Genomic DNA, 54,297 nt, shown 5'->3' on the forward strand with positions numbered 1-54,297 from the left:
CTTCGTGGGCTGGGCGCTCGCCTGGCGTGCCCGCCGGCTGGGCGCCGACGGCATCGGCCGGTGCATTGCCTCGGCCGCGCGCCTGGCCGTTGCGCTGGCGATTGTTGCGGCCCTCCTGGTGACGGGGGCGCTGGTCGAAACGGCCCTGACGCCACAACAGGATCGGCTTGGGTGCCTCAGCTTCGGGTTCGCTGGCGACCGCTTCAGTCACTTCACCCTCCCCCTCGTGGGGAGGGTCGGCGCGCAGCGCCGGGGTGGGGGGAGCGCCAGTACCGTCAGCACCGCCTGCCTCACTGGCTTCATCAGCACGACGTGCATCGTCTGCGCCATCACCCCCACCCGCGTCGCTTCGCGCCGCGACCTCCCCCATCGAGGGGGAGGTGGGGGCGTCGGCGCCTTCTGTGGCAGTGACGTTGGCGACAACTTCTGCAACAGCCGGAGCTTCTTCCACGATTTCTGCGGGAGTTGCGACTTGCTCTTCCGTGACAAGCTCTGACGCTGTTTCCGCAATGGCTGAGGTTTCGATTGTAGTTTCAACAGCCGTTTCCGCGACAGGTTCTGCGGCTGTTTGCGCAATGGCTTCGGCCGGAGCTTCGACCGCCGCCGGCTTAGAATCTTCGACCGCGGCTTCGGCGGCTGCATTTGTTGCGGCGGCTTCGGCTGCCTTGGCCTGTTCGGCGCGTGCGGCCTCTTCCGCCGCGAGCTTGGCGGCTGCCGCTTCGCGCGCGGCATTGTCCTGCGCCTCCAGCCGTGCCTTGACCTCGGCCGCCGGCTTGGGCTCGGCGCGGTAGCCGAGGCCCTTCAGGATCTCTTCCATGTCGTCGGCGGTCGCGCCGAGGATCGACATCATCGGCGGCGTCACCATGAAGGATTGGCCGTCATAGGCGCCGTCCGGCCGCTGGCCAAGGCCGGGCTTCCAGTTGGTCGCCGGACGGATCAGGTCCGCCAGCCGCTCCAGAATATCGATGCGCACGGCGCGTCGGCCAAGATTGCGGTAGCCGGCAAGCTTGTAGAAGGCCTTGTCGAAGGCCGGATCGATGACCACCGAGGTGCGGCCCGATGCCAGCGCGTGGACCACGTCGCCAAAGCCGGGCTTGTCCTTGCCGTCGTTCTTCAGCGCCCACAGCAAGGTCACCAGTCCGGCCGGTGCCGGCTTGATCAGCGCCGGCACGAAGACATGATAGGCGCCGAAGCGCACGCCAAGCCGGCGCAATGCCGCTCGGCCTTCCTGGTCGAGCGACTTCATCTCCTCGGCGATGTCGCGACGGTTGATGAGGCCGAAATTCTCGACGAGCTGGAAGGCGATGCCACGGCCGATGCCGGAAATCTGGTCGGCATTCTTCAGATCGACCAGTGGCTTCAGCAGCGTTTCGATCTGGAAACTGACGAACCGTTCGGCACGCGCGGCGACCTTGTCGCGCGCCGGGCCGGTCAACTGTTCGTCGGCCAGCAGCACCAGGCGCGGCTTCAGCGCGTCCTCGCCTGAAACCAGCGTGCCGATCGGTGCGCCGATCCAGCGCAGCGTGCCGTCCGAACCAAGCGCAAGGTCGCCGTTGGCGCAGGCGCCGAAGCGTTCGGCGCGCGCCTCGAATTCGGCGGCCAGCGCCTTTTGCGCGGCCGTGCGCACGGCTTTGGCGTCTTCGCCACCGGCTGTCTGGTCGGCGGTGAAGCGGAACCCTTGCAACTCGCCGACATGATGGCCTTCGACAAGGACGGTTCCGGTAGGACTGATTTCGGCTTCAGGCATGGTATTTTCTCTAAGGCGCCGCATGAGGACGGAAGTCCTGCGGTCTACGAAGCGTTTCGTCAACCGCTCATGCAGCGCATCCGACAATCTGTCTTCGATTTCGCGCGTCTTTTCCTGCCAGTGTGCCTGATCGGCCAGCCAGCCGGGCCGGTTCGACACGAATGTCCAGGTGCGGATCTGGGCAATGCGGTGCGACAGCGTGTCGATGTCGCCCTCGGTGGTGTCGGCGCGGCGTACCTGCTCTGCCATGTAATTCTCGTCGACATGGCCATGCCGGGCGAGGTCCATGTAGATCGAGGCGATGAGGTCGGCATGCTGGGCCGGGGCGATCTTGCGGTAGTCGGGGAGCGCGCAGGCCTCCCACAGCAGCGCCACGCGCCTGGCATCGGTGGCCAGCGCGCGGATGTCCCCGTCGCGCGACAGATATTCGAGCGCCTGTGCGTCGACCGCCGGCAGCGCGCGCGTCAAACCCTCGACCGGGGCGTTGGTCTCGATCGAGTGCTTCAGCGCGTCGAGGCTGGCGAAGTCGAAACGTGCGGTGCGCCACTGCAGCACCTTCACTGGATCGAATTCATGGCCCTCGATCTTCTTGACCAGCTCTTCGTCGAGCGGATCGACCTGGCCGGTGACGCCAAAGGTGCCGTCGCGCAGATGCCGGCCGGCGCGGCCGGCGATCTGGCCAAGCTCGGCCGCCGTCAAATTGCGGTACTGGTAGCCGTCGAACTTTCGGTTCTGGGCAAAGGCGACATGGTCGAGATCGAGGTTGAGACCCATGCCGATGGCATCGGTGGCGACGAGATAGTCGACATCGCCGGACTGGAACAGCGCCACCTGTGCGTTGCGGGTGCGCGGCGAAAGCGCGCCGAGCACGACGGCGGCGCCACCTTGCTGGCGGCGGATCAACTCGGCGATGGCATAGACCTCATCGGCGGAGAAGGCGACGATCGCGGTGCGACGCGGCAGCCGGGTCAGCTTCTTGGAGCCGGCATAGGCGAGATGCGACAGCCGCGGCCGCGTCACCACCGAGACGCCCTTCAGCAGCCGCTGCAGGATGCCATGCATGGTGGCCGCGCCAAGCAGCAACGTCTCCTGGCGGCCGCGCAGATGCAGGATACGATCGGTGAAGATGTGGCCGCGCTCGAGATCGCCGGCCAGTTGCACCTCATCTATGGCGACAAAGGCGGCATCGGTCTCGCGCGGCATGGCCTCGACGGTGCAGACCGAATATTTAGCGCCTTTCGGCTGGATCTTCTCCTCGCCGGTGATCAGCGCCACCTTGTGGGCTCCGACCTTTTCGCAGACGCGGGTGTAGACCTCACGCGCCAGCAGCCGAAGCGGCAGGCCGATGATGCCGGTCTCATGCGCCACCATGCGCTCGATGGCGAGATGGGTCTTGCCGGTGTTGGTCGGCCCAAGCACGGCGGTCACGTCGCGGCCCGACAGGATCAGCGGCTCGGTGTGTTTCGGCTGGATGTTCATCGGCTCGGAAATAGGGCTTTCTGGCCTCTCATTGTCGGGAGCGTGCCCTGGACGGCGCGTATGACAGGCGACACATAGGGATTTCGGGCGCGAAGCGAAAGCGGAATGTTCCGCCGTCGGCTCGAAGGCGCCTTTGTCAAGCTCCCGATCGGTTGCGGATTAAGAGTTGGAACGAGTCTGGAACGAATCAGCGACGAATCGCTGACTCCGTCAGATTCAGCTTTTGTTCACGGCTACATATGGATTTTGTGACGATGAGTCTCACCACATGCTGAATCGTTGAACTGGCCCGTTTTATGCTAGGTGGCCTCCGTCGTTAATCTTTGCCGGCAAATGAGGAGAGCGGCTCGATCCGCCCCACCCAAGGTTATGAGATTGTTAATCTTTCTGAATTGATCGTTAAAGCATTGCCGATGATTTCGGGCCGTTAATGTTAACTTCCGCTCAAAGCCGGAACGAATCGGCGACAAAACAGCGCCGACGATACTTTCCCCTTTTGTTCTCCCAATATCTTGTGTTGTGAACAGCTTATCCACCGAGAATCCACAGGCCTGGCGACGGGTTTTGCACAGATGCCGCTGCCGCCATTAACCTTTGCGTGCCGGATTGGATCATCGCGCTGGAACGAGGCATTTTGCTGCGACCAGGATATCAACGAAAAACGGACCGGTTCCCGGTCCGCCCGATTTCTCGCAGTCGCAGCTTGTCCCGCCGAAGCCACCGCCTCAGGTGAAATACTGACCGCCATTCGCGGTGAGGGTCGAACCGGTGATGAAGCCGGCATCCGGCGAAGCCAGGAAGACGACACAGCGCGCGATCTCATCCGGTTCGCCGAGGCGGCCGACGGGGATCTGCGGGATGATGCGCTCGTTGAGCACCTTCTCGTCGATCGCCTTGACCATCTCGGTGGCGATGTAGCCGGGGCAGATGACGTTGACGGTGATACCCGCACGAGCCCCCTCCTGAGCGAGGGCCTTGCTGAAACCGATGTCGCCGGCCTTGGCTGCCGAATAGTTGACCTGGCCGGCCTGGCCCTTCTGGCCATTGATCGAGGAGATGGTGATGACGCGGCCGAATTTGCGGTCGCGCATGCCGCTCCACAGCGGGTGCGTCATGTTGAAAACACCGGATAGATTGGTGTCGATGACCTCTTTCCACTGCTCGCGCGTCAATTTGTGGAACATGGCGTCGCGGGTGATGCCGGCATTGTTGACCAGCACCGAGACCGGGCCGAGATCGGCCTCGACCTGTCTGATGCCGACGGCACAGGCATCATAGTCGGCGACCGACCATTTGTAGACCGGAATGCCGGTCTCGGCCTTGAACTTCGCCGCCGCCTCGTCGTTGCCGGCGTAGTTCGCGGCAACCGAATAGCCGGCGTTTTTCAATGCGATCGAAATCGCGGCGCCGATGCCGCGCGATCCACCCGTGACGATTGCAACCTTGGTCATGCGCTCCCTCCCTTTGGTCGGGAGAGCGAATAGGGAGTAGCGAATAGCGAGTAGGGATCAAATGTCCCGTCGCGCTGACGCCATTCTTCCCTATTGGCTGCTCCCTATTCGCTAGTCACTTCTCTTTGTTAGAGCGCTTCCACGCACATGGCGACGCCCATGCCGCCGCCGATGCACAGGGTGGCCAGGCCCTTCTTGGCGCCACGGCGGCGCATCTCGAAGACCAGCGTGTTGAAGACGCGGGCGCCGGATGCACCGATCGGGTGGCCGATGGCGATGGCGCCACCATTGACGTTGACGATCGAAGGATCCCAGCCCATGTCCTTGTTCACGGCGCAGGCCTGCGCGGCAAACGCCTCGTTGGCCTCGACGAGGTCGAGATCGCCGACCGACCAGCCGGCCTTTTCCAAGGCCTTGCGCGAGGCGGGAATGGGTCCAGTGCCCATGATCGCCGGATCGACGCCGGCCGTTGCCCAGGATGCGATGCGCGCCAGCGGAGTGATGCCGCGCCTGGCGGCTTCCGCCTCGCTCATCAGCAGCGCGCCGGCAGCTCCGTCATTGATGCCGGACGCGTTGGCGGCGGTCACCGTGCCGTCCTTGTCGAAGGCCGGCCTCAGCTTGGTCATGGCATCGAGCGTCGCGCCGTGGCGGATATACTCGTCCTGGTCGACAATGGTGTCGCCCTTCTTGCCCTTGATGGTGAAAGCGACGATCTCGTCCTTGAACTTGCCGGCCTTCTGGGCGGCTTCGGCCTTGTTCTGCGAGGCGAGTGCGAAATGGTCCTGGTCTTCACGCGTGATCTGGAACTGGCGGGCGACGTTCTCGGCGGTGTTGCCCATGTGATAGCCGTTGAAGGCATCCCACAGCCCGTCCTTGATCATGGTGTCGATCATCTTGTAGTCGCCCATCTTGACGCCGGCGCGCAGGTGCTGGGCGTGCGGCGACATCGACATCGATTCCTGGCCGCCGGCAACGATCACCTTGGCGTCGCCGGTGGCGATCTGCTGCATGCCGAGCGCGATGGCGCGCAGGCCCGAGCCGCAAACCTGGTTGAGGCTCCAGGCTGTGGTTTCCTTCGGCAGGCCAGCCATGATCGAAGCCTGCCGGGCCGGGTTCTGGCCCTGAGCCGCGGTCAGCACCTGACCGAGGATGACCTCGTCGACCTCGGCCGCTTCGACACCGGCGCGGGCCAGCAATTCCCTGACGACAACAGCGCCGAGCTCATGCGCCGGAGTGGCGGCAAAGGCGCCGTTGAAGGAGCCGACCGCGGTACGCGTGGCGCTGGCAATGACGATGGAAGCGGACATTTTCTTCTCCAGACTTCATGAGTTTGTTCTGCCGTTGAGGACTTTTCTTGCCCTTTCCCAATCCCAAGTCAAACCGGAAATGGGCATGGCGCCCATGCGCCGCAAGCAGACCGCGCATCGGCGTGACGGCAGGGCGGGCGCTGCTGCGCAACATATTTTGCCTGCTATGCAGCAATATATGATCCCGCACTGCACAAACTGCTTGGAATTATGAGGCTTTTGCGCATATCCTTAAAAAGGGCGCAATCGTTACCGGCCGCTTACTCAGGCGCGCCGGTGTCCGGGGAGGATGCAGATGGCCGCTAAAGACGATCCGATTGTTATCAAGAAATACGCCAATCGCCGCCTCTACAATACGGGGACGAGCACCTATGTGACGCTCGAGGATCTGGCCGAGATGGTCAAGAAGGGCGAGGAGTTCACCGTCCAGGACGCCAAGACCGGCGATGACATCACCCATCCGGTGCTGACCCAGATCATCTTCGAACTGGAGAACAAGGACGGGCAGAACATGCTGCCGATCCCTTTCCTGCGCCAGCTGATCGCCTTTTATGGCGACCAGATGCAGATGATCGTGCCGAGCTTCCTCGAACAGTCGATGATCGCCTTTTCCAAGGAGCAGGAGCGCTTCCGCGAGCAGATGAAAGGCGCCATCGGCAAGTCGCCGCTCGACGTGATGAAGATGGCGACCCCGATCAAGGCGCTGGAAGAACAGACGCGTCGCAACATGGAAATGTTCCAGAACGCGATGCGGCTGTTCACGCCGTTCCCACCTGCAGGCTCGGCGCCTGCCGCGGCTCCCGCCGAGCCGGCCAGGAAGGAAGCGCCGGAGAAACCCGACGACCTGCAGCAGCTGAAGGACCAGATCGCTGCCATGCAGCGCAAGCTCGACACGATGTCGTGAGCGCTATCATTCACGCAATCTACGGCAGCAATCCCTCATAGCGACCGCGCGGCCTGATGATGCTGCCGCTCACGATCTGTTCGACCACATGCGCGGCCCAGCCGACGCTGCGTCCGAGTGCGAACAAATGGAATGGCGCATCGCGGGGCAAACCAAGACTGCGCGTCAGCACGGCCAAGGCGAAATCGATATTCGCTGAAGCGCCGGTCGCGGCCATGGCGGCGGTTTCCAGCGATCGCAAGGTCTCGTCGGTGTCGTCGATGGCCGCCAAGAGTGCCGTGGCGCGAGGATCGCCCTCGGGATAAAGCTGATGGCCGAAGCCCGGCAGCGGCCGGTCGTGGCCGAGCCAGCGCCGGATCGTGGCATCGGCGCCGTGCCGTGCCGCATCGTCGGCAAGTTGCATCACCGCTTCGCTGGCGCCACCGTGCCGGGGGCCGGAAAGCGTTGCCAGGCCCGCCAGCAGGCAAGCGCCGATGCGCGCCTCGCGGCAATCGTCGATNCGACCAGCCCCGGGCCAATCGCCGATGCACCGGGTCGGATCCCGGCGAGGCGCCGATGGCGCTGGCCAGCACGCTGATCGCGCGCGCGGCATCGGCGCAGAGCGAGGCGGCGCTGCGTCCAAGCGAGGGCCGCCCCTGGCCGGCAAGCGCGGCAAGGTGCGCGAAGGCCGATGCCCTGCCAAGCTGGCTGGAGGCATCCGACGCCTGCGCTTCGAAACTCACCGGTTCTGGCCGGGCCCAAAGCAGGGCGGCGGTTTCCTCCAGCGTGGCATGTTCGCAGAGCGCAACGGCGTCCCGGCCCCGATAGACGAGCCTGCCGTGCCAAACGGTCGAGATCGACGTTGCGATCGACGGCTCGCCCCAGGCGATGGCGCTTTCGGCGATGGCCGAGGGGCTGCGTCCGCGCGCCCTTCGCGTCGCCAGCGCCGCCACATCGTCGGCGCGGTACTGGCTGCGGCGCGGATCGGCACGGTCGGGCCGCATGCCGATGCGCCCGCGGCTGACATAGGCGTAGAGCGTCTGCGGCCGCACCTTGAGCCGTTCCAGCGCCTCTTCCCGTGACAACCATTCGGACATGTCGAGCCTTGATATTGATTCTGTTGATCAAGATTGATGCTTGGGTCGCCCACCCTTATCTCCCATGCGCAAAAGCTTCAAGGAGACAGCTATGGCGAATGGGCTCGATGACGTGGTGGCGGCCGAAACAATCCTGTCGGACGTGGATGGCCTGGGCGGCCGCCTGACGATCCGTGGCCATTCCTTGCCGGAATTGGCGGGACGATGGACCTATCCGCAGGTCGTCCGCTTGCTGCTGGACGGCTTCTTCGACGACCTGCCCGGCGATGCCGAACTGGCGGCGAGCCTGGGCGAGGCACGCGTCGAGGTGTTCGATCGGCTCCAGCCTTCGCTGGTGTCGCTGGCGCCGCTCGACGTCTACAGCGCCATGCGCGCCGGCATGACGCTGCTGCCGGACGGCGAGACACTGAAGGATGCCTTGCGGCTGATCGCGGCGCCCACGGTGCTGACGCCAGCCCTGTTGCGCCTGCAGCGCAGCGAGCAGCCGGTTGCGCCGGACGGCAAGGCCGAGCATGCCGCCGACATGTTGAGGATGCTCAGGGGTTCCGCCCCGCCAACGGCATTGGCAAAGGCGCTGGATACCTATCTGGTGACGGTCTGCGACCACGGCCTCAATGCCTCCACCTTCGCCACCCGCGTCGTCGCCTCGACACTGGCTGGGCTGACCTCATCGGTGCTGGCCGGCCTCGGCGCGCTCAAGGGACCGCTGCATGGCGGCGCGCCCGGCCCGGTGATCGAGATGCTCGATGCCATTCAGGCGCATGGCGACGCGGCCGGCTGGCTGCGCGACGAGATCGCGCGTGGCGAACGCATCATGGGTTTCGGCCATCGCATCTACCGCGTGCGCGATCCGCGCGCCGACGTGCTGAAGGGCGTCGTGCGGCAGATCGGCGGCGAGGGCGAGGCCGGCCGCCGGCTGGCCTTCGCCGAAAAGGTCGAGCAGACGGCACTCGATGTGCTACGGGTCGCCAAGCCGCAACGCTCGCTGCAGACCAATGTCGAGTTCTACACGGCGCTCGTGCTGGAGGCCGCGGGCTTTCCGCCAAAAGCCTTCAGCAATGTCTTCGCCGCTGGGCGCGTCGCCGGCTGGATCGCCCATGCGCGTGAGCAGCAAACGACCGGCCGGCTGATCAGGCCGCAATCGCGCTATGTAGGGCCGGTGCCGAACCTCGTCGCCTAAGCCTCCTGTCTGTTTCAAAAGACGCCTCTTCTTCGCTTTGCAGCGGAGAAGCTTCTGCGCACGACCGAAATTTCATGTGATCACGCGACCGTGTTCGTGTTCTTGCCTTGGTCCGCCCTTATATGCTGCACTGCAACATAGGCCTGCCGTGACCCTGCCGCTCCGATTCCCGGATCGGATGGGTCGGGCACCGAGGTGACAGGAACGCCATGACGAAGAACGGCAAGGCGGAGGAAAAGAAGAAGATCAACATCGCCCTTCAGGGAGGCGGCTCGCACGGCGCGTTTTCCTGGGGCGTGCTCGACCAGCTGCTGGAGGACGGACGGCTGGAGATTTCGGCGGTGTCCGGCACCAGCGCCGGGGCCATGAACGCGGTGGCACTGGCAGATGGATTTGTTCGCGGCGGGGTCGACGGCGCGCGACAAAAGCTCGATGATTTCTGGCATGCGGTGGCGGCAAAGGGCCGGTTCAGTCCGGTGCAGCGCATGCCATGGGACGTCGCTTGGGGCAATTGGTCGATCGAGAACTCGCCGGGCTATGTCTTCTTCGACACCATGTCGCGGGTGTTCTCGCCCTATGTCGCCAACCCGCTTGGCCTCAATCCGCTGCGCGACGTGGTTCAGCAGGAGATCGATTTCAAGAATGTCCATGCCTGCAAGTCGATGGAACTGTTCATCTCCGCCACCAACGTCGAGACCGGACAGCTGCGGGTGTTCTCCGATGGCGAGATCGATCTCGACACGGTGATGGCGTCGGCCTGCCTGCCGCAACTGTTCCGCGCCGTCGAGATCAAGGGCGTGCCCTACTGGGATGGCGGCTATGGCGGCAACCCGGCGCTCTATCCGTTCTTCAAGACGGCGGCGACCGAGGATGTGCTCCTGGTGCAGATCAATCCGGTGGTGCGGGAGGGAACGCCCAGGAGCGCCAACGAGATCCAGAACCGCATCGACGAGATCACCTTCAACGCCGGGCTGCTGCGCGAATTCCGCTCGATCGCCTTCGTCAAGGAACTGATCGCCGCCGGCCGCCTGCCGCATGGCGAATACCGCGACATCCGCATGCATCGCATCGATGCCGACGAGGCGTTCAAGGACCTGTCGGCGTCATCGAAGGTCAATGCCGAATGGGCATTCCTGACCTATCTGCGCGATCTCGGCCGCACCGCCGCCAGCGACTGGCTGGAGGAGAATTACGACGCCGTCGGCAAACGGGCGACGCTCGATCTTTCCGGCGAACTCGATGACGGTTTCAAGCCCGTGCGCGGTCCCGCACCCGGCCGGCGGGTGAAGGAATTCCTGGCGGCGCGCAAGAACCCGGAGGCGGAGCGCCGTCGAGCCTGAGCTCGAAGAGCGGTGGCCGATCTGCATTAGCGAGGGATTTCGGCATCCATGAATGTCGGGCAGACCGACAACCAGTGCGTGTGAATAGCGCATCATCATGCTGACGCCTGCTGCCACCGACCTTCCGGCAATGCCATGCGCTGTCGCACGATGTAGCGGGAAACTGGCGAGCGGAATGGTCGTCATCATCGTTGCGCGTCGCATGGACAATGACCGGCGTTGCTGCGCCCACAGGGCGTTCGGGGATGCGTCATGAAAGGCAGGTCCGGCGCCCTCCGGTGCTGGACACGCAGGCGTTTCTTGCGACGCCTTAGATGCCGACGGACTGGTCTTTGCAATGTCGGCTGGAATAAATTCTCGGCTGTTTCATCAGTAATTCCAACGCGTTGCTTAGGCTTTCCGACGTCGGGAATTGGTGTCTTTCATGGGGCGAAATGATTTGTTCATCGATGAAAACCAGTGTCCGGATCACAATCCGGCGCGCGACGGCAGCTGTATTTTTCGAGAACGCCACGCTGCCCGCCGGCAATGCCAAGCCGGTCGTCCGGGCTGGTCGTGAGGGCAGATCGTGAGCCGGCAGCAGGCGCTCCTCAGGGGCTGGCCAGGACGTCACGGACCGTTCCGCGGCTGCCACACTCTGTCCGGTTCCGCAATGCCGTTGCAACTTTCCGACTATATTGCGGTGCAACTTTGATGTAGAAGCGCGCTCGCCGATCACGGCAATTTGAACACGGTCAGGCGCGCACCCATATCGGCGACGCGCCCGCGTCATGAGGGCGCGGTGCTGGCCGAACCCGCAGTGGAAAAAACGACGATGCCGAGAATCAGGTTTCACAAGCTTGCAGCCATTGTTGTGCTTATTGGTTTCGCGGCCTGGATGGCGACAGGCGAGTTCTCGTCGGTGGGCAGCGCCGCCATCGACAACCAGAAGGCAGGCGAGCCCGCCAAGCCGCAGGACGCCGCCAAGGCGCAGGACGCTGGCAAGCCGAAGGCTGAAGCCGAGCCGAAGGCGCCGTTGCGCACCGTCGCGGTGGTGACGCCGCCGCGCAAGACCTATGCGCGCGCCATCCGCGTTTCCGGGCTGACCGAGGCCGACAAGCGCGCGGTGCTGGCAACCCGCGTCGCCGGCGTCATCGACAAGCTGCCGGTCAAGCAAGGCGATCACGTCAAGACCGGCGACCTGGTGCTGATGCTGGCCGCCGAAGAAAAGATCTCGATGGTCGACAACGCCAAGCAGCTCGTTGTTCAGCGTAAGGCCGAGCTCGATGCGGCGGAGCGGCTCGCCAAGACCGGCAATCTGCCCAAGCTGCAGCTCGACACCGCCCGCTCCAATCTGACCCAGGCACAATCGCAGCTGGATACCGCGCAGGCCGAACTGGACCGTAACGAAGTCAAGGCGCCGTTCGACGGCGTCATCGACCGGGTGCCGGTGGAACTTGGCAGTTCCGTCATGCAGGGCGGCGAGGTGGCGACCATCCTCAAGCTCGATCCGGTGATCGCCCGTGGCGAGATCAGCGAGCGCGACCTGGGCTATCTCAAGCTCGGCGACAAGGCCAATGTGCGGCTGGTCAGCGGCCAGACCGTCGAAGGCACCGTGCGCTACATCAGCCGTGATGCGTCGTCGGCGACCCGCACCTTCCGCGTCGAGGTGGCGATCCCCAATGCCGACGGCTCCGTGCCGGCCGGCATGACGGCGGAAATCCAGCTCAGCGCGCTGCCCACCGACGCGGTGCTTTTGCCGCGTTCGGTGGTGACGCTCGGCGACAAGGGCGATCTGGGCATCCGCGCCGTCGGCAAGGACAACAAGGTGGCGTTCTTCCCGATCGACCTGGTTGACGACACGCCGACCGGTCTCGTGCTCGGCGGTATCCCGGCCGATGCGCGCATCATCGTCGCCGGCCAGGAATTGGTGAAGGAAGGCGACGAGGTCAAGCCGGTCGAGGCCGACCAGGCGACCATCAACAAATTGATCGGCGAAGCCACCGCCGGGACGCAGTAGCGTAAGGAGCGCCGGCGCCGGGCCTTGCCCGGCGACGTTGTCCGTTCGCCACTCCCGAAGCAACAGCAGGCAGATGTCATGGATATCGTCAGACTCGCAATCAACAATGCCCGCCTGACCATTTCGGTCCTGGTCTTCCTGCTGATTGCAGGCTGGGTCGCCTATCAGTCGACGCCGAAGGAAGCGGAACCCGACGTTCCGATTCCGATGATGTATGTCAGCCTGATCTATCAAGGCATTTCGCCTGAAGATTCCGAGCGCCTTCTGCTGCGGCCGATGGAAAGCAAGCTGAAAAGCCTGAAGGGGCTCAAGGAGATGCGCTCAGCCGCCTTCCAGGGCGGCGGCTACGTGCTGGTCGAGTTCCAGCCGCAGACCAATCTTGCGACGGCGCTGCAGGATACGCGCTCCAAGGTGCAGGACGGCAAGGCCGACCTGCCGCAGGCGGCTGAGGAGCCCGTCGTTACCGAGGTCAACATTTCCGAATTTCCGGTGCTCGTCGTGACACTGTCGGGCGATTTGCCCGAACGCGTCCTGACCGCCGCGGCGCGCGAATTGCGCGACCGTATCGAGGAAGTGCCCGGCGTTCTCGAAGGCTCGCTGCAGGGCTCGCGCGACGATCTCGTCGAAGTCGTCATCGAACCGATGAAACTGTCTTCCTATGGCTTGCAGCTCGACCAGCTGATCGGCGCCGTCGGCGCTTCCAACAGCCTGGTCGCCGCCGGCAACATCGAAGGCTCCGAAGGCAAATACGCGGTCAAGGTGCCATCGCTGATCGAGACGCCCGAGGATGTTGCGGCCTTGCCGGTGGTCGCCGGTCCCAATGCCGTGGTGCAGGCCAAGGATATCGCGACGATCCGCTCGACCTTCGCCGATGCAGAGACGATCACCCGCCTCAACGGCAAGCCGGCCATCGCCATCGAAGTCAAGAAGCGCATCGGCGCCAATCTGATCGACACGCTCACCAAGGTGAGGGAGGTGTCCGACGGCTTCGTCAAGACGATGCCCGAGGGCATGCACGTCACCTACACGCAGGACAAGTCGGTCTTCGTCAACCAGTTGCTTGGCGACCTGCAGAACCATGTGATGATCGCGGTGATCCTGGTGTTCATCGTCATCCTCTATGCGCTGTCCGGCCGTGCCTCGCTGCTCATCGGCCTGGCCATCCCGTCGTCCTTCCTGATCGGCATCCTGTTGCTGGCGATGATGGGTTACACGATCAACATGATCGTGCTGTTCAGCCTCATTCTGGCCGTCGGCATGCTGGTCGACGATGCCATCATCGTCACCGAATTCGCCGAACGGCGCATGAGCGAGGGCATGCCGAAGCAGGATGCATTCGCGCTGGCCGCCAAGCGCATGGCCGGTCCGGTCATCGCGGCGACGATGACGCGCATTGCCGCCTTCTCGCCGCTCCTGTTCTGGCCCGGCATCATCGGCGATTTCATGAAGTACATGCCGATCACGCTGATCGTCACGCTGTCGGCGTCGATGCTCTACGCGCTGGTCTTCGCGCCGACGCTGGGCGCGATCTTCGCCAAGGCGCCGCAGCATCACGAGGATGACAATCGCGACGGCTGGTACATGGCCGTCGTCAAGCAAGCGGTGCGCTTCCCCATCACCGTGATGGTGCTCACCGTCGTCCTGCTGGCCGGCATCTTCGTCGGCTATTCGAAATACGGCGCAGGCGTCGAGTTCTTCCCGAGCGTCGAGCCCGACTACGGCCTGCTCTATGTGCACGCCCGTGGCAACCTTTCGCTGGCCGAAATGGACACCGCGACGAAGATCGCGGAAAATCGGATGCTTGGCTGGCCCGGGATCAAATCCGTCTACACCCGCGTCGGCAAGACGCAGGGCGGCGGCCAGGATGTGCCCGAAGACGTGGTCGGCGTCATCCAGTATGAATTCATCGACTGGCGCGAGCGCAAATCGGCGAACCAGATCCTGAACGATCTGCGCGGCGTAATGGCCGGCATTCCGGGCGTCGACGTCGAGGTTCGCGTGCCCGAGGCCGGACCGCCGACTGGCAAGCCGATCCAGATCAGGCTGTCGGCCGTCGATCCCAAGGGGCTCGACGACAAGGCCCGGGCCGTTGCGGCGCGCGTGGCCAAGGTGCCCGGCGTCATCGATATTTCCGATGGCCTGCCGCCGCCCGGTGTGGACTGGGCGCTCGAGGTCGACCGCGCCAAGGCGGCGCAATACGGCATCAGTCCGACCGCTGTCGGCACCGTCGTCCAGCTGGTGACCAACGGGCTGAAGCTCTCGGAATACCGGCCGGCCGGCGCTGACGATGCCGTCGATATCAGACTGCGCCTGCCCGAAGACCGGCGCACACTGTCGACGCTCGACGAACTTCGTGTGCAGACCTCGCAAGGCTCGGTGCCGATCTCGAACTTCGTCATCCGCAAGCCCGAGCCGACGGTCGGTATCCTCAACCGCATCGATGGCGCGCGTACGGTGGTGGTGCAGGCCAACGTTGCCGCCGGCCAACAGGTCGCGGCTGTCCAGCAGGAGGTCACCAAGGCGGTCGCCGACATGGATCTCGGCAGCGGCATACGCTGGAAGCTGGCCGGCTCGAACGAGGACAGCGCCGAAGCCAGCGCCTTCCTCAGCAAGGCCTTCGGCGCCGCGATCTTCCTGATCTTCCTGGTGCTCTTGGCGCAGTTCAACAAGTTCACCAGCGTCTGGCTGGTGCTGTCCTGCGTGGTCATGGCGACGATCGGCGTGTTCCTCGGACTGCTGATAACGGGCGAGACGTTCGGCATCGTCATGTCGGGCATCGGCGTCATCGCTCTGGCCGGCGTGGTGGTGAACAACAACATCGTGCTGATCGACACTTATGACCGGCTGCGCGAAGAGGGCTGGGACAAGATGGAGGCCGTGCTGCAGACCTGCCGCGAGCGCGCGCGCCCGGTGGTGCTGACGGCGGTGTCGGCCATTCTCGGCGTGCTGCCAATCGCCTTTGGCCTTGGCCTGGAAATCTTCCACCACGAGACGACGATCAACGCGCCGTCGACGCAATGGTGGATTTCGCTGTCCTCGGCGATCGTCTTCGGCCTGTCCTTCGCCACGGTGCTGACGCTGGTGGTGACACCCTCGATGCTGATGGTGTTCACCCGCGCCAAGGTCAAGCCCGGCGCCCGGCGCAGCTTGTTCAGCCGGCTGTTCCGGCGCGGCAAGGGCGAGATCTCGTCGGATGCGCCAAAACCGGATGCCGGTTCGGAACCAGCGATCGCCTTCCCGAAAGCCGCCGAATAGGCACGACTTCCCGATTTGAGTGCAAAGGCCGTCCGGAACAACCGGGCGGCCTTTTGCATTGTCCCTCAGCCTCATGGGTTCAAATGCGGGGAAGTCTCATGCCGATCACCACCATCGTCATTATCATCCTGGTCCTTGTCCTCATCGGCGCGGTGCCGGCATGGCCGCATTCACGCTCCTGGGGTTATGGGCCGTCGGGCATTCTTGGCGTGGTGCTGGTGGTGGTTTTGATACTTGTGCTGATGGGCCGGATCTGAGCTGACGCGCAGCCCCTGGCGGTGAGCTCAGGCCGTCTTGGCCAAAGTTCCGGCCGTCGCGATGCCGATGTCCTCCAGAGCCTCGGCGACAGCCTGGTCGAGCGCCGTATGCGGGATCCCGCCGATGATGCCTTCCAGCCGCGTCGAGGCCAACCGGTGCGGCTCGAAGCGCAGATAGGACATCGAGACGATCTCACGCCACATCGCCACGAACGGGCTGCCGGCGCGCAGCACCCACCAAGGCATCGAGGTCATCCTGAGCGGGCGGCCAACAGCCTTCTCGGCCGCCGCCTTGATCTCCAGGTCGGTGACCGCGTGGCCGGGAAAGTTCAGCGCCTCGTAGGAGCCGAGCTTGTCGAGATTCTTGACCAGCGCGACGAAGCCCACGGCGAAGTCAGGCAGATAGGCCCATTCATGCACCAGATCGGCCGGGCCGGGCGCGGTGTAGATGCCATTGGCGATCTTGGCGGCGACGATCAGGTCGAACCACGAGCCGCTGCCAGTGCCACCGAAGAAGTCGCCGGCCCGCAGAACAATGGTGCGCACGCGGCCGGCGTCGGCCTCGCTGCGAAAAAGCGCCTCCATGGCGCTGCGGATGCGGCCTTTTTCCGTCGTCGGGTGGAAGGGCGTGTCCTCGGTGATCACCGCCGGCATCGGCGAGCCGTAGTTGTAGACGGTGCCGGGGAAGAGATGCAGCGCGCCGTTGGCATGGCAGGCGGCCATGACGTTCTCGGCCATCGGCAGGCACTTGCCCCAGTCGGTGTAGATCGGATTGAGGCCGTTGAAGACGATGTCGACACCTTGCGTGGCGCGGATGAGGGCCTCGCGGTCAAGCGCGTCGCCGGCAATTGCGGTCGCACCCTTGAGTTCGACCGGCAGCTTGCCGGTGCGGGTGACGGCGCGGACGTCGAAGCCGGCATCAATGAATGCCTTGGCGACGACGCGGCCGAGCCGACCATTGGCGCCGAGAATTGCGATCTTGGTCATTTTAGTTACTCCTGGTTGGTTTGTTGCGGTCGGTATCGGTGTTTGCAGGCCGAATATGATTGCCGCACGGATGAATTGAAATTGACCATGAACGCAGTTCTGTTATTCATTCTTGAATGGTTGATATCGACTGGAACCTGATCAAGAGCTTCGTCACGGTGGCGGAAACCGGCAGCCTGTCGGCCGCGGCGAGAAAGCTGTCGGCAAGCCAGCCGACGCTTGGCCGTCACATCTCGGAATTGGAACAGGCGCTCGGCGTTACCCTGTTCCGGCGCGGGCGAAGCGGCTATGCGCTGACGGAAGCCGGGGCCACGCTGTTCGAGCGTGGCAAGACGGTGAGCGAGCAGGCAAGTGCCTTCTCACGGCTGGCTCTGGGCTCGGTCGAGGCCATCGAAGGCACGGTGCGCATTGCCGCCAGCGAGGTGGTGGCTGCCTATGTGCTGCCGGAGATGATGGGGCGGCTGGGCATCGAGGAGCCCGGCATCGAGGTCGAGATCGTCGCCTCGAACCAGGTCGAGAACCTGCTGCGCCGGGACGCCGACATCGCCATCCGCATGGTCAAGCCGGCGCAGAACGAACTGGTGGCGCGCAAGGTCTGCGATATCAAGCTCTGCGCCTGTGCGGCCATTTCCTATCTCGACAGGCGCGGTCGCCCCCTGGAGCCGGGCGACCTCGTCGATCATGCCCTGATCGGCTTCGACCGCAGCGACGAGATGATCCGAGGCTTCACGCAGTTCGGCATCCCGGTCACGCGGAACAGTTTCCGCTTCAGGGCCGACAACCAGATGGTTCTGTGGGAAGCGGTGCGGGCGGGAAATGGCATTGGCCTCGGCCAGGAGCCGCTGGCCGAGCGTGACCCGCTGGTGGAGAAGGTGCTGCCCGGCCTGCCGCTACCCGCTTTGCCGGTCTGGCTGGCCATGCATCGCGACGTGCGCACCAGCGTGCGCATCCGCCGCGTGGCGGATTTTCTCCATGAGGAACTGAAACGCTATTCGGCCGGCGCAGGCGCGAATTCGGCGCGGTGAGCGAGGCCTGCCATAAGCAGCACGACGATCAGTAGACCCGACATGGCAACGAAGATCGGGCCGAAGCTGGAATGTTCGGCGACGAAGCCGATCGCCGATGGCGCCACGAGGATGCCGGAGTAGCCCATGGTCGTCACGACACTCATGCCCGTGCCGGACGACATGCCTTCCTGGTTGCCGCCGGCCGAAAAGATGATCGGCACCATGTTGGCGATACCAAAGCCGCAAAGGGCAAAGGCCGCGATAGCGATCCAGGGCGAGGGCGACAGGCCGGCAACCAGCATGCCGGCGGCGGCGACAACTGCAGAGACACGTAGGGTCGTCACGGCGCCGAAACGATTCCGCACGCCGTCGCCGAAGAAGCGCATGATAGCCATGACGCCGGAAAAGGCGGCATAGGCGAGGCCGGCAATGGCAAGGTCGGCGCCGAGTTCCTGCTTGAGGTAAAGTGCTGCCCAGTCGAGCACCGCGCCCTCCGAAACCATCGTCAGCAACGCCATCAGCCCGACCAGATAGACCAGCGGGTTCGCCGGCAGGGAGAACTTGTGATGCTCGGCCGCCTGCGGGTTGCCCTCGGCAATGAGATAGCCGACCGCCAACGCGATCACCGCGAAAGCGAGTGCGGTCACCACCGCGGCATGGGCGAGATGGCCGTAGTTCTGGATGGCGAAGCCACCAAGGGCACCGCCGGCGAAACCGCCGAGGCTCCAAAAGCCATGCGAGGACGACATGATCGCACGCGACAATTTTCGCTCTACCACCACGGCATTGGCGTTCATGGCGACATCCATGCCGCCGATCGAGCCGCCGAAGATGAACATGGCGATCGCCGCCAGCGGCACGTTGGGCGCCAGCGCCACGATTAGCAAGCCAAGGCTGCCGCAAAGACCGAACCAGCGCAGCACGGTGCGCGAACCATGTCTCGAGATCAGGTGGCCGCACCAGGTCATGGCCGTAACGGCGCCGGCGCCAAACAGCAGGATCAAAAGCCCGAGCGTGAACTTCGAGATATCCAGCCGGGTCAGGAACACCGGGATCTGCGGCGCCCAACTGCCGGTTAGGAAGCCGTTGGCCAGAAAAATGGCCGCGACGGCCCACCGTCCGCGAATGGCAGTCTGCATGGCGGTTGACGCATTCATGGGGCGAATCCAGTCGAGAATTGGACTTTGCGCGGGAAATTAGATCGATTCAATTTGCAGTCAAGCATCGGTTGCCCGGAAGTGTTTGGACCAAAGACGCAAATAAGGCCGGTATCGTTCGTAGCGGACTTATCCGCGTTGGAGATTAGCGAAAACGCTTCTCTCTTCGTCATCACGGGCGGAGCAAGGAGCGAAGCGACGCGGCGCAGACCCGAGGATCCATGCCGCGATTTCTGAGCGATGCTACGGTGCAGAACTCGCTCCGGCTGGGCGCGGCGATCATTCTGAACCGCTGTGCTTTTTGGCGACCGTCACGGCATGGATCCTAGGGTCTTCGCCGCGTCGCTTCGCTCCTTGCTACGCCCTAGGATGACGAAGGCGCGTAGCATTATCGGTGAAGAACGTGGATTGCTCTAATGATCCGTGGGCCGCCTTGCCTCGAATTCGGCCTTCTTGGCTTCGGAAGCTTCGGTCTGGTGAAGCGCCTGCCATTGCGCGTAGGGCATGCCGTAGACGATCTCGCGCGACTGGTCCTTGTCGAGATCGACGCCTTCAGCGTTTGCCGCCTCGCGATACCAGTTCGACAGGCAGTTGCGGCAGAAGCCGGCGAGGTTCATCAGGTCGATGTTCTGCACGTCGCTGCGTTCCCTGAGATGCTCGACCAGCCGGCGAAAGGCGGCGGCTTCGAAGTCGCGTTTCTGCTCGTCGCTGAGTTTGGTCATCGAAACCTCCGTCATAAGGGCCCGGTGCGCGAGCCGAACATCTTTACCGCATGTATATCGGGACGGCGGTCGATGGCGTCAACGATCGGCGCCAGGCGTTCAGCCCAGGCGATGGCGCCCTTCTGATCCGATATCAGATCCTGGCGGATTTCGATCAGCGCATGGGCATATCCGTTGACGATGGCATGCTTGAACATGGTGTCGCCGCGCAGCGCGCCGTCATAGGGTTCATTGTCGCCAACCACGAGACCCTCGTCCTCGGCCAGCATGTCGATCAGCGGCCGCGCCACCCGGTCGTCCCGATCCCAGAGGATCCCGACATGCCACGGACGTTGCCTGCCCTGCATGACCGGCGTGAAGGAATGGACGGAGAAAATGAAAGGTGCCTGCCCGAACGCTTGCGCAACCGAAGCGATCATGGCGCCGACCGCGTCGTGATAGGGCCGGAAGAAGCGGTCGAGCCGCCTTTCACGCTCCTCAGGCGCGAGCGGATAGTTCCCGGGCACCACCGTGCCGTCGTAGAGCTGGCGGATGAGCGTCGGGTCGTCCTCACCGCGATTGGGATCGATCAGCAGCCGCGAGAAATTGGCGAGCACCGCCGGGACGTCGAGCAAGGCGGCGAGTTCGCGCGTCACCGCTTCGACACCGATATCGTAGGCGATGTGGCGGTCGAACTCCGCCGGGGGCAGGCCGAGGCTGCCATACTCGTCGGGCAGGTCGCGGCGGGCATGATCGGCCAGGAGCACGATGCCTCGCTTGCGATCGCCCTCGACAATGTCGAAAGGCGCGAAAACTGTGGATCGGGTCATTGGCGGGAAATGGTCTGTTCGCTGGCTTCCGGGGAGGGTGCTATCGTCATTCCACGAAGGCGACGCTTGCGCAATGCCGTTGTTTGGCCAAGGTTTCCCGGGAAATCTGGCGGAGGTCGGCGAATTGTGCGCCGGAGCCTTTCTAAATCGATTGGAATTGAACAAAACGGTGCGTTGACATGCGCCCGGACTTTTCCGAAAAGGGGCGCAGAGAGATGCTGATGTGGTTCTTGAGGGGTTTTGGAATGGGTTCCGCCGGCAGGCAGCGCATGCGCTCTGTCTTTGCCATGCCGCTCCTGACCCTGACCGTCGGCATGTCGGCAATGGTCATGGCCTCGCCGGCGCGTGCCGATTTCCGTGTCTGCAACGCCACGCAGAACCTGATCGGAGTCGGCATCGGCTATCGCGCCAAGGCCGGCTGGATCACTGAAGGCTGGTGGCACATCGAAGGATCGAGCTGCAAGACGTTGATCGAAGGGCCGCTGTCATCAAGGTTTTACTATCTTTATGCAGAAGACGCCGAGCGCGGTGGACGCTGGGACGGCCCGATCAACATGTGCGTGGCTGAAAAAGAGTTCAAGATCGCCGGCGTAAACGACTGCGTCGCCCGGGGCTTCCAGCGCGCCGGATTCCAGGAATATGACACGGGCGAACAGGCGAGCTGGATGGTCCAGCTGACCGATGAGCCCGCAACGGGAGGCGCTCCAGCCGCCCCGGGAACAAATAGTCAATGAGACGCAGCCGCAAGGTCAAAATCCTAGCCACCATCGGTCCGGCCTCCTCCTCCGAGGAGATGCTGAAGAAGCTGTTCGAAGCCGGTGCGGATGTCTTCCGTATCAACATGAGCCATACCGATCACGAACTGATGCGCACGCTGGTCGGCCGCATCCGGGCCGTCGAGGAACAGGTCGGGCGGCCGATCGGCATCCTCGCCGACCTGCAAGGTCCGAAGTTGCGCGTTGGCAAGTTCGCCAATGGCAAGGAAGTGCTGACGCTGGGCCAGACCTTCACGCTCGACGACAATCCCGAGCCGGGCACGTCGGCCAGGGTCTATCTGCCGCATCCGGAAATCCTGAGCTCGGTTGAGGCCGGCCACCGCCTGCTGATCGACGACGGCAAGCTCGAACTGAAGGCGGTGAAGAGCAACGGTAAGTCGATCGTCTGCACCGTCGTTGCCGGCACCACGATTTCCGACAAGAAAGGCGTCAGCCTGCCTGATACCGACCTGCCGGTCGGCGCGCTGACCGAAAAGGACCGCAAGGATCTCGACGCGGTGCTCGCCACGGGTGTCGACTGGGTCGCGCTGTCCTTCGTGCAGCGGCCCGAGGATCTGGCCGAGGCGCGCAAGATCGCACGCGGCCGGGCGCTGATCATGGCCAAGATCGAAAAGCCGCAAGCCGTTGCCCGGCTGGCCGAGATCATCGAATTGTCCGATGCGCTGATGGTCGCCCGTGGCGATCTCGGCGTCGAGATGCCGCTCGAGGCCGTGCCCGGTATCCAGAAGCAGATCACGCGCGCCGCGCGCCGGGCCGGCAAGCCAGTGGTGGTGGCCACGCAGATGCTGGAATCGATGATCACCGCGCCCGTGCCGACCCGCGCCGAGGTGTCCGACGTCTCCATCGCCGTGTTCGAAGGCGCCGACGCCATCATGCTGTCGGCCGAATCGGCGGCTGGTGCCTATCCCGTCGAAGCGGTGGCAATGATGAACCGCATCGCCGCCAAGGTCGAAACCGATCCGACTTATGCCGGTATTATCAACGCGCAGCGCTCCGAGCCCGAAGCGACCGGCGCCGACGCCATTTCGCTGGCCGCCCGCGAAATCGCCGAAACGCTGAAACTGTCGGCGATCATCACCTACACCGCATCCGGCACCACCGGCCTGCGTGCGGCGCGCGAACGGCCGCAGGTGCCGATCATCGCGTTGTCGCCGATCCTCAACACGGCCAGGCGGCTGTCGCTGTTGTGGGGCACGCATTGCGTCGTGTCGCCCGACGCCACCGACCTCGACGACATGGTGAACCGTGCCTGCCGCATCGCGCTGGAAGAGGAATTCGGCAAGCCTGGCGACCGCGTCATCATCACGGCCGGCGTGCCGCTGAGGACGCCCGGATCGACCAATATGCTGCGCATCGCCTATGTCGGATCGGAAACGGCCGGCCGGTAAAGCGGGGCTTCAGCCTGTCGCAATTCTGAGTGCTCGTGCCGCGGCTTCAGCGTGATCCCTGCGCTGAAGAAACGTGCGTGCGCGAGGAATAGGGTCGTGCAGGTACTGATCCGGGCCCAGTATCTTTCGTCGGTTGAGTTCGGCCGTGTCGAGCAGATCGAAATCGACCTTCTCGATCGTGCAATGCCATCCCGCACTGTGCGAGACCCAGCCTTTGCTGTGGTGTACCAGGAGCCGCTCACGGCTGGAGTAGCCGTGGTAGTCGAAAGCGACGATGCCGTTCGTCACATAGATATGGTTTCCCGAAAAACCTTCGCCTGGAATGATCCGCTCTGCGTAGAATCCCTCCAGAGGGGGATGCTTGAGGAAGGTGCCGGCGAGAATGGCGCATGCGCCATGACCGAAGAAGATGCGATCCGGCAGTGCCCATCGCTTTTCGGGGTTTCTCTTTATGCCGTGCTTCAGGACGTACATGCCGCTCGGGTCCTGATGGCGCCGTGCGATGAACTTTTTCGGGAGACGCGCATCAGGTCGGTGCCAGCTCCGCTTCAGGTTCCTTGATGTCGGCGCACTTGCCGGCACCGTATGTATCGCCTGCAATTCGTGCTTCCACCACCTTGGCCATCGCCTCCAGATCGACGGCCTTGCCGGCAACCTTCTCGATGGCGCCAACCACGAGGTCGGCGGCGATCCAGTCGGGCTTGTGGCCGAGATTGCGCACCCAGATCAGTTCAGCGCCCGATATGTCGCGCGCCAGGCCGACGGAATGGATATGCGCATAGACGACCTTGTCGCGATCGCCGGAGATGATCACGGTCGGCGCCGTGATCCCGTTGTAGCGCGGTGCCGCGCCGAGCGCATAGCGATAGAGCCCGGCGACGTCGGTGGCGTTGGCGCGAAAGGCCGCCGGCCGCAGCACCAGCGGGATCGAGGCCATGCCGGGATAATTGTCCGGCACCTTGTTGGGCGAGAACACGCAGGTGGTGGCATCGGCCATCTGCAGCGTTCCGGCGGGATAGGCCAGCGTTTCGGAGAACAGCCGGCCGATCACCGGAATGGTGGTCAGATCGTAGTACCAGGCAGTCGCGCCGCCCGGCCAGGGATGGGTCGCGGGTGCGAGGAAGACGAGACCGAGCGTCTTGTCGGCATGTTCGCGGCCAAAGGCGGTGCTTATGGCGCCACCGAAGGAATGGCCGACGATGATTGCCTTGCGAATGCCGAGATGATCCATGAGTGCGGCCAGCGTTCTTGCCTGAGCCGACGGATCCTCATTGTTGCCGGGGCCGCGCCCTGACCAGCCGTGCCCCGGCCGATCGAAGAACAGCATTTCGGCGCGTCCTTCGAGCGGTGGCCGCAGCGGCAGCATCTGATCCCGGAGATTGGCGCTGGCGCCGTGGATGAAGACGATCGGCGGCAGGTCCGCATTGGCGGGCGCCGGGACGTGGACATAGTGGATGCGCGCGCCGTTGATGTTGGCGAATTCACCGATCGGCGGATTGCGACGCTCGATCAGCCATGAACCGACGCGGGTGACGCCGACGAAGCCAAAGACAAGCGCCATCAGGAAGGCGAGTACGGCGGAGATCAGGTTCATTCGGGGAGATACGGGGGTGGGGAGGGATAAGTTCTGGAACAGGGAATAGGCAGTAGGCGGTAGGCAGTAGGCAGTAGGCAGTAGGGCTGCGTTTCACAGTGCAATCTGCAACCCTACTGCCTTACTCCCTATTCCCTACTGCCTCAAATGCCTTCTCCGGCAAGCTCTTCCGAAAGCGTCGCGACCTGGTCCTGGGCGCTGCGCATCATCGGGTAGATGACCAGCACCTTCTGCCAGGCCTCGAGCGCTGACTGCTTGTGGCCGGTCAGCGCCATGATCTGCGCCAGACCGGACAGCGCGCCGAAATGGCGCGGCTCGAGCTGCAGCGTATGGTCGATGTCGGACATCGACTTGCCGTAGTTCTTCATCATGAAATGCACGGTGGCGCGCCGGTTCCAGCCTTCGGCGTAGCTCGGCTGCAAGGTCACCACCTGATCGAGGAAATCGAGCGCGACGTCGAACTTCTGGTTCTCGATCGCCTTTTGCGACCATTGCATCATCAGGTCGATCGAGGCGCTGCCCGACTGGGACCATTCGTTCCAGATGTTGCCGGCGATGCGTTCGGCCGCCTTTTCGTTGCGCTCGCGCTTCAGGTCGGTGAACAGCTTGTCGAGCCGATCCTGCTTCGTCATCGGCGCGGCCGGTGCATTCGGGGCTGCCGGCGGAGCCGCCTGGTCATCCGCCATGGCCGGCAGGGCGCCGGCAACGAGCAAAGCTGTCAAGAATGCAAAAAGAATCCGCATCGCCCGATCCTAGTCCCGGGCGGCGGAACATCAAAGTGATTTTAGCGTGAGAGGCCGGCAGGCCGACAAGCATCAATTGGCGGAGGCAAAAAGCCTCCGGCCGAAAACTCAGCCCTGGCGCGCCTTGTAGCGGGGGGCGGTCTTGTTGATGATGTAGACGCGGCCTTTGCGGCGAACCAGCTGGTTGTCGCGGTGACGCGCCTTCAACGCCTTGAGCGAATTCTTGATCTTCATGGTCTTGCCTGTCGGTGTGGACCCGGTCCCGGGTCGAAATTTTAAGGCGCGCCAGAAGACGCGCCTTTGAACTGTGGGTGGCTCATAAACGAGGAGCCTTGTCCGTGTCAACCGCAAGCGTGCTCCACTCCGCCTTAACATCAAATATCCGCCATGTCGGCCTACGGCATTGCATGGTCGGGGCTCGGCTGGAATGATCCGCCAGCCGTGACATGATTTGGGGGATGACCATGCGCCGAATTTTCCTGTCCGCCTGCCTTGTCCTGCTGGCGGGAACCTCGATTGTCCGGGCGCAGGAATGCGACCGCTCGGACGACAGCCAGCAAATGATGAACATCTGTGCCGGCGAGGATTACCAGGCCGCCGACGCCAGGCTCAATGCGGCCTACCAGGACCTGATCAGCTCGGACGATGCCGACGGCAAGAGATTGCTGCAGGTGGCACAGCGTGCCTGGATCACCTTCCGCGACGCCGAGTGCGCGCATTCCACGGCCGCCAGCGCAGGCGGTTCCATTCACGCGATGGCGGTTTCGCAATGCCTTACCAGGCTGACCGATGATCGCACTAGGCAACTCGCCGCCGCGGCCAATTGCGAGGAAGGCGATGTCAGTTGCGCCAGCCCCGACGAGGACAGCGACGAGGTGCAATAGCTCTTGGACTAAGCCAAGCGGCCGATGCGGGTGAAATGGCCCATCTTGCGACCGAGCCGCGCCTCGGCCTTGCCGTAGAGATGCAGCATCAGGTCGGGCTCGGCGAGCAGTTCGGGGACACGCAGCACGTCATCGCCGATCAGGTTCTCCATCACGCAATCGGAATGACGCCTCGGGTCTCCCAGCGGCAGGCCGGCGACGGCGCGGATGTGCTGCTCGAACTGCGAGACGGTGCAGGCGGCTTCGGTCCAATGGCCGGAATTGTGGACGCGCGGGGCGATCTCGTTGGCCAGCAGCGAGCCATCGGCCAGCACGAAGAACTCGACGCCGATGACGCCGACATAGTCGAGCGCCGACAGGATCTTTGCCGCCGCCGCTCGTGCCGCCTGCGCTGTTTCAGGCCTGATGGCGGCCGGCAGGGTCGAGGTATGCAGGATGCCGTTGCGGTGGACATTTTCGGCCGGGTCGTAGGCCGCCACGGTTCCGTCCGATCCACGCGCCGCGATCACGGATATCTCGCGCTCGAACGGCACGAAACTTTCCAGGATCAGCGGGACATTGCCCATCGCCTCGCAGGTGCCGACAAAACCGCCGGTTTCCATGTTGCGGAAGACGCGTTGGCCCTTGCCGTCATAGCCCAAGCGCCGCGTCTTCAGGATGCCGCTGCCGCCGAATTCTTTCAGCGCCGCCGTCAGTCCGTCGTCAGTGTCGACGGGGCGGAAATCGGCCGTGGCAATGCCGATGTCGTTGAGGAACGTCTTCTCGCCCACCCGATCCTGCGCCACTTCGAGGGCGCGTGGCGGCGGGTAGACCGGCACCTTGGCGGCAAGCGCGCCTGCGGCGGCAACCGGAACGTTCTCGAACTCGTAGGTGACGACGGTACTTGCCGCTGCCAGTTCGGCAAGGGCCGCCGGGTCGTCATAGGCGGCCGTTATCTGCCGGTTGGCGACTTGCGCGGCCGGACAATCCGCTTGCGGCTCCAGCACCACGGTGTGGTAGCCGAGGCGGGCGGCGGCCATTGCCAGCATGCGGCCGAGCTGGCCGCCGCCAATGATGCCGATGGTCGATCCGGCGGGCAGGCTCACGGCGTGTCCGTCGGCTCGGTCGCGACCTTGGCGGTCTGCGAGGCGCGCCAGGCATCGAGCCGCTGGGCGAGCTTGTCGTCGTTCAGCGCCAGCACGGCAGCGGCCAGCAGGGCGGCGTTGGCCGCACCAGCCTTGCCGATGGCCAGCGTCCCGACCGGAATGCCGGCGGGCATCTGGACGATGGAGAGCAGCGAATCCTGTCCAGACAGCGCCTTCGATTCCACCGGCACGCCGAATACCGGCAGCGGAGTCATCGCCGCCGTCATGCCTGGCAGATGAGCGGCCCCACCGGCGCCGGCGATGATCACCTTGTAGCCGGCGGCCTTGGCGCCCTTGGCGAATTCATAGAGCCGGTCGGGTGTGCGGTGCGCGGAGATGATCAGCCGCGTGTGCGGAACACCCAGCGCCTCCAGCGTTTCGGCGGCCTGGCGCATGGTCGCCCAGTCGGACTGGCTGCCCATGATGATGGCGACGTCGGCGCGTTGATCGTTCAAGCTAATGCTCCCGGCGACAAAGGCGCGCCTTAGCGGAATTCGCGCGCCACGGCAAGGATAGGCAGCCGAAGTGGCCGCGTATTGGCTCACACCGCAGCCTTGCGGAAGCGGGCGACGAAGTCGTCGAGCTCCGGCCGCTCCATGTCGGAGATCGCCCAGTAGGAGAAGGCGCCATCGCTCCAGTGGACCATCGAGAAGCCGCCCGACGAAAGGTCGTCCGGCTGGGCGGTCTTGCCGCCTTGCTGCGGCTCGGCGACCAGCGTGATCAGGTGCTCGCGGTGCCGGTAGACCAGTGCCGGCACCGGCCGGCCCGATATCACCTCGACCCGGCCGCCGATCAGCGCGAAGCCGTCCTGGGCAAGGTCCGGGGCCGGCGGCGAGACGCCGATCCGGGCATCGAGCCAGGGCTTGACCGTATGGCGGTCGGACGAGACGATGTCGATCGGGCTCGCGGCAAGCAGGCTGCGGCGGTGGCCGCTGGCGACCGCGGCGGCAAAGCCATCTTCCGCGCCACTGAACATCGCCCATTGCGTCGCCCCGCTGGCCAGCACCGCGCTGACCATGATCGACGCGGCCATGGCGCGCCAGTCGAACGTGCCGAAACGGTGCGCCCTTGGTGATGGCCGCGCCTGGGAAGGCCGTGTCCCGGCTTCCCGGCGCTGGCCGCCGCCAGGGCTCGCAATCAACCCCGGCAGCGCCGACGGCACGCCACGCTGCGGCTCCGTCGCCCCGGCCTGCGCCTGTTGTTCGGTGCCGGCCATGCCGATCGCCGCGATGCGGGCTCGAAAGGCATCGCTGACATCGGGGCGCGGCAAGCGGCTCACCGCTCCCCGCAAGGCCATGATACGGGCATGCTCGGCGGCAAGCCGCGGGTCGGCGGCGATGCGCCGCTCCACGGCAAGTGCGGCGGCCGCATCGAGCTCACCATCGACAAGGGCATGGATCATCAGTCTGATACCTTCGGGATCATTGGGCAGTCCGTCGTCGTGTGTCATGACGCTCTCCCCAGTTCAGACGCCAGCAGGCCGCGAGCACGGGCCAGCCTGGACATCACCGTACCGATCGGCACGGCAAGCATGGCCGCTATCTCGCGATAGCTCAGGCCATTGATGTCGCGCAGCACCAGCGTTTCGCGAAACGGCTGCGGCAGCGCAGCGATTGCGGCCTCGAGTGCCGCTGTGTCCGCCCTGGCGATCAGGCTCGCTTCCGGGCCATCCTCGTCCGGCAGGCTGGTGCCGTGCGCGGCGGCCATGTCGTCGAGATCGCCGAGGTCGCCGACGGCCGTCATGCCGCGCGGCCGGTTGCGCGCCATCCAGGTGTAGGAGGTGTTGCGCACGATGGTCAGCAGCCAGGCGCGGGAATTGCCGCCGGCATAGCCTGCGATCCCGGCATGCGCCTTGATGCAGGCGTCCTGCACGACGTCCTCGGCATCGGCCGCATTGCCGGTCAGCCAGCGGGCAAGTGCCAGCGCGTCGCCGAGATGCGGCAGCACCACCTCATTGAAGCGTTCCGCCAGCGCCCTCTCGCTCAAAGCAGCACCATGATCCGATACTCCGGACAAGACCGGGCGTGCCGCCTCAGGACGCGACAGCGAGTTTGCCTTGCTCGCAGGGGTAAAGCCCCCAGGAGCAGGCAAGGTCGCCTGCCTTGCTGGAAGTGAATTCATCTGCGTCACCGGTGTCAAGAACCACAGAGGAGGGACCGATGGCGATCATGCGCTCCAGCACATGGCGACGGCTGGCGCCGCAACCATGTTCGCCGGGCTCTCGATGATAGGGCATGCGATCTCCTCAACGCCAGCAGTGGCGTATGCCAAGGAGACTTGTTGCGGCTGGGGTTTATTCCCGCAGCGCGCAAATCAGGCTGTTCACAGTCGCGTGATCAGCCTGATTTAGCCGGTCGATGCTGGTTCCGCGTTCAATCCGGCCAGCGCAAGGCGCCGGACGAATCCTTGCGGGCGGCTTTCATCGCATCGGCGGGACGATCCTTCGCGGTTAGTACAGCGCGCAGCCGTTCGGCGACGATTTCGGCCTCGCCGGGGTGAAGGTTGCAGGGGTCGAGGAAGAAATGACCGCGCTCGACCTCGTGGTTGCGCACGATGATCGGCGGCGAGCCTGCCGCCAGCGCCGAGGCGAGGCCGGCGGCACTGAACCGGCTCTCCGGCGAGACGAAGATCTGCAGACGGTCGAGCGGATTGGCGGTCGGATCGGGGATGATGTTGGCAAGGATGCCCGGCAGTCCCTGCAATGCGTCCTTCCAGAGATTGAGCGCTTCCTCCTCGCGGCGGCGGATGCCGGCGTGGTCGCGCTTTTCCCAGGCTTCCAGCGCCGCCATGGTGCCGGCGATGCTCTCCTTGCCGACCTTCATGGCGCGCGCGACGCCCCGGTTCTGCAGATAGGCTGACCGTACCAGGTCCTTGCGCCCGGTGACGATGCCGCTGGTCGGGCCTGAGAGGAATTTATGGCCGCTGTAGATCACGACGTCGGCGCCGCGCGCCAGGAAGCCGCGCAGATCATATTCGGAAGCGGCATCGACAATCACCGGCACGCCCTTGGCGTGGCAGATCTCGCAGAACTCCTCCAGCGACAGCATGCCGTACTGCACGGTGTGGTGGGCGACGACGTAGACGCCGGCGGCCGTGCGCTCGTTGATCGCTTCGCGCACGTGATAGTCCTGCGTGACGCTGACGGTGCCGGCGGGGATCACTTTGGCGCCGGCGACGCGGACCGACTGGTCGATCGGCGCGCCGTAATTGACGATGTGGCCAAGCTGGATGACGACCTCCGACTTGAGGTCGCCCGTGTCGTCAGGCAGGCGCTCGATGGCGAGAAGGCTGGTTCCGGTCATCGCCCCGGCGATCGCCATGGTGATGCCGCTGGCGCAGCAGGCGGTGATGAAGCCGGCCTCGCCGCCGGTGAGGCGCGCGACCACCGTGCTCGCGGCGCGCTGCAGATCGTCCATCTCCACCCATTGCGAGGCCATTTCGGCCATGGCGCTGATCGCTTCGGGAGCGATGATCGATGCGCCCAGCGCAGTCATTGTGCCGGAGACATTGATGATCGGCCGCAAGCCCAGCCGTTCGCGGATGGTGGTGTTGGAGCCGGTGTCGGAATAGGTTTTCATGTCAGCAGGTCCCGTGAGTGACAAATCAGGCTGCGGCGATCTCGACGACCGCCTCGATTTCGACAGTGATGTTTCCAGGCAGCGAGCCGACGCCGATCGCCGAGCGCGCATGGCCGCCGATCTTGTCGAAGACATCGGCGAACAGGTCCGAGCAGCCGTTGACCACCTTCGGATGGTCGCTGAAGGTCGGCGTCGCATTGACGAAGCCGAGCAGCTTGACGACGCGAACGATGCGGCCGAGATCGCCGGCGGCGGCATGCATGACGGCGAGCAGGTTGAGCCCGGTGAGGCGGGCATGCTCATACGCCTGCTCGACCGTCACGTCGTCGCCGACCTTGCCGGTGCAAAGCGTGCCGTCGGCGCGCAGCGGCCCCTGGCCGGAGAGGAAGATCAGCCGGCCGCTCTCTGCATGGGTGACGAAGTTGGCGATGGGCGTCGGCGGCTCGGGCAGCTTCAGGCCGAGTTCGGCGAGCCGGATGTAAGGCGTCATGGAAGAAGGCTCCCTTGGATGGCTTCAGCCATCCGATATTCAAAAAATGGGCGGTGTCGGCCGTCCGATGTCAGAAATGCGAGGCGCGGAAGCGCGCCAGGAAGGTGCGGAGGCGTTCGTTGCTGGTCTCCGCCGCGAGGATTTCCTTGGGCGGACCAACAGCGCTGACGCCACCATCGGCCATGAAGACGATGCGGCTCGATGCGTCGCGGGCGAAGGCCATTTCATGCGTCACCATCAGCATGGTCATGCCGTCCTCGGCGAGGCTGCGCACCACGGCCAGCACCTCGCCGACCAGTTCGGGGTCGAGCGCGGAGGTGATCTCGTCAAGCAGCAGGATTTTGGGCTCCATGGCCACGGCGCGCGCGATGCCGACGCGCTGCTGCTGGCCGCCGGAGAGCTCGGCGGGCAGGCTGTCGGCCTTGTGGGCCAAACCAACGCGGCCGAGCCAGTGTTCGGCCGCCTGGCGCGCCTCGGCCTCGCTCTTTCCGCGCACCTTGGTGAGCCCGAGCATGATATTGCCGGCCGCCGTCAAATGCGGAAACAGGTTGAAGCTCTGGAATACCATGCCGGTCTCGGCGCGCATACTGGCCAAGTCGCGCTCGCTGCGGCGCTGGCGCGTTGCGGCCTCGCGGTAGCCGACCTCCTTGCCGTCGATGCGGATCGAGCCGCTGTCGTAGCTCTCCAGGAAGTTGACGCAGCGCAGCAGCGTGGTCTTGCCGCTGCCGGAGGGGCCGATGACGGTGACCACCTCGCCGCGCTTGACCTCAAGGCTGACGGAACGCAGCACCTCGACGGCGCCGAAGGCCTTGGAGACATCGCGCACGTCGAGCAGCGCGGGGCTGGCGGTTGAGGCTTCGGACATCGTGCTATTCCCGGATGAAGGAGAAGCGCCGCTCGAGTCGCCGGCTGGCGAGCGAGAGCGCGTAGTTGACCGCGAAGTAGATGAGCGCGCCCAGTATATAGAGCGGCATCGCCTCATAGGTGCGGCCGATGACCTGGTTGATGGCCTGCATCAGATCGGTGATGCCGAGCAGCGACACCAGTGCGCTGCCCTTGACCGCGTCGGTGACGCCGTTGATCCACGGCGGCAGGAAGCGCCGGAACGCCTGCGGGAAGATGACGTAGGCCAGTCGCTGGCGGAAGGTCAGCCCGATCGCCATCGCCGCTTCGGACTGGCCCTTGGGGATGGAGCCGACGGCGCCGCGCACATATTCCACCACTTGCGCCGTCTTGAACAAGGTGAGCGCGAACACGGCGGCCCAGAATGATGGCAGATGAAGCCCGATCGCCGGCAGGCCGTAATAGACGAAGAACATCAGCACCAGGATCGGGATGCCGCGGATGGTGTCCGAGAAGATGCGCACCGCCCAGCGCAACGGAGTGGGGCCATAGACCAGGCCGACACCCAGCAGGATACCGGCGATGAGCGACAGGACGACGACCAGCAGCGACACCCACAAGGTCACGGCGAAGCCTTCGGCGAGGAACGGCAAGGCGTAGAAAATCTGGCCAAGCATGTCAGCGCGCCGCCCTGAACCGGCGCTCGACGAGCCTGAGCGCGAAAAGCAGGGCATAGCCGGTGACCAGATACATGGCCGTGGTGACCAGATACACCTCGACGATGCGGAAGGTGTTGAAGTTGATCCACTGGGCCCCGTAGGTGAGCTCCGGCACCGAGATGACCGAGGCGATCGAAGTGTCCTTGAACAGCGATATGAAGGTGTTGGACAGCGCCGGCAGCGTGATGCGCAGCATGGTCGGCAGGCGCACATGCAGCAGCCTCTGCCACGGTGTCAGGCCGATCGCCTTGCCGGCATCGAGCTGGCCGCGCGGGACGGCTTCGAGGCCCGAGCGAAACACCTCGACCAAATAGGCGCCGCTATAGACCGACAGCGTCAGGACGAACGAGGTCGGCGCGCTGTAGGCGAGGTCGACCACGGTCGGCAAGCCGTAGAAGACGAGATAGACCAGCAGAATCAGCGGTACGTTGCGGATGAATTCGACATAGGCGGCGATCACCGCCCGCACCACGCGTCCGGCCGAGACATACCAGACCGCGAGCACCAGCCCGATGACGACGCCGATGGCGATCGAGATGACGGCAAGCTCGAGGCTGAGCAGCAGTCCGCCCCAAAGCTTGTCGAAATGCCGCCAGATCAGGTTGAAATTGAGGGCATAGCCCATGCGTCCGCCTCGGTGTGAAGGGCGTCGGAAGAAAAGCGGAAGGGCGAATGCCGCCCCTCCGCCTGCTGGGTCAGATGACCGGGAAGCCCGGGTGGCGCGCCGGCGGCTCCTGGCCGAAATAGTCCTTGAAGGCAGCGTCGTAGAGCGCTGATTCATGGCCGAACATGGCGATGGTGAAGGTCTGGTCGACGAAGGTCAGCCAATCGAGATCGCCTTGCCGCAGGGCCGCGCCATAGAGCATCGAGTACCAGCTTTTGCCGGCATCGAAATATTTGTCGGGATTGCNCCTTGCCGCAGGGCCGCGCCATAGAGCATCGAGTACCAGCTTTTGCCGGCATCGAAATATTTGTCGGGATTGCGCGAGGCGAGCCAGCGCACGGTGGAGAGATCGACCGCGGCCGCATCGACACGCTTGGACTCCAAGGCTTGCAGCACGTTGGCCTGGGTGTCGATCTGCATCACCTGCGCCTGCGGCAAGGCATAATGGACCGAAGTTTCCGCATCGACGTTCTGCAGGATCGAGATGCGCGTCGCCGAACCGCCGGCAAGCAATTTGTCGAAGGTCTTGTTCTCGGCGTTGGGAAGCGTCAGCAAGGCGACGCCTTCGACGTAATACGGCCTGGTGAAGTTGATCAGCTGCGAGCGCTGCGCCGTCATCGTCATGAACTGGATGGTGATGTCGACCTTGTTGGTGGTGACGTTGGGAATGCGCTGCGCCGGATCCTGCATGACGAACTCGACCTTGGTCGGATCGTCGAAAAGGCCCTTGGCCAGGATGCGCCCCATGGTGATGTCCATGCCGACCAGCTCGCCGGCATCGTTTTCGAAATGCCAGGGCGCGTTGGTGCTGCCGGTGCCGACGATGAGCTTGCCGCGGTCGAGCACGGTGCGCAGCAAGCTGTCGGACGCTGCCTGGGCGGCGGCCTTCTGGGCATCGACGGTTGCCAAAACACCGGCCGTCGCCAGTCCCGCCATTCCCAATTTCAGAAAATCACGTCTTCCGGATGTGTCGTTCACGGCGACCTCCTTTCGTGTTGTGTTCCCCTATGCACAGGCAAGACACGTCATTGTTTTCACAGCGATTGTCTCTTACAAGAGACGTATGTATCCTGTACAAGACAGATACTAACATCAGGAACCGACAATGCAAGATACCAATGCCCTGGCTGTTTCAGCCGGCGAGAAGATTTCAGGCTCCCGGGAAAAGGGCCTCAACCGGGTGCTTGAAATCCTGGAGTTTCTTCATACGACACAGCGCGCCATCGGCATCGGCGACCTTGCCAAGGGGGTGAACGCACCGCGCTCGACGACCTACACGCTGGTGCGGTCGCTGGTCGACGCCGGCCTGCTGGAAATGGAAGGCGACGGCAACCGCGTCTATTTCGGCAAGAAGCTCTACCTCTACGGGATGGATTATGTGCGCGGTAACGACCTGATGCGGCGAGGGCGCCAGGAGGTCGACAATCTGTCGCGCGAGACCGGCGAGACCTCGGAACTGTGCATGCTGCAAAGTGGCCGCTACACCATCGTCCACGCGAGCCCGGGTACCAGGCCGTTCCGCATCAGTTCGGCCACCGGCCTGCAGATACCGCTGCCGTGGACCGCTTCGGGGCGGCTGCTGCTGGCGGGGCTGGACAGGGCCGCGATCGAAGCCATGGTATCGGACGACGATCTCGTGCTGCCCGACGGGCGCAAGCTCAAGCTCGACGATTTCATCGCCGACATCGCCAAGGCGCGGGTCACCGGCTACTGCGTCACTTCGGGGCTGGTCGATGCCTATACGAAGTGCCTTGCCGTGCCGGTCTTTTCAGCGCCGGGCAAGGTCGAGGCGACGATGTGCCTGGTGGTTCCCATCGATACCAACGATGAGCGGACCGCCAGCCTCATCGGCCTGCTGCGCGAGCGCGCCGCCAGGCTATCGATCGCCGGATAGGCGAAGCATGATGGAGGACGCCTGGTGCCCGCGGCTCAAGCGATGATGTCGGGGATGATCTTGTCTTCCAACGCCATCAGCCGATCCTTGAGGACCAGTTTCTTCTTCTTCATGCGCTGGATTTGCAGCGGATCACAACCCATGGCGATCATCGCGTTGATCGCCGCGTCGAAATCGGCGTGTTCCTGCTTCAGCCGGGAAAATTCGAGGCGAATATCGGCCTGTTCCTGATCGGACATTCTCTACCGTCTGCACGTCTGCGGCGCCCAAAACTGGGCCTGATTGGGCGGGGGCGGCAATTTCTGCCACCGGCGCGCAGGCCATATCACATTTCACATTGTCGTGGAATGCTACCACGCAGCATTCGACATCCCAGCCGGAAGGTGGCACAGTGTCATCGTGCCGTCACAGAAGCGACCTGCGGTGGACGTGCCTTTGACGGCTGCAATCGAGGAAACCATGAAAGGGAGAACCAATCATGTCTCTTGCATCCCATCTTGATGAGTTGCAGCGGAAACACGGCGACATCGAACGCGAGATCGATGACGCGATGAACCACCCGTCGGTGGACGACCTCGAAATCGTGAATCTCAAGCGACGCAAGCTGGCACTCAAGGACGAGATTGAAAAACTGAGGGCGACCACGCATTGACGCTCACCTGATATAGCCGCTCGTTAGTTGCGGTTTTCCTTGCCGGCGGCAAGCGCCGCCGGTGTGAGTTTTGGTTTTCACCGCTCCACCATGAGCCGCAGCTAATATCTCTACCGGTCTCACTTTTTGACCCCGGGGTCGTGGACCGTTTCAGGTCCCCGGCGGGGATCAATTGCTGCCAGTGGCGACCTGTCGCCATTGACAAGCCATCTTTGCTCATCCACCTCATGCCCGAACTTCAGCGTATCGGCCCCGGGGAGCGTTCGTGCGTCCAAGTGGACGCACGGGGCTTCAGAGACAAAAGGCTGCCGGCATGACCGGATATTTTTCCTTTCCCTTCCCTCGCCGCACCTCGGTCGGCGTCGATGTCGGCGGCGTGGTCGTCGGCGGCGGCGCGCCGGTCGTCGTGCAGTCGATGACCAACACCGATACCGCCGACATCGACCAGACGGTCGCGCAGGTCGCGGCGCTGCACCGCGCCGGCTCCGAGATCGTGCGCATCACCGTCGACCGCGACGAGAGCGCGGCCGCCGTGCCGCGTATTCACGAGCGCTTGCTGCGGCTTGGCATCAACGTGCCGCTGGTCGGCGACTTCCACTATATCGGCCACAAGCTTCTGACCGACCATCCGGCCTGCGCCGAGGCGCTGGCCAAATACCGCATCAATCCCGGCAATGTCGGCTTCAAGGACAAGAAGGACCGGCAGTTCGCGGCGATCGTCGAAATGGCGATCAGGTACGACAAGCCGGTACGCATCGGGGTGAACTGGGGCTCGCTCGATCAGGAGCTTTTGACCCAGTTGATGGACGACAACCAGGACAAGGGTTTTCCGCTGACCGCGCAGGAGGTCACCCGCGAGGCGATCGTGCAGTCGGCGATCCTGTCGGCCGAGATGGCCGAAGAGATCGGCCTCGGGCGCGAGAAGATCATCCTTTCGGCCAAGGTCAGCGGCGTGCAGGACCTGATCGCGGTCTATACCGAACTTGCCACCCGCTCCAACCACGCGCTGCATCTTGGCCTGACCGAAGCCGGCATGGGTTCGAAAGGCATCGTCGCCTCGTCCGCCGCGATGGGCATCCTCTTGCAGCAAGGCATCGGCGACACCATCCGCATCTCGCTGACGCCGGAGCCGAATGGCGACCGTACGCGTGAGGTGCAGGTGTCGCAGGAGCTGCTGCAGACCATGGGTTTCCGGCAGTTCGTGCCGATCGTCGCCGCTTGCCCCGGCTGCGGCCGCACCACCTCCACCGTGTTCCAGGAACTCGCCCAGAACATCCAGGCGGACCTGCGCAAGAACATGCCGGTGTGGCGTGAAAAATATCCCGGTGTCGAGAACCTCAAGGTCGCGGTGATGGGCTGCATCGTCAACGGCCCGGGTGAATCCAAGCATGCCGATATCGGCATTTCGCTGCCCGGCACCGGTGAGACGCCGACGGCTCCCGTCTTCGTCGACGGCAAGAAGGCGGCGACATTGCGAGGGCCGTCGATCGCATCGGATTTCGAGAAAATGGTCGCCGACTATATCGAGCAGAGGTTCGGTCGCGGCGGCAAGGCCGCGGCAGAGTAGGGCAAATGCAGCGTTTCCTCTGGGTGGCGCTGATTTCCCTATGCGGGCTGGCCTGGTCGACGCTGGTTCAGGCGGACCCGCCGCAATCGGCCAAGCAAAGGCTGATCGACAAGGTCTGCAACCTGATCCAGGCCCATGCCGACCAGAACGGGCTGCCCCGGGATTTCTTCGCCCGGCTGATCTGGAAGGAAAGCCGGTTCGATCCCAACGCGGTCAGCCCCGTCGGCGCCGAAGGCATCGCCCAGTTCATGCCGGGCACCGCCAAGATGCGCGGGCTCGCCAATTCCTTCGACATCAACCAGGCGATCCCGGCGTCGGCGAAATACCTGGCCGAAATGAAAACCAGCTACGGCAATCTCGGCCTGGCGGCGGCCGCCTACAATGCCGGCGAAAGCCGGGTGTCGCGCTGGCTGGGTTCGGGCGGCTTCCTGCCGATGGAGACCGAGAGCTATGTCTTCGACGTCATGGGCGAGCCGGTCGACAAGTTCACCGACCGCGCCTATGCCGGCAAGATCGCGCCACTTGACGCCAAGACGGATTTTGCCGCCGCCTGCCGCAAGCTGCCGGTGATCATGTCGAGGACCGTCGCGATGGCCTCGATCAACGTCAAGCCGTGGGGCGTCCAGGTGGCGGGCAATTTCCGCCGCAGCGCGGCGATCGGCCAATGGCTGCGGGTGAGAGGCCGTTTCCCGGCCCTGCTCAGCGGCCATGATCCGGTGGTGAGCCGTGTGCGTACGCCGATCGGCCGGCGCGGCATCTATGCCGTCAGGATCGGGGTGAATGACCGCGCCGACGCCAATCTCATCTGCCAGAAACTGCAGAGTGTCGGCGGAGCCTGCGTGGTGGTGCGCAACCGATAGCCGACCCGTCGCATCCAGCAACAATTTCGAATATAGGCGGCGATCGATTGGCCGGGCTTGCCCTGCCTCAAACACGACAAGAGCGGCCATATGTTCGACGCCTATATTATCTGCGGCACGCCGAGAACCGGGAGCACTTTGCTGTGCAAGCTGCTGGCCTCCACCGGGGCATCAGGCGATCCTCACTCCTTCTACCGGCGGCAGGATGTGACGGAGTGGGCGCAGGAGTGGAAACTGCCAGCCCGCGAGACGATGGACGAGCTCGAATTCAGTGTTGCCTATCTCAATGCGGCAATCGCTGCAGGGAAGAGCGGGACAGGCATCTTTGGCCTACGCCTGATGCGCGAAAACCTGGATGAGCTTTCAGGGATCCTCGACCGGATTTTTCCTGGGCTTGCGTCGGACACAGCGCGCTTCGAAAAGGCCTTTGGTCGTGTCCTCTACATACACCTGTCGCGCGAGGACAAGCTGGCGCAGGCTGTCTCGCTGGTGAAGGCGCAGCAGACCGGCCTTTGGCATGTCGCGCCCGACGGAACCGAGATCGAGAGGGTCGGAATTCCCGGGCAACCTCGGTATGATTTCCAGCGGATCAAGGGCGAGCTCACCGAGCTTGAAGCGTATGACGCGGCCTGGAACACATGGTTCGCAAAACACGGCGTCACCCCGTTGCAGGTAGGATATGAACGCCTTTCCGCCGATCCGGCCACGGCATTGCTAACCATCTGCGAAGCCCTGGGCGTTCAAGCGCCTGACGCCGAGGCGGTGCGGCCGGGCGTCGCAAAGCTCTCCGACGAGACAAGCCTGGACTGGATGCGCCGCTTTCATGTGGACGCAGCCGTCTCAGGCGTTGATGGAAGAAGTTCAGGCCGTCTTGGCCACCATCGTCTCGCTCAGCCATGTGCCGATCTTGGCGCCGAGGCGATCGGGTGAAACCGGCTTGGGCAGATAGTCGTCCATGCCGGCCTCGATGCATTTGTCCCGGTCGCCCTTCAGCGCATGCGCGGTGACGCCGATGATCGGGATGTGGCCGCCTGAAGAGGTCTCGATCGCCCGGATGGCGAGGGTCGCTTCATAGCCGTTCATCTCGGGCATCGAGACGTCCATCAGGATCAGCCTGGGTCGCAGGGACCGGTACATCTCGACCGCCGTGCGGCCATTGCCGGCGATGCGGTAGCTGAGGCCCAGGCCGTTGAGGATCTGGCCGAACACAAGCTGGTTCACATCATTGTCCTCGGCAATGAGGATGTCGATCGGCCCGTTCGGCGTGGCGGTGGATTCCGGCGCCGGGACCACGGGCAAGGCGGGGCCACGGATGACGGTGAAGGGAAGCGGTGCCGCCTGGGGCTGAGGCTGGACAGGCTCACGCGTGAATTGCGCCTTGCCGACCTGGGAGCGGGCCTTCTGGACGACCGAGATGACGGTGCCGAGCAGAATCGCGGAGCGCGCCGGCTTGGTCAGATGCGCGGCAATGCCGAAGTCGATGATCATCTTGCCGAAATCGACCTGGTCGACCGAGGTCAGGATGACGACAGGAATGGCCGACAGCCGGCTGTCGGCGGCAATGGCCCGGGCGACGTCGGCACCGTTCATGCCCGGCATCTGGTAGTCGAGGATGATGCAGTCGACGGCGGCACCCAGCTGGTAGGCGCGGTCGAGGAAGGCCAGCCCCACCGCACCGCTTTCGGCGGCGGCGCAGTCGAAGCTCCAGCTCCTCAGCTGTTCGAGCAGGATCTCGCGGTTGACCGGATTGTCGTCGATGACCAGCACGCGTGCGCCGGTGACGTCCACCGGCACGATCTCGTCGCGCGCCTGGGCAGTGTGAAGGGGCAGCGGCACCGCGAACCAGAACACCGAGCCGCGGCCGATCTCGCTCTCGACGCCGATCTTGCCGGCCATCAGGTCGACGAGACGGGCGGCGATGGCAAGTCCAAGCCCGGTGCCTTCGTGGCGGCGGGTCGACGATCCGTCGACCTGGGCGAACTTCTCGAACACGTTCTGCAGCTTCTCGGCCGGGATGCCGATGCCGGTGTCCTCGACACGCAGCTTGAGCTGGACGACGCCGTTGACAGTCTCGCCGCCGACATCGATCAGCACATGGCCCTTCTCGGTGAACTTCACCGCATTGCCGACCAGGTTGGTGACGATCTGCCGGAACCGGCCGGCGTCGCCGACGACATAGGCCGGCAGGCGCGGGTCGACACGCACGATCAGCTCGAGGTTCTTTTCGGCGACGCGCGCCGATACCAGCGTCGCCACGTCCTCGACCGCTTCGGAAAGGCGGAAGGGTGCGGGGTCCAGCGTCAGCTGGCCGGCATTGATCTTGGAGAAATCGAGAATGTCGTTGATGATGGTGAGCAGCGCGTTGCCCGATTTGACGATGACGTCGGTGAAGGTCTTCTGGCGAGCGGTCAATTCGGTCTTGGCCAGGAGTTCGGCCATGCCGAGCACGCCGTTCATCGGCGTGCGGATCTCGTGGCTCATATTGGCCAGGAATTCCGACTTGGCGCGGTCGGCGGCCTCGGCCTTGAACAGGGATTCGGCCGATTGCGCGAAGGCGCGGCGGATCGCCTGTTCCATCGGCCGGAAGATCCAGAAGGCGACGACGGCCAGGACCGCGAACAAAAGGCCGCTCGCCCAGAGCAGCAAGCGGTCGCTGGCGATATCGGCCAGGTGACGCTCTTCATCCATGGCGGTGCGGACGCGGACCAGCATGGGCTGGACGAACAGATCGTTCTGGTTGCGGATTTCGCGGGAGCTCCATTCGTCGGTCTTTTGCGCCACCGACATCAGGTTGAAGTTGCGCACCATGTCGCGCGGCGACCAGAACAGGTCGCCGTTGACGGAGGCAGCTTCGAGCTCGTTGAGGGTCCCTACGGACAGGCGCGACCGGATCGCGGCGAGCTGCGCGCTCAGCGTTTCGATCTCGCCGGTCAGGCGCTCCGAATGGCCACGCGCCGCGGTGGTCAGGGCATCGCGCGTTTCCGCCCGCCAGGCGGAGCTGGTTGTCTCGGAGAAGCTGGTTGCGTTGCGCAGGTCGCGGGTGAAGATCACGAGATTGGCGCTCAGCGCATCGACCTCATGGCGGAAGGAATTGACGCGATTGAGCGCGAAAATGATGATGGCCGAAGCCAGTGCGAAGGCCAACAATCCTGAAAGATAACGAATCCGGACCAATCGGATGAAGGAAGAATATTCCGGCATGCGCAACCCCAACACATACGCATTATTTTAATGGTCGGGATTACGCTTCATTTACATTAAGATTTCGTTCGCGCGGGCCGGCGAGTTGCTCGACAACGGAGGAGCGAGATCAGATCGATGCCGTGATGCCGCCATCGACATAGAGGATATGGCCGTTGACAAAGGACGAGGCATCGGAGGCGAGGAAGACACAGGCCCCGACCAGCTCCTCGACCTTGCCCCAGCGGCCGGCCGGCGTGCGCTTTTCAAGCCATTCGGTGAATGCCGGGTCGGCGACCAGTGCGGCATTCAGCGGCGTGTCGAAATAGCCGGGCGCGATGGCGTTGCATTGCAGGCCGAACCTGGCCCAGTCCGTCGCCATGCCTTTGGTCAAATTGCCGACCGCGCCTTTGGTCGCCGTGTAGGGCGCAATGCCGGGGCGGGCAAGCGCCGTCTGGACGCTGGCGATGTTGATGATCTTGCCGCGCCCACGACGGATCATGTGCCGGGCGACGGCCTGGCCGACATGGAAGACGCTGGCGACATTGGTCTGCAGCAGGCGTTCGAACGCGTCGGCGGGAAAGTCCTCGAGCGGCGTGCGGAATTGCATGCCGGCATTGTTCACCAATATGTCGATCGGCCCGCCGGACAGCTCGAAACTGTCGATCGCGGAGCGGACCGCGTCATGGTCGGTGGCGTCGAAGGCGAGCGTTTCCGCCCCGCCGATCTGCGCTGCCGCGGCGTCGAGCTTTTCCGCGTCACGGCCGTTGAGGATCACCGCGGCGCCGGCTTGGCGCAGCCCTTTGGCCAAAGCGAACCCGATGCCTTGCGAGGAGCCGGTTACCAGCGCCCGGCGCCCGGCGAGATCGAACAGATTGGATGACATCTACGCTGATCTCCGTTGGTTCTCGCCATGCGGCCCGATATCGGCGCCCGCCGTCAGCTGTTCCGCGTCGCGACGAATGTGGCGGCTGCCTTCAGCAAGGCCGCTTTCTCGCCGTAGGGTTCGAGCAATGCGTGCGCCTGCTCGACAAGCCCGTGCAACTGGCTGCGCGCCCAGTTCGTCCCGTGCAGCGCAACCAGCGTTGCCTTGCCGGCGGCGGCGTCCTTGCCGGTGGCCTTGCCCATCTGGCTGGCGTCGGCCGTCAGGTCGAGCAGGTCGTCGGCAAGCTGGAAGGCAAGGCCGACGGCCNCGGAGCCGTATTCGGCCAGCCGCTCGCGGTCTTCGGCCGGAGCGCCGGCGATGATGGCGCCCGCCTCGCAGGCGAAGCGGATCAGCGCGCCGGTCTTCATCGCCTGCAGCCGGATGATGCCGGCTTCGTCCGGCGACGTGCGCTCGGCCTCGAGGTCGAGCGTCTGGCCGCCGACCATGCCGCCGGCTCCCGCGGCGCGGGCGAGCGTCAGCACAAGGGCTGCCCGCCGCTCGGCCGGCAGCACTGTCGCCTCGCCGGCAATGATGTCGAAGGCCAGCGTCAGCAAGGCATCGCCGGCCAGGATCGCGGTCGCCTCGTCGAAGGCCTTGTGGACGGTCGGCTGGCCACGGCGCAGATCGTCGTCGTCCATCGCCGGCAGGTCGTCATGGATCAGCGAATAGCAGTGCACGCATTCAAGTGCCGCGGCGACGCGCAGCGCCGCCTCGCCATCGGCTGAAAAAAGCGCCGCGCTTTCCATCACCAGGAACGGACGCAGGCGCTTGCCGCCGTTCAGCACGCCATGGCGCATCGCCACCATCAGACGGCCGGGCCGCGCGATCTCACCTGTAAGCGGACGGTCGTCGAGCAGCCGCCGCAGCAGCACCTCGACGGCGGCCGCCCGCCTGATGAGCGCCATTTCGAACGCCATTTCGTCGTCATTCGTCATGGCCGGGAGCGGTAGCCGACACTCAGACGTTGCGCAAGAAGGCAAGCGCCATTATGCCGGGGGAGGGAGAAGCACGGGTTGGGCGGCTTGGCGGAACCGATCGTCGATCATGAAACCGAAAAGCTGGACATGGCGCCGAGATCGCGCGGCGTGAACCGCCGCAGTCTCAGGCGCTGGGTCCGGCGCGGCATCGTCGTGGCCGCCGTGCTGGCGCTCATCCCGGTGGTGTTCACCTTTCTTTACTTGCCACCCTTCGTGCATCCGGTGTCGACGCTGATGCTGAAGGATCTGACGACATTCTCCGGCTATGACCGGCGCTGGGTGTCGATCGACGATGTCGCGCCGGTGCTGGCCCATTCGGTCATCATGTCGGAGGACGGGCAGTTCTGCTTCCACCGCGGCGTCGATCTCGGCGAACTCCGGGGCGTCGTCGACGACGCGCTGGCCGGCGAGGCGACGCGCGGTGCCTCGACCATCACCATGCAGACGGTGAAGAACCTTTTCCTGTGGTCGCGGCCGCTGGGCTCGGTGCGCAAGGTCGTCGAACTGCCGCTGGCCGTCTACTTCGACGCGGTGATGTCGAAACGGCGCATCATGGAGATCTATCTCAACATCGCCGAATGGGGACCGGGCATCTACGGCATCGAGGCCGCGGCGCAGCACCATTTCGGCGTTTCGGCAAAACAGCTGTCCAGACGGCAGGCGGCACTTCTGGCCGTCACACTGCCAAACCCGATCGCCCGCAACCCGGCGAAACCCGGACCGGGCCTGAGAAGGCTTGCCAACCTGATCGAACGCAGGGCCGGCCGTTCCGGCGCCTATGTCGGTTGTCTCCGGTAGGCTTGCTCAAAAAAAATCACGGCAGCGCTGGCCAAAACGGCATCAGGCGTGTATAGGCACCCGACTTTCTCAGATTTAGGCCCCGACATGGCCCTTTCACGAGGGCGGGCGGGGCTTTTGACCATGTAGTGGAGCATATCCATGGCCGTTCCGAAACGCAAAACCTCTCCGTCCAAGCGCGGCATGCGCCGCTCGGCCGACGCCCTCAAGGCCCCGACCTATGTCGAGGACAAGAATTCCGGCGAAATGCGCCGCCCGCACCACATCGACCTGAAGACCGGCATGTATCGCGGTCGCCAGGTGCTGACCCCCAAGGAAAGCTGAGACCAGCTTTTCCCAAGGTTTTTGGTTCCAAAAAGACCGGCCAGTGGCCGGTCTTTTTGCGTTTGGAGGGCGTCCGGGCCGGCATGGCCTTCGCCCTATGCCAAAGGCAAGGCCGTCGGTGGCGATATTCACCGGAGCGACGGTGCTGTACTGGGGTTTGAACGTTTTCGTCGCCGCCATTTCATGTGGCTGAAACACGCGAGACCCGACCGCTCGAGCCGCGGGTGATGACGAAGGCGAGGCAACAGAGGAGACCCCATGTCCAAGCTGACCGTCACGCCGCGCACCGTCTTCCAGACATTCCTGGACTTTCCGCTGGTCGAGGATCTCGACCGTTTGAGCGCCGATGTCGCCATCATCGGCATGCCCTACGGCGCGCCCTATACGATCGACGAGATGGTCAACGACCAGACCAATGCGCCGACCGCGGTGCGGCGTGCCTCGCAGCGTATCAGCCTTGGGCTCGATCGCTATGATTTCGACATTGGCGGCACCCTGTTCGACGGGCAGGACGTCAAGGTGATCGATGTCGGCGACGTGCCGGGCGAAGCGTCCGATTCCACCGGGCATTACGCCAGAGCCGAGGCGGCGATCCGCAAGATACGCGCTGCCGGCGCGCTGCCGATCACCATCGGCGGCGACCATGGCATTCCGATCCCGATCTTCCGGGCGCTCGATGGCGAGGGGCCGATCACGCTGGTGCAGATCGATGCCCATCTCGACTGGCGCGACAATGTCAACGGCGTCAAGGAAGGCTATTCCAGCCCGATCCGACGGGCATCCGAAATGGCGCATATCGACGCGATCTTCCAGCTCGGCATTCGCGGCCAGGGCAGCGCCCGCATGGAAGAAGTCGAAGCGGCACGCGCCTACGGCTCCAACATCATCACCGCTGGCCAGTGGCAGGATATCGGCACGGCGGCCCTGCTCGAGCGCATTCCCGATGGCGGCCGTTACTACCTCACGATCGACGCCGACGGTCTCGATCCGGCCGTTATGCCGGCGGTGGAGGGACCGTCGCCGGGCGGCGTCACCTATCGCCAGACGATCGACCTGATCAAGGGGCTGTTCGCCAAGGGCGAAGTGGTCGGTGTCGACATCGTCGAGATCGCGCCGGCACGCGATATCAACGAGATCACCTCGATGACGGCAGGCAACATCATCCTCAATGTCATCGGTGCCGCCGTTCGCGCCGGTCAATTCAAGCGCCAGAACTGAAAATCAAGCGCTAGAACTGAAACCCTGTCGGCCGGGCAACGGCTGACAGGGTTGTTGCACCCGGTCTTCGACCGTGTTTGCGGCTTTGCACGAAAAATCTTGACGGCGTGCCTGCGGCGCATTCTACAGAAGATGCCCCCATATGGAGACGCCAGATGTTCGGTGCCGTCCCGCTCTTGATCGTGCCTTTCATTCTCTACAATCTTGGACTGCTCGGAATTTTCGGCGGCGGTGACGATCCGTGGGCGAGCGAGGTGTTCTCGTTCCGCATGATGTCGGGCGGGGTGTTCTCGATGACGCTCGGCGACCTGATGATATTGATCGGGCTGATCTTCCTGTTCCTCGAAATGGTGAAGTCGGCACGCACCACCAGCGCCTCGATCATGGACCATCTCCTGTCGACGCTGGTCTTCGTCGCCTTCCTGGTCGAGTTCCTGCTGGTGAAGGGCGCGGCGCACTCCATCTTCTTCACGCTGATGATCATCGCGCTGTTCGATGTGCTGGCCGGGTTCGCGGTGTCGATGCGGTCGGCCAGCCGCGACATCAACCTGAATTAGCCGGAACCTGAATTAGAGCCGAGCCTCAACCGGGATCGGCGGTGAAGCCGGCGGCCTCGATGCCGGCGATGGCCGCCGCCTCGTCATTGTCCGACGTATCGCCGGAAATGCCGACGGCGCCAATAACGGCACCGGCCTTGTCGCGGATCAGCACGCCGCCGACCACCGGCAGCACGCGTCCGCCCGACACGTCGGAGATGCCGGCGACGAGATGCGGGCGCTCCTTGGCGAAGGCCTCGACCTTGCGCGAACCCATGCCGATGGCCAGCGCGCCGTACGCCTTGCCGGCCGACATTTGCGGGCGCAGGAACGAGGCGCCGTCCTGGCGCTGGAAGGCGACCAGATGTCCGCCGGCATCGAGCACCGAGACGCCAAGCGGCTTGAGCTTGAGATCAGCGCCCTTGGCGAAGGCCGCGGCGATGATGTCATTGGCTTTTTCCAGCGGCAGTGCGGTCATTGCAGTCTCCTGTTTGAAATGAGTCAATCTTCGACCGCCAGCCGGATGAAGCAATCCCGCTTTCGGTTGAAATTGCTTCTCGTGAAGCGGTGTGATGGACGGCGCCGTGGCGCGAGATGGACCCGATATGCGATCGACAATCGTTCGGTTCAGAACCAGGTCGAAGCTGCTGGCGGCGTCGTGCGTTACTTTTTCTTGGCGCGGGCGGGCTTCTTGGCGGGCACTGCCGGCGCGTTGGCAAGGTCTTCGGCTTCCTTGGCGAGCCGCAGCGCGCGCAGCTTGTCGGTCTTGGCCTTGCGGGCGTCGCTCTCGGCGACATATTCCGCCATCGCCTTCTGGCGGACGGTCGCTGCTTCTTCCTGCTTCTTGAAGCGCAGATCGGCGCGCGCGCGGGCCGTATCCCTGGAGTTCTCAACCAACAGCCTGTCCAATCCCGTAAAGTGCGTTTTCCGCCTCTTGTAGCAGAGGCGGCCTCTCAACGGGGAAAATAGTTGGTCACGCGGCCGGGCTGGCGGTGCGCGCCTTGCTGGCGACGACCGCCTCATAGGCCGCTTGCAGGGTCGCCCGCACGGATGGGCCGGCCGTCGGGGCGGCCGGTTCGCCGAGGTGCTCATGGCGCAACTCGTCCATGAATTTTTCCCACATCGGCGGTCCGCCCTTTTCCAGAAGCTCGGCGCGGATCGACAATTCCTCGCTGGTCGGCAGCCATACGCGACCCCAGGCGCCGAGATGGGCAAGGATCGGCACCAGCGTGATGGCCATCTCGGTCAGGCTGTAGATCGCCTTCTGCTTGTGCGAGGGGTCGTCCGCCTTGGTCAGCATGCCCAATTCCATCAGCCGCTTCAGCCGGTCGGCGAGGATGTTGGAGGCGATGCCTTCCATCGATCCGTTGAGCAGCTCGCGAAAATGGCGCCTGCCGCCGAAAATCATGTCGCGGAGGATGATCAGGCTCCAGCGGTCGCCGAACACTTCCAGCGACAGGTTGATCGGACAGCCGGACCGGCGATCAAGGCTCATTCGATTCTCTCCACAAAACCAGTTGCATTATCGTATCAGTTTTATTATGGTGCAACCGATTGCAAAATGCAATCGGATTGGGAGGCCATACCATGACGACGATCAATCACCCGGAGATCATATCCGAAGCTTTCGGTGATCCTGAAAGTCCCCCGCTGCTGCTGATCATGGGCGCGATGGCCTCGATGCTCTGGTGGCCGGAGGCGCTTTGCCGGAAACTCGCCGATGCCGGCCTCTACGTGATCCGCTACGACAATCGCGATACCGGCCGCTCGACCAAATATCCGCCCGGCGAGCCGCCCTACACATTCGACGACATGGCCGATGATGCGATCGGTGTCCTCGACAGCCATGGCATCGGCAAGGCGCATGTCGCCGGCATGTCGATGGGCGGGATGATCGCGCAGCGCGTGGCGCTCAAGCATCCCTCCCGTGTCGCGTCGCTGATCGTGATCAGCAGCTCGCCGATGGGCATGGACACCTCGCATCTGCCGCATATGAGCGATGCTTACGCCGAGCATTCGGCCGAGGGCGCTGGTGTCGACTGGTCGGATCGCGGCCAGGTGCTCGATTTCATGGTCCGGGATATCAGGGCGATCGCCAGCACGGCGCATCCCTTCGACGAGGCCGGAATGAGAGACTTTATCGAACGGGATTATGACCGTTCCGGTGGTTTCCTGAGCGTCACCAATCACTTCCTGCTCAAGGGAAGTGATGGATGGAACGGCCGCCTGCACGAGATGACGGCGCCGCTGCTGGTCATCCACGGCACAACCGATCCGATCTTCCCGGTCGAGCATGGCGAGGCACTGGCCAAGGCGGTCGCCGGCGCGAAACTCCTGCGCGTCGAAGGGGGCGGCCACGAGATGCATCCGCAAGACTGGCCGGCGATTGCCGCCGCCATTGTCGCGCATATCCGATCCAATTGAGACGTCCCGGGCGAGCCTTGACGGACAAGGCTTGCCGAAATAGTTAAGTAAACGCTTCAGTGTTGAGGGCGCAAGCATCCGGCCTCCGATAAACCAGAAACGGACGAGAAAAGAATGTCCCTGACCCTTCACTTCCATCCTCTGGCCTCCTTCTGCTGGAAGCCGTTGATCGCGCTTTACGAGAACGGCACGCCATTCACGCCAGTCATCGTCGATCTCGGCGATGCCTGCTCGCGGGGCGCCTTCCTGAAGATTTCGCCGACCGGCAAGATGCCGGCGCTGCGTGACGATGCGCGCGACCGCACGTTGCTGGAATCGACCATCGTCGTCGAATATCTGGCCGCGCACTATCCGGGCCCGGTCGAACTCGTTCCCGCCGATATCGACCAGGCGCTGGCGGTCCGCCAGGCCGATCGCTTCTATGATTTCTATGTGCAGGAGCCGATGCAGAAGATCGTCGGCGACCGGTTGCGGCCGCAGGACAAGACCGATCCATTCGGCGTCGAGCAGGCACGCGACCAGCTGCGCACTTCCTACGCCATCGTCGAGCAGGAAATGCAGTCGAAGGTCTGGGCGATGGGCGATGCCTTCAGCATGGCCGATTGCGCGGCCTCACCGGCGCTCTTCTATGCCAACAAGGTGGAGCCGTTCGGCGACAAATACCCGGCCGTGAAAGGCTATCACGACCGCTTGCTGCAGCGCCCCGCCTTCAGCAGGGTGATCGAGGAGGCGCAGCCCTACTTCAAGCTCTTCCCCTACAATAACGGCTGACCGCGATGCTGCACGATCCCGCCCAGCTCGACCTGATGTTCCAGGCGCTCGCCGATCCGGCGCGGCGGCAGATGGTCGACCGGCTGTCGCGCGGCCCTGCCTCTGTCAGCCAGCTGGCCGAGCCGCTGGCGATGTCGCTGTCGGCCGTCGTTCAGCACCTGAACCTCCTGGAGGCAAGCGGGCTGGTGCGCACGCGCAAGGTTGGGCGGGTGCGGACTTGCCAGATCGAGCCGAAAGCCTTGAGAGCGGCCGAACACTGGATCAATGAGCGACGTCTGTCCTGGGAGCGCCGGCTTGATCGGCTCGGCGACTTTCTCGCCGAAAGTTGAAACGAAGCAGGAGACGATCATGCCCGGCAAAACAGATCGGCCCACCGCTGCGGTGTTTTCATTCCACAGAACCATTCCAGCTGACCAACGAGGACGCATTCCATGACCGAACGATCCGTTGTGCACTCCACCTTCGTCATCGAGCGCCTCTATCCGGCGCCGCCGTCGAAAGTCTTCTTCGCGCTCAGCAACCCGGACGCCAAGCGACGCTGGTTCACCGATCCCGACAACCCGATGCCCGGCCGTTTTGAATTGGACTTTCGCGTCGGCGGCAAGGAGGTCAATGCCGGCGGGCCGAAGGACGGGCCGATCCACGTCTACACCGCCACCTATCAGGACATCGTGCCGGACCAGCGCATCGTCTACAGCTATGACATGCTGTTCGGCGCAACCCGCATCTCGGTATCGCTGGCCACGATCGAACTTCGCGCCGAAGGCAAGGGCACGCGGCTGGTGTTGACCGAGCAGGGTGCTTTCCTCGACGGTCACGACACGTCGGACACGCGTGAGCACGGGACCGGGGTGTTGCTCGATCTGCTCGGCGCTTTTCTAAGCTCCGGCAACTGAAGGCCGAGAAGCCGGCAAGCACATCAAAAAATCAGGCTTCCCAAAATTGATCGAGCCAGATGTTGAGTCTCAGGAAGCCGGCGTTGCTTACTGTATAGACACGCCGCGTGCCTTCGGCCTTGGCATGGACCAGACCGGCGTCGAGCAAGACTTTCAGATGCTGTGAGACGGCCGGGCGTGAAACCGGCAGCCCGGCTGCCAACTCGTTGACGGTCTTCGGGCCGCGTCGAAGTTCTTCCAGAAGGTGGCGCCGATTGGGGTCGGCGATCGCCATGAAGGCGTCGGAAAACATCATCGCTTATTTGTGGGGCAAAGTCTTTCGAATCTCAACTGCTTGCTTCTGCTTTTCTTCTTGGGTCAAGACGCAGTGCTTCCGGCGTCACGGAGCGGTCGGCCGGCTGGGTCTTGAAGGCGTCACGGCCTTCGATCGGCACCGGGGCGCGGCGGCTGATGCGCAGCAGCGTGTAGCCGCCCAGGCAGAGATGCGCGAAGGCGGTTGCCAGGAACAGGCCCTCCGGACGCATCCAGCCCATCAGGGCCGCGGCCAGCAAAGGGCCGATCATCGTGCCGAAGCCATAGAGCAGCAGCAGCCCTCCGGATACCTTGACGAAATCCTCCGACCGGGCGTGGTCGTTGGCATGCGCGACGGCGATCGAATAGAGCGTATAGGCGAAGGCGCCGTAGGCTGCGGTGAAGACGATGACGAAGACACCGGAGCGCGGTTCGAACAGGAAGATCATGAGCGCGACGAGAGCCGCGCCGAAGGCGGCACCCGCCAGCACGAAACGACGGTCGGTCTTGTCGGACAGGCGTCCGGCGGGAAGCTGCATGGCGGCGCCGGCAACGACCACGAGGCTCATCATCAAGGCGATTTCCGCCGTGGAGATGCCGATGCGAGCGCCATAGACGGCACCGAGCGTGCCCCAGGCGCCATTGGCGATGCCGATCAATAGACAGGCGATCGCGGAGACCGGCGAGTTGGCGTAGAGCCCTTTGACGTCTAGCTTGACGTCCTGCAGCGGCTTGGGGTGCGACGCCGTCGACACCGCGGTCGGGATCAGCGACAGGCAGAACAGGATGCCGGTGATCATGAACAGCGACGCCGACTTCACGTCGCCGCCGGCGACGATCATCTGTCCGCCCATGATCGAGGCATAGGTGACCATCATGTAGAGACCGAAGACGGTGCCGCGGTTCTCGTTGGTGGCTTTCTCGTTCAGCCAGCTCTCGATGACCATGAAGGCTCCGGCCATGGTGAAGCCGGTGAAGGCGCGCAGCAGGATCCAGACATATTCGTCGATGATGAGACCGGTGAGCAGCGCCACGATGGCACCGGAGGCGGCAAAGGCGCCGAAGGCGCGCACATGTCCGGCACGGCGCACGATGCGCGGCGCGAAGAAGCAGCCGGTGACGAAGCCGCCTGCCCAGGCCGTGCCCATCAGGCCGAGCGATGCGGTCGAGAAGCCCTCCACCTGGCCGCGCAGCGGCAGCAGCAGCCCGTGCAGTCCCGATGCCGCCAGCAGGAAGGCGGTGCCGCGAAGCAGGGAAAGGATCGGTCTATAGGATGCGAGCATTTTTTGATCCGGCTGGACTCTGGAACGGGTGACAGGGTCTGAAGACAGTCGCATTCGGGCTTTTCGGCGGCGGCCCGTGCCGCTGACGGATTATCCGCGGCGGAACAGTGCCTCGGCCGCCGACTTGGTGCTGTCCTTGGTTTTGAGCTCCGCCTCCAGCCTGGCGATCTCGTCGCGCAGGATGCCGATCCGTTCCGACAGTTCACCGACGGACAGCAGCGCCAGATCCTGCCCGATCTCGTGCGGGCGCGCCTTCTTCTTGGGTTCGTCGTCGAAGATCGCCATCGTTGCTCCTCCTCCGCCACACCAGATTGGCCATTTGCCTGATTTGGCAATGAGCATACATAGGGCGGGGGTGTCGATGCAAACAGCCGGTAAGAATGCGGCGAGGAAAGACGGGAAACTTCATGGCGAGCGGACAGAAAATTCCGGCAAGGATGACGGCGATCGCAATTTCGGAGCCGGGCGGCCCACGGGTGCTGAAGCCGGAAATGCGCGATGTGCCGCAGCCCGGTCCCGGCGAGATCCTGATCAAGGTGCATGCCGCCGGCGTCAACCGGCCCGACGTGCAGCAGCGCAAGGGCGCCTATCCGCCGCCGCCCGGCGCATCGGACCTGCCGGGCCTGGAGGCGTCGGGTGAAGTCGCCGCCCTTGGCGACGAGATATCGCGCTGGCGCATCGGCGACCGGGTTTGCGCGCTCACCCCTGGCGGCGGCTATGCCGAATACGTCAAAGTCCATGCTGGCAGTGTGCTGCCGCTGCCGGCCGGCTTCACCCACACCGAAGCGGCGGCGGTGCCGGAGAATTACTTCACCGTCTGGCACAATGTGTTCGAACGCGGCGGCCTGAAGAAGGGCGAGACACTGCTGGTGCATGGCGGCTCGTCCGGCATCGGCACCACGGCGATCCAGCTTGCCTCGGCCTTCGACGCCTATGTCGTCACCACTGCCGGCAGCAAGGAGAAGTGCGACGCCTGCCTGAAGCTCGGTGCCGACCGGGCGATCAACTATCGCGAGGAGGATTTCGTCACGGCGGTCAAGGAGGCGACGGATGGCAAGGGCGCCAATGTCATCCTCGACATGGTCGGCGGCGATTATGTCCAGCGGAACTACGAGGCCGCGGCGGTCGAGGGCCGCATCGTCCAGATCGCCGTGCAGGCCGGCGCCATCGCCAGCGCCGATTTTTCGAAGATCATGGTCAAGCGGCTGACCCATACGGGTTCGACGCTGCGGCCGCGTACCGTCGAATTCAAGGCGGCGATCGCGGCAGCGCTCGAAGCGCAGGTGTGGCCCCTGCTTGGCACACGCAAGATTGCTCCCGTCATGGACATGATCTTCCCCCTTGGCGAAGCCTGGCGCGCGCACGAGCGGATGGAAGAGGGCGAGCATATCGGCAAGATCGTGCTCGACGTCGGCTAGCAGGCTGTTGAATAGGTGTATCGATATTCGGTGATGCCTGCCTGACCGGTATCTCTGCGTCCTGGGCCTGCGCGTCCGCCTGCCCTGCCTACAAGATGAAACAGAACCTTAATGGTGCAATGCAGCATTTGCATCATTGCTATGCAAAATCAGTCATTCAAGTCGCCCTCCATGATGACTATTTGAGCATCATCGAAACGAACACCCCATTTGGAGGACTACCATGAACCCGATCCGCGCTTTCCGTAACTGGCGTATGTACAACGAGACCGTGCGTGAACTGAACCGCCTCAACGCACGTCAGCTCAGCGACCTCGGCATCAACCGTGGCGACATCGAACGGATCGCCCGTCAGGCGATCTGACTTCAAGCGTGACCCGGCCACAGGGCCGGGTCCACGCCTGGAAGTAGAGCCGTCGAGACGTTACCCGTCTCCGGTTCCGAACCCGCTGGACACTGTCCGGCGGGTTTTGTCTTTTTGGGCCAAGAAAAAGCGGCCGGTCAACTGTCCAGTGATATCGGCGGCGGCGGGCTTGACCTCAGTTTTCGGCATGGCACTTTGGCAGGCGGTTGCCGCATGACCGCGTGGTGGCGCCAACCCGCCAGCAGACCCGGCCGGTGGCGCTGCTTAAGGGCGCCGAGCCGTTCCGTTAGCCTCCGGTTCGCGGTTTCCGGCGAGTGTATCCAAAAACGTTGCGAAACGGGCAGGGAACGGTTATACAGGCCGCGAATTTCCCATTTTGGTGGCTCTAAACCACCGCCCGCGCGGGAACGCGGGCGAACGAGAAGGATTTTTAAAAATG

60 protein-coding genes and 2 pseudogenes (1 of these 62 only partly in view) are annotated in these 54,297 nt (G+C 64.0%); 27 read left to right on the forward strand and 35 right to left on the reverse strand.

Annotated elements, in window-relative coordinates; all coding sequences use genetic code 11:
* The 3 genes from X743_RS166460 to X743_RS166450 form a co-directional block, all read right to left on the reverse strand.
* Window positions 1–3,226: helicase-related protein (locus tag X743_RS166460; protein ID WP_023763669.1), on the reverse strand; the 3,226-nt coding region annotated here is incomplete at its 3' end.
* Window positions 3,227–3,951: 725 nt separating this feature from the next.
* Window positions 3,952–4,677 (reverse strand): acetoacetyl-CoA reductase, encoded by a 726-nt coding sequence (phbB, locus tag X743_RS166455; RefSeq protein ID WP_023763670.1) that lies wholly within the window; start codon window positions 4,675–4,677, stop codon window positions 3,952–3,954.
* Window positions 4,678–4,805: 128 nt separating this feature from the next.
* A complete protein-coding gene (locus X743_RS166450) occupies window positions 4,806–5,984 on the reverse strand; it encodes an acetyl-CoA C-acetyltransferase (RefSeq protein ID WP_023763671.1) in 1,179 nt (392 codons plus the stop codon).
* On the opposite strand from X743_RS166450, the gene X743_RS1000000171875 reads away from it, so the two are divergent.
* A complete protein-coding gene (locus tag X743_RS1000000171875) occupies window positions 5,965–6,198 on the forward strand; it encodes a hypothetical protein (protein WP_156934374.1) in 234 nt (77 codons plus the stop codon). The two genes, X743_RS166450 and X743_RS1000000171875, sit on opposite strands and share 20 nt — an antisense overlap.
* 81 nt (window positions 6,199–6,279) lie before the next feature.
* Complete coding sequence (gene phaR / locus X743_RS166445; protein ID WP_013892569.1) at window positions 6,280–6,888, forward strand: polyhydroxyalkanoate synthesis repressor PhaR; 609 nt, start codon at window positions 6,280–6,282, stop codon at window positions 6,886–6,888.
* A 19-nt stretch (window positions 6,889–6,907) separates the two neighbouring features.
* Here the strand turns inward: phaR and X743_RS01000000168565 are convergent.
* A pseudogene (locus X743_RS01000000168565) lies at window positions 6,908–7,964 on the reverse strand (citrate synthase).
* Window positions 7,965–8,055: 91 nt separating this feature from the next.
* Between X743_RS01000000168565 and X743_RS166440 the strand changes: the two are divergent.
* A complete protein-coding gene (locus X743_RS166440; RefSeq protein WP_023763674.1) occupies window positions 8,056–9,144 on the forward strand; it encodes a citrate synthase/methylcitrate synthase in 1,089 nt (362 codons plus the stop codon).
* Window positions 9,145–9,353: 209 nt separating this feature from the next.
* On the forward strand, window positions 9,354–10,484 hold the full coding sequence (locus X743_RS166435; protein ID WP_023763675.1) for a patatin-like phospholipase family protein: 1,131 nt from the start codon (window positions 9,354–9,356) through the stop codon (window positions 10,482–10,484).
* Between the two features lie 310 nt (window positions 10,485–10,794).
* Here X743_RS166435 and X743_RS1000000171880 read toward each other — a convergent pair whose 3' ends face one another.
* Window positions 10,795–11,097 carry a hypothetical protein gene (locus tag X743_RS1000000171880; protein WP_156934375.1) on the reverse strand — a complete coding sequence of 101 codons (303 nt, stop codon included), beginning with the start codon at window positions 11,095–11,097 and terminating at the stop codon, window positions 10,795–10,797.
* A 201-nt stretch (window positions 11,098–11,298) separates the two neighbouring features.
* On the opposite strand from X743_RS1000000171880, the gene X743_RS166430 reads away from it, so the two are divergent.
* From X743_RS166430 to X743_RS1000000170255, 3 genes are all read left to right on the forward strand, one after another.
* The gene (locus tag X743_RS166430; RefSeq protein ID WP_023763676.1) at window positions 11,299–12,483 is read left to right on the forward strand and encodes an efflux RND transporter periplasmic adaptor subunit; all 1,185 of its coding nucleotides are present in this window, start codon (window positions 11,299–11,301) and stop codon (window positions 12,481–12,483) included.
* A gap of 78 nt (window positions 12,484–12,561) precedes the next feature.
* Window positions 12,562–15,738, forward strand: a complete 3,177-nt coding sequence (locus tag X743_RS166425; RefSeq protein WP_023763677.1) for an efflux RND transporter permease subunit — start codon at window positions 12,562–12,564, stop codon at window positions 15,736–15,738.
* A 98-nt stretch (window positions 15,739–15,836) separates the two neighbouring features.
* Window positions 15,837–15,995, forward strand: a complete 159-nt coding sequence (locus X743_RS1000000170255) for a DUF3309 family protein (protein ID WP_023763678.1) — start codon at window positions 15,837–15,839, stop codon at window positions 15,993–15,995.
* Between the two features lie 27 nt (window positions 15,996–16,022).
* Here the strand turns inward: X743_RS1000000170255 and X743_RS166420 are convergent, their stop codons facing one another.
* Window positions 16,023–16,982 (reverse strand): SDR family oxidoreductase, encoded by a 960-nt coding sequence (locus X743_RS166420; protein ID WP_023763679.1) that lies wholly within the window; start codon window positions 16,980–16,982, stop codon window positions 16,023–16,025.
* A 116-nt stretch (window positions 16,983–17,098) separates the two neighbouring features.
* On the opposite strand from X743_RS166420, the gene X743_RS166415 reads away from it, so the two are divergent.
* Entirely contained in the window at window positions 17,099–18,007 is a 909-nt protein-coding gene (locus X743_RS166415) for a LysR family transcriptional regulator (protein WP_023763680.1), read from the forward strand.
* On the opposite strand, the gene X743_RS166410 is transcribed toward X743_RS166415, so the two are convergent.
* From X743_RS166410 to X743_RS1000000172700, 4 genes are all read right to left on the reverse strand, one after another.
* Entirely contained in the window at window positions 17,971–19,146 is a 1,176-nt protein-coding gene (locus X743_RS166410) for an MFS transporter (RefSeq protein WP_023763681.1), read from the reverse strand. The two genes, X743_RS166415 and X743_RS166410, sit on opposite strands and share 37 nt — an antisense overlap.
* 413 nt (window positions 19,147–19,559) lie before the next feature.
* Window positions 19,560–19,868: a DUF1244 domain-containing protein gene (locus X743_RS166405; RefSeq protein WP_013892578.1), complete on the reverse strand. Its 309-nt coding sequence runs from the start codon at window positions 19,866–19,868 to the stop codon at window positions 19,560–19,562.
* A gap of 11 nt (window positions 19,869–19,879) precedes the next feature.
* Window positions 19,880–20,677 carry an N-formylglutamate amidohydrolase gene (locus X743_RS166400; RefSeq protein WP_023763682.1) on the reverse strand — a complete coding sequence of 266 codons (798 nt, stop codon included), beginning with the start codon at window positions 20,675–20,677 and terminating at the stop codon, window positions 19,880–19,882.
* 142 nt (window positions 20,678–20,819) lie between these two features.
* The gene (locus X743_RS1000000172700; protein WP_198028412.1) at window positions 20,820–21,008 is read right to left on the reverse strand and encodes a hypothetical protein; all 189 of its coding nucleotides are present in this window, start codon (window positions 21,006–21,008) and stop codon (window positions 20,820–20,822) included.
* Between X743_RS1000000172700 and X743_RS166395 the strand changes: the two genes are divergently transcribed.
* On the forward strand, window positions 20,923–21,411 hold the full coding sequence (locus tag X743_RS166395) for a DUF1036 domain-containing protein (RefSeq protein WP_031249900.1): 489 nt from the start codon (window positions 20,923–20,925) through the stop codon (window positions 21,409–21,411). The two genes, X743_RS1000000172700 and X743_RS166395, sit on opposite strands and share 86 nt — an antisense overlap.
* On the forward strand, window positions 21,408–22,841 hold the full coding sequence (gene pyk / locus X743_RS166390) for a pyruvate kinase (protein ID WP_023763684.1): 1,434 nt from the start codon (window positions 21,408–21,410) through the stop codon (window positions 22,839–22,841). The genes X743_RS166395 and pyk overlap by 4 nt, the downstream gene beginning before the upstream one ends.
* Before the next feature lie 9 nt (window positions 22,842–22,850).
* On the opposite strand, the gene X743_RS166385 is transcribed toward pyk, so the two are convergent.
* The 4 genes from X743_RS166385 to ykgO form a co-directional block, all read right to left on the reverse strand.
* Window positions 22,851–23,315, reverse strand: coding sequence for a hypothetical protein (locus tag X743_RS166385; RefSeq protein WP_023763685.1), 465 nt, complete (start codon window positions 23,313–23,315; stop codon window positions 22,851–22,853).
* Between the two features lie 52 nt (window positions 23,316–23,367).
* Window positions 23,368–24,435 (reverse strand): alpha/beta hydrolase, encoded by a 1,068-nt coding sequence (locus X743_RS166380; RefSeq protein WP_023763686.1) that lies wholly within the window; start codon window positions 24,433–24,435, stop codon window positions 23,368–23,370.
* A gap of 143 nt (window positions 24,436–24,578) precedes the next feature.
* A complete protein-coding gene (locus X743_RS166375) occupies window positions 24,579–25,178 on the reverse strand; it encodes a hypothetical protein (protein WP_023763687.1) in 600 nt (199 codons plus the stop codon).
* A 108-nt stretch (window positions 25,179–25,286) separates the two neighbouring features.
* Entirely contained in the window at window positions 25,287–25,412 is a 126-nt protein-coding gene (ykgO, locus tag X743_RS166370) for a type B 50S ribosomal protein L36 (RefSeq protein ID WP_006327841.1), read from the reverse strand.
* A gap of 230 nt (window positions 25,413–25,642) precedes the next feature.
* On the opposite strand from ykgO, the gene X743_RS166365 reads away from it, so the two are divergent.
* Window positions 25,643–26,062, forward strand: a complete 420-nt coding sequence (locus X743_RS166365; RefSeq protein ID WP_023763688.1) for a lysozyme inhibitor LprI family protein — start codon at window positions 25,643–25,645, stop codon at window positions 26,060–26,062.
* Between the two features lie 8 nt (window positions 26,063–26,070).
* Here X743_RS166365 and X743_RS166360 read toward each other — a convergent pair whose 3' ends face one another.
* The 11 genes and pseudogenes from X743_RS166360 to X743_RS01000000168570 all read right to left on the reverse strand — a co-directional run bounded on the left by X743_RS166360 (window position 26,071) and on the right by X743_RS01000000168570 (window position 34,416).
* On the reverse strand, window positions 26,071–27,147 hold the full coding sequence (locus tag X743_RS166360; RefSeq protein ID WP_023763689.1) for a 5-(carboxyamino)imidazole ribonucleotide synthase: 1,077 nt from the start codon (window positions 27,145–27,147) through the stop codon (window positions 26,071–26,073).
* Entirely contained in the window at window positions 27,144–27,641 is a 498-nt protein-coding gene (gene purE, locus X743_RS166355; protein WP_023763690.1) for a 5-(carboxyamino)imidazole ribonucleotide mutase, read from the reverse strand. The genes X743_RS166360 and purE overlap by 4 nt, the downstream gene beginning before the upstream one ends.
* 86 nt (window positions 27,642–27,727) lie before the next feature.
* Window positions 27,728–28,636, reverse strand: coding sequence for an anti-sigma factor (locus X743_RS166350; RefSeq protein ID WP_023763691.1), 909 nt, complete (start codon window positions 28,634–28,636; stop codon window positions 27,728–27,730).
* On the reverse strand, window positions 28,633–29,172 hold the full coding sequence (locus X743_RS166345; RefSeq protein WP_023763692.1) for a sigma-70 family RNA polymerase sigma factor: 540 nt from the start codon (window positions 29,170–29,172) through the stop codon (window positions 28,633–28,635). Before X743_RS166345 ends, X743_RS166350 begins: the two co-directional genes overlap by 4 nt.
* A 46-nt stretch (window positions 29,173–29,218) precedes the next feature.
* The gene (locus X743_RS166340) at window positions 29,219–29,422 is read right to left on the reverse strand and encodes a hypothetical protein (protein ID WP_023763693.1); all 204 of its coding nucleotides are present in this window, start codon (window positions 29,420–29,422) and stop codon (window positions 29,219–29,221) included.
* A 136-nt stretch (window positions 29,423–29,558) separates the two neighbouring features.
* Complete coding sequence (locus tag X743_RS166335; RefSeq protein WP_031257394.1) at window positions 29,559–30,764, reverse strand: aminotransferase class V-fold PLP-dependent enzyme; 1,206 nt, start codon at window positions 30,762–30,764, stop codon at window positions 29,559–29,561.
* Between the two features lie 25 nt (window positions 30,765–30,789).
* Window positions 30,790–31,254 carry a RidA family protein gene (locus tag X743_RS166330; RefSeq protein ID WP_023763695.1) on the reverse strand — a complete coding sequence of 155 codons (465 nt, stop codon included), beginning with the start codon at window positions 31,252–31,254 and terminating at the stop codon, window positions 30,790–30,792.
* A 70-nt stretch (window positions 31,255–31,324) separates the two neighbouring features.
* Entirely contained in the window at window positions 31,325–32,119 is a 795-nt protein-coding gene (locus tag X743_RS166325) for an amino acid ABC transporter ATP-binding protein (RefSeq protein ID WP_013892593.1), read from the reverse strand.
* Between the two features lie 4 nt (window positions 32,120–32,123).
* Window positions 32,124–32,774 (reverse strand): amino acid ABC transporter permease, encoded by a 651-nt coding sequence (locus tag X743_RS166320; RefSeq protein WP_023763696.1) that lies wholly within the window; start codon window positions 32,772–32,774, stop codon window positions 32,124–32,126.
* 1 nt (window position 32,775) lies between these two features.
* Window positions 32,776–33,441 carry an amino acid ABC transporter permease gene (locus tag X743_RS166315; protein WP_013892595.1) on the reverse strand — a complete coding sequence of 222 codons (666 nt, stop codon included), beginning with the start codon at window positions 33,439–33,441 and terminating at the stop codon, window positions 32,776–32,778.
* Window positions 33,442–33,511: 70 nt separating this feature from the next.
* Window positions 33,512–34,416 (reverse strand): annotated as a pseudogene (locus X743_RS01000000168570) (transporter substrate-binding domain-containing protein).
* A 169-nt stretch (window positions 34,417–34,585) separates the two neighbouring features.
* Here X743_RS01000000168570 and X743_RS166310 point away from each other — a divergent pair.
* Window positions 34,586–35,374 (forward strand): IclR family transcriptional regulator, encoded by a 789-nt coding sequence (locus X743_RS166310; RefSeq protein ID WP_023763697.1) that lies wholly within the window; start codon window positions 34,586–34,588, stop codon window positions 35,372–35,374.
* A 35-nt stretch (window positions 35,375–35,409) separates the two neighbouring features.
* On the opposite strand, the gene X743_RS166305 is transcribed toward X743_RS166310, so the two are convergent.
* On the reverse strand, window positions 35,410–35,613 hold the full coding sequence (locus tag X743_RS166305; RefSeq protein ID WP_013892598.1) for a YdcH family protein: 204 nt from the start codon (window positions 35,611–35,613) through the stop codon (window positions 35,410–35,412).
* Window positions 35,614–35,852: 239 nt separating this feature from the next.
* Here X743_RS166305 and X743_RS1000000170260 point away from each other — a divergent pair, with 239 nt between their 5' ends.
* The 4 genes from X743_RS1000000170260 (at window position 35,853) to X743_RS166290 (ending at window position 39,383) form a co-directional block, all read left to right on the forward strand.
* A complete protein-coding gene (locus X743_RS1000000170260) occupies window positions 35,853–36,026 on the forward strand; it encodes a YdcH family protein (protein ID WP_013892599.1) in 174 nt (57 codons plus the stop codon).
* Between the two features lie 313 nt (window positions 36,027–36,339).
* Entirely contained in the window at window positions 36,340–37,593 is a 1,254-nt protein-coding gene (gene ispG / locus X743_RS166300; protein ID WP_023763698.1) for a flavodoxin-dependent (E)-4-hydroxy-3-methylbut-2-enyl-diphosphate synthase, read from the forward strand.
* Between the two features lie 5 nt (window positions 37,594–37,598).
* Window positions 37,599–38,453, forward strand: a complete 855-nt coding sequence (locus tag X743_RS166295) for a lytic transglycosylase domain-containing protein (RefSeq protein WP_023763699.1) — start codon at window positions 37,599–37,601, stop codon at window positions 38,451–38,453.
* A 90-nt stretch (window positions 38,454–38,543) separates the two neighbouring features.
* Entirely contained in the window at window positions 38,544–39,383 is an 840-nt protein-coding gene (locus tag X743_RS166290; protein ID WP_023763700.1) for a Stf0 family sulfotransferase, read from the forward strand.
* Here the strand turns inward: X743_RS166290 and X743_RS166285 are convergent.
* The 3 genes from X743_RS166285 to X743_RS166275 form a co-directional block, all read right to left on the reverse strand.
* Complete coding sequence (locus X743_RS166285) at window positions 39,315–41,654, reverse strand: response regulator (RefSeq protein ID WP_023763701.1); 2,340 nt, start codon at window positions 41,652–41,654, stop codon at window positions 39,315–39,317. The two genes, X743_RS166290 and X743_RS166285, sit on opposite strands and share 69 nt — an antisense overlap.
* 109 nt (window positions 41,655–41,763) lie before the next feature.
* Complete coding sequence (locus X743_RS166280; protein WP_023763702.1) at window positions 41,764–42,519, reverse strand: SDR family oxidoreductase; 756 nt, start codon at window positions 42,517–42,519, stop codon at window positions 41,764–41,766.
* A gap of 53 nt (window positions 42,520–42,572) precedes the next feature.
* On the reverse strand, window positions 42,573–43,493 hold the full coding sequence (locus X743_RS166275) for a polyprenyl synthetase family protein (protein WP_023763703.1): 921 nt from the start codon (window positions 43,491–43,493) through the stop codon (window positions 42,573–42,575).
* A 78-nt stretch (window positions 43,494–43,571) separates the two neighbouring features.
* On the opposite strand from X743_RS166275, the gene X743_RS166270 reads away from it, so the two are divergent.
* From X743_RS166270 to X743_RS166255, 4 genes are all read left to right on the forward strand, one after another.
* Window positions 43,572–44,333, forward strand: a complete 762-nt coding sequence (locus X743_RS166270) for a transglycosylase domain-containing protein (RefSeq protein WP_031249896.1) — start codon at window positions 43,572–43,574, stop codon at window positions 44,331–44,333.
* 141 nt (window positions 44,334–44,474) lie between these two features.
* The gene (gene rpmF / locus X743_RS166265) at window positions 44,475–44,657 is read left to right on the forward strand and encodes a 50S ribosomal protein L32 (protein ID WP_008834724.1); all 183 of its coding nucleotides are present in this window, start codon (window positions 44,475–44,477) and stop codon (window positions 44,655–44,657) included.
* Window positions 44,658–44,915: 258 nt separating this feature from the next.
* The gene (locus X743_RS166260; RefSeq protein WP_023763705.1) at window positions 44,916–45,875 is read left to right on the forward strand and encodes an agmatinase; all 960 of its coding nucleotides are present in this window, start codon (window positions 44,916–44,918) and stop codon (window positions 45,873–45,875) included.
* 155 nt (window positions 45,876–46,030) lie between these two features.
* A complete protein-coding gene (locus X743_RS166255; RefSeq protein WP_013892609.1) occupies window positions 46,031–46,432 on the forward strand; it encodes a hypothetical protein in 402 nt (133 codons plus the stop codon).
* Window positions 46,433–46,457: 25 nt separating this feature from the next.
* Here X743_RS166255 and X743_RS166250 read toward each other — a convergent pair whose 3' ends face one another.
* From X743_RS166250 to X743_RS166240, 3 genes are all read right to left on the reverse strand, one after another.
* Window positions 46,458–46,889, reverse strand: coding sequence for a heme-binding protein (locus X743_RS166250; protein ID WP_023763706.1), 432 nt, complete (start codon window positions 46,887–46,889; stop codon window positions 46,458–46,460).
* A 185-nt stretch (window positions 46,890–47,074) separates the two neighbouring features.
* Window positions 47,075–47,308, reverse strand: coding sequence for a hypothetical protein (locus tag X743_RS166245; protein WP_013892611.1), 234 nt, complete (start codon window positions 47,306–47,308; stop codon window positions 47,075–47,077).
* A gap of 76 nt (window positions 47,309–47,384) precedes the next feature.
* Window positions 47,385–47,906, reverse strand: coding sequence for a helix-turn-helix domain-containing protein (locus X743_RS166240; protein WP_023763707.1), 522 nt, complete (start codon window positions 47,904–47,906; stop codon window positions 47,385–47,387).
* Between the two features lie 92 nt (window positions 47,907–47,998).
* Here X743_RS166240 and X743_RS166235 point away from each other — a divergent pair, with 92 nt between their 5' ends.
* The 4 genes from X743_RS166235 to X743_RS166225 all read left to right on the forward strand — a co-directional run bounded on the left by X743_RS166235 (window position 47,999) and on the right by X743_RS166225 (window position 50,502).
* Complete coding sequence (locus X743_RS166235) at window positions 47,999–48,835, forward strand: alpha/beta hydrolase (protein WP_023763708.1); 837 nt, start codon at window positions 47,999–48,001, stop codon at window positions 48,833–48,835.
* 114 nt (window positions 48,836–48,949) lie between these two features.
* Window positions 48,950–49,606 (forward strand): glutathione S-transferase family protein, encoded by a 657-nt coding sequence (locus tag X743_RS166230; RefSeq protein WP_023763709.1) that lies wholly within the window; start codon window positions 48,950–48,952, stop codon window positions 49,604–49,606.
* 5 nt (window positions 49,607–49,611) lie between these two features.
* On the forward strand, window positions 49,612–49,935 hold the full coding sequence (locus tag X743_RS0135350; RefSeq protein WP_031257398.1) for a metalloregulator ArsR/SmtB family transcription factor: 324 nt from the start codon (window positions 49,612–49,614) through the stop codon (window positions 49,933–49,935).
* A 102-nt stretch (window positions 49,936–50,037) separates the two neighbouring features.
* Window positions 50,038–50,502, forward strand: a complete 465-nt coding sequence (locus X743_RS166225) for an SRPBCC family protein (RefSeq protein WP_023763710.1) — start codon at window positions 50,038–50,040, stop codon at window positions 50,500–50,502.
* A gap of 31 nt (window positions 50,503–50,533) precedes the next feature.
* On the opposite strand, the gene X743_RS166220 is transcribed toward X743_RS166225, so the two are convergent.
* The 3 genes from X743_RS166220 to X743_RS166210 form a co-directional block, all read right to left on the reverse strand.
* A complete protein-coding gene (locus X743_RS166220; RefSeq protein WP_023763711.1) occupies window positions 50,534–50,797 on the reverse strand; it encodes a metalloregulator ArsR/SmtB family transcription factor in 264 nt (87 codons plus the stop codon).
* 31 nt (window positions 50,798–50,828) lie between these two features.
* Entirely contained in the window at window positions 50,829–52,076 is a 1,248-nt protein-coding gene (locus tag X743_RS166215; RefSeq protein ID WP_023763712.1) for an MFS transporter, read from the reverse strand.
* Between the two features lie 90 nt (window positions 52,077–52,166).
* Window positions 52,167–52,361 carry a DUF1192 domain-containing protein gene (locus X743_RS166210; RefSeq protein ID WP_023763713.1) on the reverse strand — a complete coding sequence of 65 codons (195 nt, stop codon included), beginning with the start codon at window positions 52,359–52,361 and terminating at the stop codon, window positions 52,167–52,169.
* Between the two features lie 122 nt (window positions 52,362–52,483).
* Here X743_RS166210 and X743_RS166205 point away from each other — a divergent pair, with 122 nt between their 5' ends.
* The 3 genes from X743_RS166205 to X743_RS166200 form a co-directional block, all read left to right on the forward strand.
* Window positions 52,484–53,494, forward strand: coding sequence for an NAD(P)H-quinone oxidoreductase (locus X743_RS166205; protein WP_031257399.1), 1,011 nt, complete (start codon window positions 52,484–52,486; stop codon window positions 53,492–53,494).
* A gap of 223 nt (window positions 53,495–53,717) precedes the next feature.
* Complete coding sequence (locus tag X743_RS1000000170265) at window positions 53,718–53,858, forward strand: DUF1127 domain-containing protein (protein WP_013892619.1); 141 nt, start codon at window positions 53,718–53,720, stop codon at window positions 53,856–53,858.
* A 436-nt stretch (window positions 53,859–54,294) separates the two neighbouring features.
* Window positions 54,295–54,297, forward strand: partial view of a DUF1013 domain-containing protein gene (locus tag X743_RS166200; RefSeq protein ID WP_023763715.1) — the 5' portion only. Its footprint extends 693 nt past the window's final position; only the first 3 of its 696 coding nucleotides appear in the window; it begins with the start codon at window positions 54,295–54,297; the stop codon falls past the right edge of the window.

It is taken from the genome of Mesorhizobium sp. LNHC232B00 (assembly GCF_000502435.1).
GTDB lineage: Bacteria > Pseudomonadota > Alphaproteobacteria > Rhizobiales > Rhizobiaceae > Mesorhizobium > Mesorhizobium opportunistum.

Bases quoted from the DNA above. Each gene is read 5' to 3' on its own strand.
- phbB (WP_023763670.1), bottom strand. From the start codon at position 4,677: ATGACCAAGGTTGCAATCGTCACGGGTGGATCGCGCGGCATCGGCGCC.
- X743_RS1000000171875 (WP_156934374.1), top strand. From the start codon at position 5,965: ATGACGATGGAAGCGGACATTTTCTTCTCCAGACTTCATGAGTTTGTT.
- X743_RS166450 (WP_023763671.1), bottom strand. From the start codon at position 5,984: ATGTCCGCTTCCATCGTCATTGCCAGCGCCACGCGTACCGCGGTCGGC.
- phaR (WP_013892569.1), top strand. From the start codon at position 6,280: ATGGCCGCTAAAGACGATCCGATTGTTATCAAGAAATACGCCAATCGC.
- X743_RS166440 (WP_023763674.1), top strand. From the start codon at position 8,056: ATGGCGAATGGGCTCGATGACGTGGTGGCGGCCGAAACAATCCTGTCG.
- X743_RS166435 (WP_023763675.1), top strand. From the start codon at position 9,354: ATGACGAAGAACGGCAAGGCGGAGGAAAAGAAGAAGATCAACATCGCC.
- X743_RS166430 (WP_023763676.1), top strand. From the start codon at position 11,299: ATGCCGAGAATCAGGTTTCACAAGCTTGCAGCCATTGTTGTGCTTATT.
- X743_RS166425 (WP_023763677.1), top strand. From the start codon at position 12,562: ATGGATATCGTCAGACTCGCAATCAACAATGCCCGCCTGACCATTTCG.
- X743_RS1000000170255 (WP_023763678.1), top strand. From the start codon at position 15,837: ATGCCGATCACCACCATCGTCATTATCATCCTGGTCCTTGTCCTCATC.
- X743_RS166420 (WP_023763679.1), bottom strand. From the start codon at position 16,982: ATGACCAAGATCGCAATTCTCGGCGCCAATGGTCGGCTCGGCCGCGTC.
- X743_RS166415 (WP_023763680.1), top strand. From the start codon at position 17,099: ATGGTTGATATCGACTGGAACCTGATCAAGAGCTTCGTCACGGTGGCG.
- X743_RS166410 (WP_023763681.1), bottom strand. From the start codon at position 19,146: ATGAATGCGTCAACCGCCATGCAGACTGCCATTCGCGGACGGTGGGCC.
- X743_RS166405 (WP_013892578.1), bottom strand. From the start codon at position 19,868: ATGACCAAACTCAGCGACGAGCAGAAACGCGACTTCGAAGCCGCCGCC.
- X743_RS166400 (WP_023763682.1), bottom strand. From the start codon at position 20,677: ATGACCCGATCCACAGTTTTCGCGCCTTTCGACATTGTCGAGGGCGAT.
- X743_RS166395 (WP_031249900.1), top strand. From the start codon at position 20,923: ATGGGTTCCGCCGGCAGGCAGCGCATGCGCTCTGTCTTTGCCATGCCG.
- X743_RS1000000172700 (WP_198028412.1), bottom strand. From the start codon at position 21,008: ATGACCATTGCCGACATGCCGACGGTCAGGGTCAGGAGCGGCATGGCA.
- pyk (WP_023763684.1), top strand. From the start codon at position 21,408: ATGAGACGCAGCCGCAAGGTCAAAATCCTAGCCACCATCGGTCCGGCC.
- X743_RS166385 (WP_023763685.1), bottom strand. From the start codon at position 23,315: ATGTACGTCCTGAAGCACGGCATAAAGAGAAACCCCGAAAAGCGATGG.
- X743_RS166380 (WP_023763686.1), bottom strand. From the start codon at position 24,435: ATGAACCTGATCTCCGCCGTACTCGCCTTCCTGATGGCGCTTGTCTTT.
- X743_RS166375 (WP_023763687.1), bottom strand. From the start codon at position 25,178: ATGCGGATTCTTTTTGCATTCTTGACAGCTTTGCTCGTTGCCGGCGCC.
- ykgO (WP_006327841.1), bottom strand. From the start codon at position 25,412: ATGAAGATCAAGAATTCGCTCAAGGCGTTGAAGGCGCGTCACCGCGAC.
- X743_RS166365 (WP_023763688.1), top strand. From the start codon at position 25,643: ATGCGCCGAATTTTCCTGTCCGCCTGCCTTGTCCTGCTGGCGGGAACC.
- X743_RS166350 (WP_023763691.1), bottom strand. From the start codon at position 28,636: ATGACACACGACGACGGACTGCCCAATGATCCCGAAGGTATCAGACTG.
- X743_RS166340 (WP_023763693.1), bottom strand. From the start codon at position 29,422: ATGCCCTATCATCGAGAGCCCGGCGAACATGGTTGCGGCGCCAGCCGT.
- X743_RS166335 (WP_031257394.1), bottom strand. From the start codon at position 30,764: ATGAAAACCTATTCCGACACCGGCTCCAACACCACCATCCGCGAACGG.
- X743_RS166330 (WP_023763695.1), bottom strand. From the start codon at position 31,254: ATGACGCCTTACATCCGGCTCGCCGAACTCGGCCTGAAGCTGCCCGAG.
- X743_RS166325 (WP_013892593.1), bottom strand. From the start codon at position 32,119: ATGTCCGAAGCCTCAACCGCCAGCCCCGCGCTGCTCGACGTGCGCGAT.
- X743_RS166320 (WP_023763696.1), bottom strand. From the start codon at position 32,774: ATGCTTGGCCAGATTTTCTACGCCTTGCCGTTCCTCGCCGAAGGCTTC.
- X743_RS166315 (WP_013892595.1), bottom strand. From the start codon at position 33,441: ATGGGCTATGCCCTCAATTTCAACCTGATCTGGCGGCATTTCGACAAG.
- X743_RS166310 (WP_023763697.1), top strand. From the start codon at position 34,586: ATGCAAGATACCAATGCCCTGGCTGTTTCAGCCGGCGAGAAGATTTCA.
- X743_RS166305 (WP_013892598.1), bottom strand. From the start codon at position 35,613: ATGTCCGATCAGGAACAGGCCGATATTCGCCTCGAATTTTCCCGGCTG.
- X743_RS1000000170260 (WP_013892599.1), top strand. From the start codon at position 35,853: ATGTCTCTTGCATCCCATCTTGATGAGTTGCAGCGGAAACACGGCGAC.
- ispG (WP_023763698.1), top strand. From the start codon at position 36,340: ATGACCGGATATTTTTCCTTTCCCTTCCCTCGCCGCACCTCGGTCGGC.
- X743_RS166295 (WP_023763699.1), top strand. From the start codon at position 37,599: ATGCAGCGTTTCCTCTGGGTGGCGCTGATTTCCCTATGCGGGCTGGCC.
- X743_RS166290 (WP_023763700.1), top strand. From the start codon at position 38,544: ATGTTCGACGCCTATATTATCTGCGGCACGCCGAGAACCGGGAGCACT.
- X743_RS166285 (WP_023763701.1), bottom strand. From the start codon at position 41,654: ATGCCGGAATATTCTTCCTTCATCCGATTGGTCCGGATTCGTTATCTT.
- X743_RS166280 (WP_023763702.1), bottom strand. From the start codon at position 42,519: ATGTCATCCAATCTGTTCGATCTCGCCGGGCGCCGGGCGCTGGTAACC.
- rpmF (WP_008834724.1), top strand. From the start codon at position 44,475: ATGGCCGTTCCGAAACGCAAAACCTCTCCGTCCAAGCGCGGCATGCGC.
- X743_RS166260 (WP_023763705.1), top strand. From the start codon at position 44,916: ATGTCCAAGCTGACCGTCACGCCGCGCACCGTCTTCCAGACATTCCTG.
- X743_RS166255 (WP_013892609.1), top strand. From the start codon at position 46,031: ATGTTCGGTGCCGTCCCGCTCTTGATCGTGCCTTTCATTCTCTACAAT.
- X743_RS166250 (WP_023763706.1), bottom strand. From the start codon at position 46,889: ATGACCGCACTGCCGCTGGAAAAAGCCAATGACATCATCGCCGCGGCC.
- X743_RS166240 (WP_023763707.1), bottom strand. From the start codon at position 47,906: ATGAGCCTTGATCGCCGGTCCGGCTGTCCGATCAACCTGTCGCTGGAA.
- X743_RS166235 (WP_023763708.1), top strand. From the start codon at position 47,999: ATGACGACGATCAATCACCCGGAGATCATATCCGAAGCTTTCGGTGAT.
- X743_RS166230 (WP_023763709.1), top strand. From the start codon at position 48,950: ATGTCCCTGACCCTTCACTTCCATCCTCTGGCCTCCTTCTGCTGGAAG.
- X743_RS0135350 (WP_031257398.1), top strand. From the start codon at position 49,612: ATGCTGCACGATCCCGCCCAGCTCGACCTGATGTTCCAGGCGCTCGCC.
- X743_RS166225 (WP_023763710.1), top strand. From the start codon at position 50,038: ATGACCGAACGATCCGTTGTGCACTCCACCTTCGTCATCGAGCGCCTC.
- X743_RS166220 (WP_023763711.1), bottom strand. From the start codon at position 50,797: ATGATGTTTTCCGACGCCTTCATGGCGATCGCCGACCCCAATCGGCGC.
- X743_RS166215 (WP_023763712.1), bottom strand. From the start codon at position 52,076: ATGCTCGCATCCTATAGACCGATCCTTTCCCTGCTTCGCGGCACCGCC.
- X743_RS166210 (WP_023763713.1), bottom strand. From the start codon at position 52,361: ATGGCGATCTTCGACGACGAACCCAAGAAGAAGGCGCGCCCGCACGAG.
- X743_RS166205 (WP_031257399.1), top strand. From the start codon at position 52,484: ATGGCGAGCGGACAGAAAATTCCGGCAAGGATGACGGCGATCGCAATT.
- X743_RS1000000170265 (WP_013892619.1), top strand. From the start codon at position 53,718: ATGAACCCGATCCGCGCTTTCCGTAACTGGCGTATGTACAACGAGACC.